Origin of the sequence: Klebsiella sp. ZJOU C1, assembly GCF_035620215.1 — a bacterium.
Classification (GTDB): Bacteria; Pseudomonadota; Gammaproteobacteria; order Enterobacterales; family Enterobacteriaceae; genus Klebsiella; species Klebsiella variicola.
The window spans coordinates 3,814,718-3,871,689 of sequence record NZ_CP141644.1; the positions used below are offsets into that span (position 1 = coordinate 3,814,718).

Sequence of the window (56,972 nt, forward strand, 5' to 3'; positions counted from 1 at the left end):
AGATTACGCCCCAGCAGTTCGACCATCGCCGCCTCGCCGCCCTGCATATCCGGGGAGCCAGAACCGACCCAGCTGTCCGGGGCGATGATGCCCTGCTCCTGCAGCGCTTTGCTCCACCCTTCCCGGCGCATATCGTCATCTTCAATGCCGTGGTTTGAGGAGAGATAGCCGATGCGCTGGTGACCGTGATTGAGCAGCATGCGGGTGGCCATCAGCGCGCCGCTGACGTTGTCGAGCCCGACGCAGCGATGGGCAAAGCCTGGCACAATGCGGTTGATCAGCACCATTCCCGGGATATGTTGCATAAAGTCGCTCAGTTCATCATCGCTGAGCGCTTTCGAATGGACAATCAGCGCCGAGCAGCGCTGGCGGATCAGCACCTCGATGGCGTGGCGCTCTTTTTCCGCCTCGTGATAGCTGTTGCCGATCAGCACATACTTCTGATGCTGCTGGGCGACGGTATCCACCGCTTTCACCAGCGCGCCGAAGAAGGCGTCGGAGACGTCCATCACCACCACGCCGATGGTATCGCTCACCTGGGTGGCCAGCGCCTGGGCGTTGGCGTTGGGCCGGTAGCCCAGTTGGGTCACCGCTTTCATCACGGCGTCGCGCGTATCCGGACTCACCAGCGCGCTGTTGTTCAGCACCCGCGACACGGTGGCCACGGATACACCCGCCTGGCGGGCAACATCACGAATGGTGATCATACTCAGCGACCTTAAGAGAATTACAGCACGTCACATTCACCTCCTGTGCTCAGCAAGGAGGCTATTCTGGCAGCGACCCGCGGTCCGCTACGTGAGTGAGGTCACACGGCTGGAAACGTTTACATCCGTTTTGTTAATGATTGTGATCGAGATCGTTATCTGGATGTGTCTTTCAATGATGTGCCTGACGCACGCAGGGTTAACTGACGCCACAGCCATTCCACCGGCCCCTGGCGGAAGCGGCGCAGCCACAGCGATGAGACAAGGAGGTTAACGGCCCAGATGGGGGGAACAAAGGCCAGCAGCTGCAGACGATCGAAGCGCATAAACAGCCCGAGATGATAAAACAGGGTGGTGCAGATCAGGGTCTGCAACAGGTAGTTGGTCAGCGCCATGCGTCCGACGCAGGCGATAGCGCCCACCAGGCGGAAACGGCACAGCTGCGGCCAGTAGCCCCAGGCCAGCGAGGCATAGCCGATCGCCTGTAAGGGGGCGCTCAGTTCGCGCGGCGCCTGCAGCAAAAACGCGCACCAGCGATAGTCCCAGGCCAGATACCACTGGGCGAATATTGCCGGCAGATTTACCGCCATGCCGGCAACCACCAGCAGGGCACCCGTGCGCCGGTAGCGACGCAGACTGAACTGCCCTTTGAGCCAGCCGCTGCGCATTAGCGCCGCGCCCATCAGCATCATCCCCGCCAGCTGCCAGCCATACTGGGCGCCCAGCGCCAGCAGATTGTCCGATAGCATATCCGCCCGGTTGCTGACCGCCTCCATGCCGCCGTGCAGCTTCCAGTACTGCTCATACTGCAGGTTCGCCGCATCCGGCACCCAGGAGCGATTCGCCGCCGTCCCGGAGATGACTCCCAGCAGGACCAGCACCGCAATGCCGATGAGGTAGAGCACCACCCCGGTATTGAACAGCGATTTGACATGGTGCGCCTCACGCACCATGCGCCAGCTCACCAGCCCCACCAGGGCGTAGGCCAGCAGAATGTCGCCATCCCAGAAAAAAAGACCGTGAATGAAACCGAGCAGCGCCAGCAGCGTCAGCCGCGACTGGATCCAGCGCTTCCCTCGCGGGAGCAATAGCTGCAGACCGGCGCCAAACAGCAACGCGAACAGGGTGAGAAACTTCACCTGCGCCAGCAGGTCGAGGAGTGCCCACGTCCAGGCATCGCTGAGGGTCGCGCTTCCTGACCAGGCGGGATTGAGGTAAGCGGCCTTCGGCAAGCCGAAGGCGCTGATATTGAGAAGCAGGATACCGAGGATGGCGACGCCGCGGACAAAGTCCAGCGTGACATTTCTCTCCATGTACCCTGCTCCGTTTTAGTTGTGGTGACGTACTGCGCGCAGGAATTCCTGGCGGGTATTCTGGCTGGATTTAAACAGGCCGCCGAGAGAGGTGGTGGTGGTGGCGCTGGTCGCATCGCGAATGCCGCGCGCCTTCACGCAGTAATGCACCGCGTCAATGGATACCGCCACGTTGCTGGTGCCGAGCAGCGTCTGCAGCGCGATCAGGATCTGCTGGGTCAGACGCTCCTGGACCTGCGGACGCTGAGCGAAAAACTGCACGATGCGGTTGATTTTCGACAGGCCGATCACCGCATCTTTCGGGATATAGGCTACTGTCGCTTTACCATCGATGGTGACGAAATGGTGTTCGCAGGTGCTGGTCAGGGTGATATCGCGCACGGTAACCATTTCATCAACCTTCATTTTGTTTTCAATGACGGTGATTTTCGGGAAGCGGGAGTAATCCAGCCCGGAGAAGATCTCATCGACATACATTTTGGCGATGCGATGCGGGGTCTCCATCAGACTGTCATCACTCAGATCCAGATTCAGCAGTTGCATAATCTCGGTCATATGACCGGTAATCAAACGCTTGCGTGTTTCGTTATCAATTTCTTGTACTGGCGCACGCATCGGCGTCTCCAGCCCACGAGCGACCAGCGCTTCATGAACGAGGACGGCTTCTTTACTCAGTGATGACATTTGGGTTTCTCCTGCAGGTGTGGCGCTCTTTGCTTTTTCTGGGGGCAAAGTTTGTATTCATTGTGCGTGAGGTGGCGCACAGAATCCAGTAGCCGTAACGATAATTATTGAAATTGGCGCTGCCTTTTATTAGGGCCTGAAGCCGCGCCTCAGGCGCGGCGCCAAATCCTTATCGCCGAATCCGGAATGATCTAACCGCTGTACGCATCCATAAGCGCCATCGCTACACCGGCATGTTGGCTATAAGTTGCATTAATGATGCAGTAAGTTCTCAAAAGGAGAAAGTGAAAGTTACTCACCGGCTAATGAAATATCTGTATTATGAACGTTTACGCGCACCCCCCTTTCGAGGAGCCTTGCATGGAACTGCTTGAAGAGCATCGCTGTTTTGACGGTCGGCAACAACGCTGGCGTCATCACTCCCCTGTCCTGAACTGCGCCATGACGTTCAGCATTTTTTTACCGCCTGAGCGCGAAACGCCGCCGCCGGTACTGTACTGGCTGTCCGGGCTAACCTGTAACGACGAAAACTTTACCACCAAGGCGGGCGCCCAGCGCATTGCCGCTGAGCTGGGCATCGCGCTGGTGATGCCGGATACCAGCCCGCGCGGTGATGAGGTCGCCAACGATGATGGATACGATCTGGGGCAAGGAGCCGGCTTCTACCTGAATGCCACCGAGGCGCCGTGGGCGGCGCACTATCGGATGTATGATTATCTGCGCGATGAACTGCCCGCGCTGATCCGTAGCGAGTTTAGCGTCGGCGAACGCTGCGCCATCAGCGGCCATTCGATGGGCGGTCACGGCGCGCTGGTAATGGCGCTCAAAAATCCGGGCCGCTACGCCAGCGTCTCCGCCTTTGCGCCGATCGTCAATCCCGGCCAGGTGCCGTGGGGCAAGAAAGCGTTTACCGCCTATCTGGGCGCGGATGAATCGACATGGCAGTCGTGGGACAGCTGCGCGCTGATGCAGGCCAGCCAGCCGGCTGACGCCGTGCCGACGCTGATCGACCAGGGCGATAACGATCCGTTCCTCGCCGGGCAATTACAGCCGGCCGTACTGGCGGAAACCGCCCGCCAGAAGGCCTGGCCGTTAACGCTGCGTATCCAGCCTGGCTACGACCACAGCTATTACTTCATTGCCTCGTTTATTGAAGACCATCTGCGCTTCCATGCGCAGCATCTCTTTGCCTAAACGCCACTGCGCCGCGAAGCAGCTTCGCGGCGCATGCTCAGGCCCGCAGGCCACGTTTTAGTGCCGACGATCAGAAGCGATAATCCGCCGCCATAAAGTAGCGACGGCCCTCTTCGGTGTAGCTGTAGTCGTCCCGGCTCAGATCTTTATCACCCACGTTCTGCACCCCGGAGCGCAGTTTCACGTTTTTGGTCACCTGCCATGCCGCGCCAACGTCAAACAGGGTGTAGCCGCCCGGCGTTTTGCCGGTGGCGCTTACCGCGCGTTGCTGGCCGGTATAGTTGGCCGTCACGTAGAAGGACCAGTCGTCCAGCGGTTTCCAGTCAAGCGTGCCGTTGGCGGTATGGAACGGCAGCGTCTGCAGCGGTTTGTCGCCGCCATTGCTCAGATCGCGGCCATCGTTATAGGTGTAGTTCATCGTCAGCTTCCACTCATCGCCAAACGGGATCTTCACCTCCGTCTCCACCCCTTTGATGCGGGCTTTGTTGACGTTGAAATAGCGGAAGATCGGCACGCGCTTGCCGTTGACGGTTTTCCAGCCGACAAAGTTCGGGTAGCCCGGCGCTTCGCTGGCGCTGGAGGTGCGCAGAACATCGATCATATCGTCGACATTATTCTGGAAGGTGGTGATGCTGCCTTCAACATCCTGCAGCCAGCCCTCTTCCCCACGGTAGTAGAGACCGAGCTCGAAACTTTCACTGGTTTCCGGTTTCAGGTCCGGGTTACCGATGATGCTGCACGACCCGCGGCAGGAGTTGGTGGTCCAGTCGGGGTTAAGCTGCAGCAGCGACGGGGCTTTAAACGCCGTCGCCCAGCCGCCTTTGACGGTGACGGTATCGGTGGCGTTATACACCAGATAGGCGCGTGGGCTCCAGTGATCGCCATAGGTCTGATGGTCGTCCATACGAATGCCGGTGGTCAGCGCCAGCGGCTCGATGATGCGCCATTCGTCTTCGATAAACAGGGCGTACTGACTGGCGGAGGTCGACTGGCCGCCACTGCTCAGGTTGACCGGATCTTTGAGTTTATCGTGGCGCCATTCGCCGCCGAAGGTCACCAGCTGGTTAATCATGTCCAGCGGCAGGACATACTTGCCGTCGATGGCATTGCTTTCCGAGGTGATGGTCCCGTTCTGCCCCGGATTTTTGTTATCCACCTTTTCGCCGTAGAACTTGAGCTCGCTGTTACCCATATCCCAGCGGCCATTATGGCTCAGGGAGTAGTTCTCACGCTCAAGGCGGTTGCGGTCAAGGGAATCGGAATCACGATCCTGACGGTCAAAGCCATAGCCCGCCGTAAAATCATGGTTTTCGCCCGGCGTCCAGGCGAATTCAACATTGCCATCGCGGCTGGTGAAGCCCTCGATGCGCGGCGTCTCGCCGGTGGCGCTGCTGGAAGACTGCGGATCGTCCTTGGCGCGTTTTGCCAGGCTGCCGTAGGCCTTCATCCCGAGCACGCCGTCGATCAGCGGACCGCTGGTGAAGAACTGGCCGTTCCAGGTATCACCGCGGTCGCGGTGTTCCTGAATGGTGGTATCGGCGCTCAGCGTCCCGGTCCATTTCTGGCCGATTTTTTTGGTAATAATGTTGACCACGCCGCCGAGCGCATCGGAACCGTAAAGGGAGGACATCGGGCCGCGCACCACCTCGATACGTTCGATGGCATCCACAGGGATCCAGTTCAGGTCGAAGTCATTGTGGCGGAAGACGGCGTTGCGGGAGTTGACGCGTTTCCCGTCGACGAGGATCAGGGTATAGCTGCTGCTCAGACCGCGAATGCTGACGCCCTTGCGGTTATCTCCTTCGTTAGTGAGCTGGACCCCAGGGACATCGCGCAGTACGTCTTTCAGGTTCTGGACGGGCTTACGTTGTAAATCCTGCTGGGTGATGACGCTGATGCTCGCCGGCGCGTCTTTGACGCTCTGTTCAGTGGCCGAGGCGGTCACCACCAGCGTTTCTTCATTTACATCGGCGAGAGCCGGAAACGCCAATGATACGACGGACGCAGACAATCCCGCCCGGATAAAAGGGTTTAACCTGAACATTCCAAATCTCCATGAGGTGTACAACCAAACAAACAAAAAGGTGCTGCTCACACGCGCTGGCGGCCTGTCGCTCTGTCGGCGACATGCTCGCGCTGTTTTCTCGTCGATGTGGCTGGTCGCCCGATGTCAGTCTGACCCAATGGCAGAGACGGGGAGTGGCTTCATCCGTAATGGGCGAAAATGATAAAGATAATGATTACGATTATCAATATAATTATGAAGAATTGTGTCAAGCTGTAACCGTGCGGACATAAAAAAAGCCCTCTTTTCAGAGGGCTTTTATCGCACAATTGCGAAGATTAACGCTTAAAGCGGTCCGGGAAGGTCATTTCGCTGTAGCGAACAAAGCGGGTGCCTTTCGCCAGCTTGTAACCAAACCAGATGACGAGGAACAGCGGAATACCGATGTAGGTCGCCGCCACGCCGCCCCAGTCAATGGTGTCCTTGAGGAACGCTTCGTAGTTCTGTCCGAGGGTGATGATCAGGCACAGCACGAAGGCGAAGATCGGCCCCAGCGGGAAGAACCCAGAACGATACGGCAGATTATTAATATCGTTACCCTGCATGACGTAGCCGCGACGGAAACGATAGTGGCTGATCGCAATACCCAGCCAGGCGATAAAGCCGGTCATCCCGGAGGTGTTCAGCAGCCACAGGTACACCGTCTGGTTGCCGAACATGGACGTCAGGAAGCACAGCGCCGCGATAACAGTGGTCGCGTACAGCGCGTTGCGCGGCACGCCGCCACGCGACAGCTTCGAGAAAATACGCGGCGCTTTGCCGTCGCAGGCCAGGGTGTACAGCATACGCGTGGAAGCGTACATCCCGGAGTTACCGGCCGACAGAACGGCAGTCAGGATAACCGCGTTCATGATCGCCGCCGCCGACAGCAGACCAGCATGCTGGAAGACCAGCGTGAACGGGCTGACGGAGATATCCTTCACGTCGTTGCGCAGCAGGCTCGGGTCGGTGTACGGAATGATCAGGCTGATAATCAGAATGGCGAAAACGTAGAACAGCAGGATACGCCAGAAGACCTGGCGCACCGCGCGCGGGATGTTCTTCTCCGGATCCTCAGACTCACCGGCCGCGATGCCGATAAGCTCAGTGCCCTGAAAGGAGAAGCCGACAATCATCGCCACGCCGATCATCGCCGAGAAACCACCGGCGAATGGCGCATCCGCGATCCCCCAGTTGCTCCAGCCAGTGGGCTGCGACCCTTTGAAGATGCCGACAATCATCATCACGCCGACAATAATAAAGATAATGACGGTGGCGACTTTGATCAGCGAGAACCAGTATTCCGCCTCGCCAAAGCCGCGCACCGAGATCCAGTTCAGCAGGAACATAATGCCAAGGAACAAGGCGCTCCAGATCCAGCCCGGGGTATCAGGGAACCAGTAGCTCATCACCAGTTGCGAAGCCACGAGGTCAACGGCGATCGTCACCGCCCAGTTGTACCAGTAGTTCCAGCCCAGCGCGAAGCCGAAGCCTTCTTCAACATAATTCTGGCCGTAGGTGGCGAAGGAACCGGACACCGGCATAAACGCCGCCAGCTCGCCCAGGCTGGTCATCAGGAAATAGACCATCAAACCGATCAGAATATAAGACAGCAGCGCCCCGCCGGGACCTGCTTGCGAAATGGTTGCGCCAGAGGCAACAAAAAGACCCGTACCGATGGAACCGCCAATGGCGATCATGGTCAAGTGGCGCGCCTTCAGTTCACGACGTAGCGTGGGCGCTTCTGTGGTTTTAGTTTCCGAAACCATGTGATAATGCTATCCATCCAAAAAATGAGGCGCGATTGTAGCAGACGATCGGGGTTCCATCCGGTACAAATGCAAAGTTATAAGAGAGCTTCATGATCGCCCGCAAATTATTAGTAAAGCACTAACCTGCGGAATTGCCAGCGAATTCCCCCCGTTATGAGGCGTAAAAACCGGGTGCTACACCTGGCAATATTGCAGAAAACGTTGTAATGCTTTGGAAATATGCTTCTGCCGATGATGGATCCGCCACAGCGTGCGCGTCAGCCGGGGCAATGGCACTTTCAGCTCCGCCAGCGTGCCCGAGGCCAGCTGTTCGGCAATCACCCGGCGCGATAAACAGCTGATGCCCAGGCCATGCCGGACGGCGTGCTTGATCGCCTCCGAATTGCCCAGCTCCATGCCCATATGAAACGCCGGCAGATGCGACAGCAGTACATAATCGACAATCTCCCGGGTACCGGACCCATGCTCGCGCAGGATCCACGGCGCCTCAGCCAGTTGCTGCAGGGTCACCTCCCCCGCCAGCAGCGGCGAATCAGGCGCAGCAAACACCACCAGCTCATCTTCCAGCCACGGCTCGGCAATGATGTCGGCGGCATGGCACGGCCCCTCAATCAGACCGAAATCCACCCGCAGGTCGGCGACGGCGTTGATCACATCCAGGCTGTTGCCGACGCTCAATTCCACCGGCAGTTCCGGGAAGTCATGGCGATAACGGGCGATGATCTCCGGCATAATATAGTTGCCGATGGTGCTGCTGGCGTAGACCCGGATCGCCCCGTTATCGCCGCGAAACAGCTGTTCGATCTCCAGCGCCCGCTCCAGTAGCGCCAGCGCACGCGGGTACAGCAGCCGTCCGTGCTCATTCACCACCAGTCGTTTACCGACGCGGTCAAACAGCTGCACGCCGAGCTGCCCTTCCAGATCGGTCAGCGCGGCGCTGACCGCAGATTGCGAAAGCGCCAGCATCTGTGACGCCTGAGTGGTTGACCCACTCTTATGGACTTCGGCGAACACTTCCAACTGCCGCAGCGTAATATGCATAACCCACCCGTTTAGTAATCCAACCTGAATAACCTTCCTTACTATGGTGACACAAATCGAGGCGGCTGAAGGAAGGAAAATCCGCTTATGTCACAAAATCATCGTCTTGCCGGGAAACCGCCCCGCTTTCGCCGCATCGCTCCCCTGCCCCCTTGTCAGCGACGATGCGGTCCTTAACCACTTATTACGATTGATTATAAACATATAATCAATTTTATATTTAACCGCGCGCGGCGTAACCTTTAGGCAGACAAAGGAGAAGGTTATGACAGCACTCACTTTACCCACCAAACATCGTTCCCTGTGGCATTTTGTCCCAGGCCTGGCGCTGACCGCCGCGCTGACCGGCGCCGCCCTGTGGGCCGGGAGTTTCCCGGCCATCGCCGGCGCAGGCTTTAGCGCCCTGACCCTCGCTATCCTGTTCGGAATGGTCGTCGGCAACACGGTCTACCCGAAAATCTGGCAGCCCTGCGACGGCGGGGTGATCTTCGCCAAGCAGCACCTGCTGCGCCTGGGGATCATCCTCTACGGCTTCCGCCTGACGTTCGCCCAGATTGCCGACGTCGGCGTGAGCGGTATTTTGATTGACGTTCTGACGCTCTCCAGTACCTTTTTCATCGCCTGCTTCCTTGGCCAGAAAGTGTTTGGTCTCGACAAACACACCAGCTGGCTGATCGGCGCCGGCAGCAGCATCTGCGGCGCGGCGGCTGTGCTCGCCACCGAGCCGGTGGTCAAAGCCGAAGCCAGTAAAGTGACGGTCGCCGTCGCCACGGTGGTTATCTTCGGTACCATCGCCATCTTCCTCTACCCGGCGATGTACCCGCTGCTGGCGCACTGGTTTACTCCGGAGACCTACGGGATCTATATGGGTTCCACCATGCATGAAGTGGCGCAGGTGGTTGCCGCCGGCCATGCGGTCAGCCCGGACGCCGAGAACGCGGCGGTTATCGCCAAAATGCTGCGCGTCATGATGCTGGCTCCGTTCCTGCTGTTCCTGGCGGCGCGTGTTAAACAGCTGACCCCGGCAGGCAACGGCGAGAAAAGCAAAATCACCATTCCGTGGTTCGCGATTATGTTCATCCTGGTGGCGGTGTTTAACTCCTTCCATCTGCTGCCGAAAGCCGTGGTGGATATGCTGGTGACGCTGGATACCGTTCTGCTGGCGATGGCAATGGCCGCCCTCGGGGTCACCACTCACGTCAGCGCGCTGAAAAAAGCCGGGGCGAAACCGCTGCTGATGGCGCTGATGCTGTTCGTCTGGTTGATTGTCGGCGGCGGGGTCATTAACGTCGCTATCCACAGCCTGATGGCATAAAGCACTACATCTTTCTCCAGTTAAGCCGCTATCATTACCCACCCCCCAGCGGCTTTAACTGGAGTTTTTTTATGAAATACGTAGGAGCGCACGTGAGCGCCTCAGGTGGACTGGCCAATGCCGCCATTCGCGCCGCCGAAATCGAAGCAACCGCCTTCGCCCTCTTCACCAAAAACCAGCGCCAGTGGCGCGCCGCGCCGCTCAACGACGAAACCATCGCCGAATTCAAAGCCGCCTGCGAAAAGTATCACTTTGGCCCCGGGCAGATCCTGCCGCACGACAGCTACCTGATTAACCTCGGCCATCCGGTGGAAGAGGCGCTGGAAAAATCCCGTGATGCCTTCATTGATGAGATGACCCGCTGCCAGCAGCTGGGGCTGACGCTGCTCAACTTCCACCCCGGCAGTCATCTGCAGCAGATCCCGGAGGAGGCGTGCCTGGCGCGCATCGCCGAATCGATCAATATCGCGCTGGCGAAGACCGAAGGCGTCACCGCGGTGATCGAAAACACCGCCGGCCAGGGCAGCAACCTCGGCTTTAAGTTCGAGCACCTCGCGGCGATTATCGACGGCGTGGAAGATAAATCCCGCGTCGGCGTCTGCATCGATACCTGCCACGCGTTCGCTGCCGGCTATGACCTGCGCAGCGCCGAAGCCTGCGAGAAGACCTTTGCCGACTTCGAGCGTATCGTCGGCTTCCAGTATCTGCGCGGCATGCACCTGAATGATGCCAAGAGTACGTTTGGCAGCCGCGTTGACCGTCACCATAGCCTTGGCGAAGGCAACATTGGCCACGACTGCTTCCGCTGGATCATGCAGGACAGCCGCTTCGACGGCATTCCACTGATTCTGGAAACCATCAACCCGGATATCTGGGCGGAAGAGATTGCCTGGCTGCGGGCACAGCAGATCGCCGAAGTGGCGTAAAACAGAGACAAAAAAAGGGCCGAACAATCGGCCCTTTTTTATTACGGTAAGATTATGCCGCTTTTTCGACGTCCACTACCTGCGCTTCCGGGCGTTTCAGCACCGCGTAGGAGAGGCCCGCCACCAGCGTCCCGGCAACAATCGCCAGCAGGTAGCCCAGCACCGGCGTAATCGCTCCCGGGATCAGCAGGACAAACAGACCGCCGTGCGGCGCCATCAGTTTTGCGCCAATCGCCATCGAGATAGCGCCGGTTACCGCGCCGCCGACGATGCAGCAAGGCAGCACGCGCATCGGGTCACGGGCGGCAAAAGGAATCGCCCCTTCAGAGATAAAGCACAGGCCGAGAACCAGCGCGGCTTTCCCCCCTTCACGCTGCCCTTTGTCGAACTTATTGCGGGCAACCAGCGTCGCGATACCCATCGCCAGCGGAGGCACCATACCGGCCGCCATGATCGCCGCCATCGGCGCGTAGGTCTGGGTACTCAGCAGGCCCACGCCAAAGGCATAAGCCGCTTTATTCACTGGCCCGCCCATGTCGGTACACATCATCGCGCCGAGGATTGCGCCCAGCAGAACCGCGTTCGCGGTGCCCATGGTTTGCAGCCAGTGGGTCAGCCAGGCGAGAATACCGGCTACCGGTTTACCGATCAGGTAGATCATCGCCAGACCCACGATCAGGCTGGAGACCAGCGGAATGATCAGGATTGGCTTCAACGCTTCCATACTCTGCGGCAGTTTCAGCTTCGTGCTGATGGCTTTCGCCACGTAACCGGCAAGGAAACCAGCAATGATCCCGCCAATAAAGCCGGAGCCGCCGCTGACCGCCAGCATACCGCCGATAAGACCCGGGGTCAGGCCCGGACGGTCGGCAATGGAGAAGGCGATAAAGCCTGCCAGCACCGGTACCATCAGCGCGAAGGCCGAGCCGCCGCCGATCTGCATCAGCGCCGCCGCCAGGGTGTCTTTCACTTCAAACGCTTTGATCCCGAAGGCAAAGGAGAGCGCAATACACAGGCCCCCGGCCACCACCATCGGCAGCATGTAGGAGACGCCGGTCAACAGGTGGCGGTAGGCGCCCGCCGACTCTTTTTTCCCTTCGCCAGCAGCCTGAGGTTTACCGGACGGCTGGTACGGTTTGGCTTCGGCCACCGCTTTATCCAGCTCCTGGGCGGTTTTCTTCAGCGCCAGACCGGTGGTGGTGCGATACATTGGCTTACCGGCGAATTTCGCCAGGTCCACCTCGATATCGGCAGCGACGATCACCAGATCCGCCTCGGCCACCTCTTCCGGGGTGATGGCATTGCCAGCCCCGACGGAGCCGCGGGTTTCCACCTTCACCCACCAGCCGCGTTTTTTGGCTTCGGTTTCGATGGCTTCTGCCGCCATAAAGGTATGAGCAACGCCGGTCGGGCAGGCCGTGACCGCGACAATACGTTTCGGTCCGCCGGTAGCCGCCGGGGCCGCGTACGGCGTTGCGTGACCTTTGGCTTCGCTGAGGAACAGCTCCGGGTGCGCCACGGCGCGATTAATATCGCCAAGGTAGACCTGTTTGCCGTTCAGCGCGCTGTCGGTGGGCAGCGCCGCGCCCAGCACAATCACCAGTTCGGCGTCGTTCGGGTTATCAATCAGTTCAAGGTGCGCTTTAGGCGCTGCCGCTCCCAGCAGGGTTTTCGCCATATAGGCGCGCGCCTGTCCGAGTCCGGCATCAATAATCAGCAGCGTTTTCATTATGCCTCTCCTGCTGTCAATTAAAGGGTTGTAAGTCGACGCGCGCCATCATCGCGGCCAACTGGGTACGGTCGGTAATACCCACGTTGCTCTGGCTGACGGCCAGGGCAGCGACGGCAGTCGCCAGGCGCAGGGTATGCTCGCTGGATTCACGCATCAGCAGGCCGTAAATCAGGCCGCCAACCATCGAATCGCCGGCGCCGACGGTGCTGACCACTTCCACTGAAGGCGGTTTGGCAATCCACTCACCGGAGGCGTTCACCCACAGCGCGCCCTCTTCACCCAGGGAAATCACCACGTGGGCGATACCCTGCTCGCGCAGCGCATGGGCGGCTTCGATAACATCTTTCATCTCCGGCAGCTTACGCCCGGCCCAGATCTCCAGCTCGCGACGGTTCGGTTTCACCAGCCATGGCGCCGCTTTCAGTCCGGCAACCAGCGCTTCGCGGCTGCTGTCGAAAATAATGCATGGGCACTGGCTGCGCAGACGGGTCATCCAGTCGGTGAAGGCCTCCGGGCTGACGCCGGACGGCAGGCTGCCGCTGACGCAGACCATATCGAACTGCCCGAGCCAGCTCAGGGAGTCGTTGACGAAGCGTTCCCAGTCGCCCGGGGTGACTTCAAAGCCGGAGAAGTTGAAATCCGTCACTTCGCCATCTTTTTCCGTCAGCTTAACGTTGATACGGGTCCGACCCTGCACCACCTGGAAACGGTTGGCGATCCCCAGCTCGCTGAACAGCTGCTGAAAGCCATCCTGGTTGTCTTTGCCCAGGAAGCCGCCGACGGTGACATCAATGCCGAGATCTTTCAGCACTTTCGCCACGTTGATGCCTTTCCCGGCGGCATGCAGGCCGGTGGTGCGCACCAGGTTCACTTCACCGCGTTCAATCTCCGGGGTGAACCCCACCAGATCGTACGCCGGGTTTAACGTAATCGTTGCTACACGTCTGCTCATTTATGCGCCCTCCCCAAGGCCTGCGGCGATCGCTTCGCCAATCGCATCCAGCGCTTGTTGCGCATCCTCACCCTGCGCGGTGAAACGCAGACGGTGACCTTTTTTCACACCCAGCGCCACGACCTTCATCAGGCTGCGACCGTTGGCCGGCTTGCCGGAACCGTCGAGGTTGGTGACGGTGATGTCGCTGGAGAATTGTTTAATCGTATTGACCAGCATGGTGCCCGGTCGGGCATGCAAGCCGTGCTCATTGCGCACCACGAATTCGGCGCTCAGCACGTCTTCCGCAATGGCATCGTCGCTGGTCAGCAGCGCCAGCACGGTGGCGGCGTCGGCTTTCAGCAAACGGTCAGCTTTCTTGTCCAGCAGCAGCTTGCTCAGGCGGTTCAGCACCGCAGTCGGCTGCTCATCGGCCATCGCCACCGTGACCAGCAGGGAAACCGGCTGGTCGTCGCGGGTAAAGGCATTAGCCGCGCGGCTGACTGCCACGGCGCTGCGCAGATTGCCTTCCGCACTGTCGTTCAGCCAGACGCCCTGACCGAGGTTCAGCGGCGTATCGTTGATAGCGTGGCTTACGAATGCCGTGTCAGCGGCACCCACTTCTTTCAGTCGCGCCGCGTTCAGCGCCTGCAGGGTCAGCAGATCGCTGGCCGCCACGTCGAGGCTGAGGGTCTCGTTGTCCAGCTTCAGCGCTTCGCTCTGTTTTTCCCCCATCAGCAGCGCACGCAGCTCTTCCGCGGTGGTGGCGGACTGCAGCTGCGCGGCTACCGCGTCATCGCTTAGCACATGGGTCAGCTGACGCAGCAGGCCAAGGTGTTCATCTGAGCTGGCGGCAATCCCGATCGCCACATAGGCGGTCTGCCCTTCGCCCCAGGTGACGCCCTGCGGGAACTGAAATACCTGGACGCCGGTCTTCAGCACCTGGTCACGGGTGTCCGTCGTGCCGTGCGGGATCGCAATCCCGTTGCCGAGGAAGGTCGAGGTCTGCTGCTCGCGAGCCAGCATACCGTTCACGTAGCCATCAGCCACGTTGCCGGCGCTGACCAGCGCGGCGGCGACCTGCCGGATGGCCTCTTCTTTATTACCGGCCTGCTGGCCGGGATGAATATCCTGCACAGATAACTGGAACATGGTTCTCCTCTCCTGCTGAATTGAATCGTTTCAGCCAACTTGAGAAAAAAGGCGCCATCTGACGGGGAACGGATTGTCGAATGACGCTGAAACGTTTCAAGAATTTTGTACCTTTCTTGCTCAACGCGCAAGGTACGTCAGCGACTTGATTGCAGAACTTAGAGGTACTGCACACTTTTGCTGAAGCCTTTGCTATCGACCACCGCAAACGTCAGCTTTTTGCTGAACCTTATATTTTGAAACGCCTTTTTAATTATTCGTGCCATACTACTGTTTATTTTCTGCCAGCAGGCGTAAACTCCGCGCCGTCTCCTGAAACTACAGAAAACCGAACATGCAAAACCGTAGCGCCGCTCTTCCCCGACGCGGGTTCGATGTAACCTCTTCAGCATTCTTGATCGTCGCCTTTCTGACAGGCATTGCCGGGGCGTTGCAAACCCCAACCCTGAGCCTCTTTTTGACCAACGAAGTGCACGTCCGCCCGGCGATGGTCGGCTTCTTTTTTACTGGTAGCGCCGTCATTGGCATTCTGGTCAGCCAGTTCCTCGCTGGCCGCTCCGACCGCCGGGGCGATCGCAAACAGCTGATTGTCGTCTGCTGCCTGCTGGGGGTGCTGGCCTGCCTGCTGTTTGCCTGGAACCGGAACTACTTCATTTTGCTGTTTATCGGCGTCTTCCTCAGTAGCTTTGGCTCGACCGCCAACCCGCAGATGTTCGCCCTCGCGCGCGAGCACGCCGACAAGACCGGTCGCGAAGCGGTGATGTTCAGCTCCATTTTGCGCGCCCAGGTCTCCCTGGCATGGGTGATTGGTCCCCCGCTGGCCTACGCCCTGGCGATGGGGTTTGGTTTTACCGCAATGTATCTCAGCGCTGCGGCGGCGTTTATCGTCTGCGGGATCATGGTCTGGCTGTTCTTACCCAGCATGCATAAAGCGGCGGCGGTGGCGACGGGCCGGCTGGAAGCCCCGCGCACGCACCGCCGCGATGCGCTGCTGCTGTTTAGCATCTGCACGCTGATGTGGGGCACCAACAGCCTGTACATCATTAATATGCCGCTGTTTATCATTAATGAGCTGCATCTGCCGGAGAAGCTGGCCGGGCTGATGATGGGCACCGCGGCCGGACTGGAAATTCCTACCATGCTGATTGCCGGTTATTATGCCCGGCGCTTTGGTAAACGCTTTCTGATGCGCCTTTCGGCAGTGGCCGGTGTGTTGTTTTACGTGGGCATGTTGACGGTGCATACGCCGGCGCTGCTGCTGGCGATGCAGGTGCTGAACGCCGTCTATATCGGGATCCTCGCCGGGATCGGCATGCTCTATTTCCAGGATCTGATGCCGGGGCAAGCGGGCGCGGCCACTACCCTCTACACCAATACCACCCGCGTCGGCTGGATCATCGCCGGTTCACTGGCGGGGGTAGTAGCGGAGATCTGGAGCTATCACGCGGTGTTCTGGATAGCGCTGGTCATGGGTATCACCGCTCAGGTCTGCCTGTGGCGGATCAGGGACGTGTAGGCAAGACGGCCCGGCCTCGACCGGGCCATCCTGATTAATGATCCAGATAGAGGTAATGCAGCCAGCTGGTCATTCGTAGCAGGACTTTGCGCATAATCGACACATGGGCAAAATAATCGGTATAAACCGCCGCCTGCGCACTGACCCCGTCCGGTAAATGTTCCACTTCCGGGTGGGGATCGAGGTCGATCAGCACATAGATGCCCTCTTTTCCTGCCCCGGCGCTCAGCCCCTGCAGCGCACCGCTGGCCAGATAGCTGCCATCCGGGATCGCCGGCAGCACCCGCGATACCTTACCGCTATAGACGCTGCCCGGCAGACCATTAAACACCACCTCCGCGCTATCCCCGGCCGTCAGACGCAGAACCGAGTTCTGGCGGAATACCGCCACCACCAGGCGCTTTTGCTGGGGAATAAACACCAGCACCGGCTTGAAGGGCAGACGTACCGCGGTCATCCCCGGCCGCGCCAATAGCTGGGTAACGTAGCCATCGCTCGGCGCACGAACCACAGTTTGCGCCAGATTATACTCCGCCTCGAGGATCTGCGATTTCAGACTGGCAATGTTGGCATCAAGCCCGTTATAGCGGCCAGACACCTGCTCTCTGGCGTTTTGTAATTGCGCTTTCGCCGCCTGCAATACCGCCGTCTGGATCTGCACCTGCTGCCTGGCGTGAGTCACATCCTGTTCCGAGAAAGGATTGACCGGCATGGCCGCTCCCTGGGCATAACGCTGGTAGTCACGGGTAACACGATCGTACTCGGCCAGCGCCTGCTGCACTCTGGCGCTGGCATCGTCGATAGTCGCCTGCTTCGCCCGCAGCGTCGCCTCCCCGGCCGCCAGATCGGCTTTCAGCTTGTTCAGCCGCGCGCGGTAGCGGGTGTCATCGATGCGGAACAGCAGTTCGCCCTTCTTCATTAACACATTGGTTTTACTAGTGACCTCAACCACCTCGCCTGAGACCTGAGGCACCATCGGAATAGAAACAACAATTTTTTGCGCCCGCAGCGTATAGGGATGGTTATAGTTCATCGTTAATATTAACGCGCCTACGACCACTATTCCGCCTAATATGGCAGTGGGTATTGTCCATTTATTTACTGGAATGCGAAATATCTTAAAAACGCCCCAGGCGATGGCGACATAGCAAAGGATAATTAACAGATCCATATTATTTATCTTTATTCCCCGCTGACGCCTGCTGGCTGTTTTTTAACGCCGCTTCGAGTAATGCGATACGTTGCTCCAGTTCCTTGCGTTGCAGACTATCCTCGGTCTGCGAAGCCATCCCCCACCCGCGGTCAGGGCGGTACAAGGTGGCCCAGATCCACAGAAAAGGCCAGATAGCATGCAGGGTAAACAGGCTTATCCAGCCCGCCACATGAATCGCGTCCTGATGGGGGTGCTGCCGTTTTTGCGCGATATGATAGGGAATATCGTGGATAATAATCACTCCATAAAATAATATGAGAAAAACCAGTATTAATACAAACAAAGCAAAATAATTAAGCAGCATGGTGCATATACACTCAGTAAGCCAGCGGGAAGATCGTTATTTTTAATGACGTCGAGGACCACAAAAGAAGCGATAAAACGCACAATTTTCCTTAAATAACGGACTGTTCAACGCAAAGGCCATCATACGTTTAGCGGATCAATAAATCACATGGCAATTCCGCCAAACTGGTATATCATTTTTGATATATTACAGATATCAGGCAGCGATAAGATGTTGAAAGACTTTAAAATGGATGAGCTGAGGATCATCTGCGCTATCGCCGAAACCGCCAGCGTGAGCCGGGCGGCCCAGCGCCTGAATATGCCCCAGTCTAACGTTTCGCGGACGCTGACCAGCGTGGAGCGGAAAGTCGGTTTGGCCATATTCCTGCGCACCGCCAGAGAGCTGGTGCGCACCGAGTTCGGCGAGCAGTTTATTCACGCCAGTCGCGCGGTTCTCGAACAACATGAACAGCTTATCAACCTCGCCGACCGTTATAAGAACACGCTGCAGGGCGTGGTCACCCTTGGGGCGCCCATCGGTATCCATCAATTTCTCGGGCGCTATATTCTGCCGGCGCTGAGGAAAACCCTGCCGGAGCTGCAGATCAATCTGGTCACCCGCAACGCCAGCGAGCGGGAACAGAAATACGGCGCCATCTTCAATAGCGACTGCGATCTGCTGATAAGCCCCTTTAAGCCGCAGAATGAAAATCTCATCGCCCGCCCCTTTACCCGCTTTCGCACCGGCGTCTTCGCCTCTCCGGACTATCTGGCGCAACATCCTATCGCCGAGCCGGAGGCGCTGGTGGATCATGAGTGCATTACCCTGCGCATGCTGGGCGGCAGCGACAATGTCTGGACCTTCAAAAGCAAAAACGGCGAACCGCTTAATCTCACGGTAAAGGGGGGATTCGTTTGCGATAACACGCTACCGGCGGTGGAGCTGGCGAAGCTGGGGATGGGGATCGTCTATGCGCCCTACTATTCACTCGCCACCGAGCTGGCGGCGGGACAGCTGGTTCCCTGTCTGAAAAAGGAGCGCTGTATCGACCTGCAGGCCTGGCTTATCTTCCAGCGGCGGGACATTCTCCCCCTGCGCGTACAGGCGCTACTCGACGGCCTCAGCGCCCATATCAAAAACCTGTCTCATCTGCTGCTTTAAGCTCAGGGCGCGGTGGCCAGCTCAAGATCCAGCAGCCAGGTGATGGCGTCATCGCGGTGGGTGAAGCACATCTCGGGCGAGGGCTGCAGGCTGGCGCACACCTTCGGGCGCAGAGGGGAGCCGAAAATCAGGCACAAGTTGTGCTCGGAAAGCTGAATACAGCGGGTATTGGCGGGCTTGCCCTGCGGCATGCCGGGTATTGGCGATGATATAGAGGGAGCGATGCAACATGCGCCACAATCGGTACGACATTCCACAACCCAGCTCCCAAACGCTCATTTTGTGCCACAGCCTAAACGTTTTGCCAGAAGATAGCAAAACTCGCGAATTCCGCTTGCCTGAAGGCGCGGGCGCGAGTAGTTTTACGCGATATTTTTGACTCGTTAAGTGACAGGATTACTGCAATGCCAAGAGCGAATGAAATTAAAAAAGGTATGGTGCTGAATTACAACGGCAAGCTGCTGATTGTGAAAAATATCGATATTCAGTCACCCAGCGCCCGTGGTGCTGCGACACTGTATAAAATGCGCTTCTCCGATGTGCGTACCGGCCTGAAAGTGGAAGAGCGCTTCAAAGGTGACGATATCGTCGATACCGTGACCCTGACCCGCCGTTTCGTTGACTTCTCCTATGTCGATGGCAACGAATACGTGTTCATGGATAAAGAAGACTATACCCCTTACACCTTTACCAAAGAGCAGATCGAAGAAGAGCTGCAGTTTATTCCGGAAGGCGGGATGCCGGATATGCAGGTGCTGACCTGGGACGGCCAGCTGCTGGCCCTGGAGCTGCCGCAGACCGTTGACCTGGAAATTATCGAAACCGCGCCGGGTATTAAAGGGGCATCCGCCAGCTCCCGCACCAAGCCAGCCACCATGAGCACCGGCCTGGTAATTCAGGTGCCGGAATACCTGACCACCGGTGAGAAAATCCGCATTCATATCGAAGAGTGCCGCTATATGGGCCGCGCGGATTAATCCTCTGTGACGCCCCGACAGTAAAAAAGGACAGCCGCTGGCTGTCCTTTTTATTTGGCGACGATATGCCCCGGTGCCGGGTAATATTCATTCAACACGGTTCCCGTATTTGTGCCGGATGGCGGCTGACGCCTTATCCGGCCTACGTACGACCTGTCGTTAATTTATTCACTATTCTTGCTGAAACTGCCGGTGCTGGCGGCCTCAACATCGCTGAGACGTTCCCGGAAGGCCGGGGCAGCCCGCATGGATGCGGGCTGAGGGCCGTGTTTTGCACGGACGCTGCCTCGGCCCGACCCGAAGCCTGCAGGGATAAGTCGAAGGTACCACGAAGTGGCGATTTTGCTGGCCGGAGCCCGGGGGTACAGGGGGCGGCGGCGACTGGCCGCCCCCTGTGCGCTCCCTGCACCATGAGTAACATAACGCAGAAGAAATATCGGGAGCGCAATCTGCCCGGAAATAACAGAGAACACAGGTTTTTCCAGGGTCGACACTGTTGCAAACCGATCATAGTATCTACCCCATTGCGCCGTTATTTTGTCGGGTGGCGCTTCACTTACCCGACCAGGCTGACGCCCCGACAGTAAAAAGGGACAGCCGCTGGCTGTCCCTTTTATTTGGCGACGGTATGCCCCGGTGCCGGGTAATATTCATTCAACACGGTTCCCGTATTTGTGCCGGATGGCGGCTGACGCCTTATCCGGCCTACGATCCGGGCACCCTGTCGTTAAGTTATTCACTATTCTTGCTGAAACTGCCGGTGCTGGCGGCCTCAAAATCGCTGAGACGTTCCCGGAAGGCCGGGGCAGCCCGCATGGATGCGGGCTGAGGGCCGTGTTTTGCACGGACGCTGCCTCGGCCCGACCCGAAGCCTGCAGGGATAAGTCGAAGGCACCACGAAGTGGCGATTTTGCTGGCCGGAGCCAGGGGGTACAGGGGGCGGCGGCGACTGGCCGCCCCCTGTGCGCTCCCTGCACCATGAGTGACATAACGCAGAAGAAATATCGGGAGCGCAATCTGCCCGGAAATAACAGAGAACACAGGTTTTTCCAGGGTCGACACTGTTGCAAACCGATCACCGTATCTACCCCATTGCGCCGTTATTTTGTCGGGTGGCGCTTCACTTACCCGACCAGGCTGACGCCCCGACAGTAAAAAGGGACAGCCGCTGGCTGTCCCTTTTATTATCCCTGTTACCGCGATTACAGCAGTTCAGGGTATTTGGTCATTTTCAGCGCCAGCTCGACGCCACGCACTTCCGCCATCCCCTTGAGACGGCCAATCGCCGAATAGCCTGGGTTGGTTTTCTTGCGCAGATCGTCAAGCATCTGATGACCATGATCCGGACGGAATGGGATCGGGCGCAGATCGCCAGCCTGTTTACGCCGCTGCTCTTCACGCAGGATCGCATCCACCACCGCCACCATATTGACGTCGCCGCTAAGGTGCGCCGCCTCGTGGAAGGTTTTCGGGTTCGCTTCACGGCAGGTAGAGCGTAGATGGGTAAAATGGATGCGATCGCCAAAGGTCTCCACCATCTTCACCAGATCGTTATCGGCGCGGACGCCATACGATCCCGTACACATGGTGAAGCCATTATTGATGCTGTCCACTGTCTCTTTCAGCCACTGCATATCTTCGATGGTCGACACGATACGCGGCAGGCCAAGGATCGGCCGCGGCGGATCGTCCGGATGCACCGCCAGGCGGATGCCTACCTCTTCGCACACCGGCACGATAGCCCGCAGGAAGTAGGCCATATTCTCGCGCAGCTGCGCTTTATCAATGTGGTCATATTCCGCCAGGCGCGCGCGGAACTGGTCAAGAGTGTAACCCTCTTCCGCTCCCGGCAGGCCGGCGATGATATTGCGGGTCAGTTTCTCGATGTCCGCTTCGCTCATCGCCTTGAAATAAACCTCAGCCTGACGCTGCTCTTCTTCGCTGTAATCTCCTTCCGCGCCCGGGCGTTTGAGGATATGCAGTTCAAAGGCGGCGAAGGCGATCTGATCGAAACGCAGCGCCCGGGAACCGTCCGGCAGCTCATATTCCAGATCGGTGCGCGTCCAGTCGAGGATCGGCATAAAGTTGTAGCATACGGTATCGATGCCGCAGGCCGCGAGGTTGCGGATGCTCTGCTGATAGTTGGCAATCCAGGTCGCATACTCCCCGCTGTGGGTTTTAATATCCTCATGCACCGGAATGCTTTCGACGACCGACCAGGTCAGCCCTTTTGCCGCTAACAGCGCCTGACGCGCTTTAATCTCCTCTACCGGCCAGACCTGACCGTTTGCAATATGGTGCAGCGCAGTCACGACGCCGGTCGCCCCTGCCTGCCGTACATCATCAAGCGATACCGGATCGTTCGGCCCATACCACCGCCAGGTTTGTTCCATCGCTATGCCCTCACAAAAGTTGTTATACCAATAATGGCGACACTCATGACGACTACCATACATGTTTCTCCTCAGGCTGCAAACAGTGCCGGCGCATTGATTGATCCAGCTCACAGTCAGCGGATAATTTCGGCTTACCAATTTAATTTCCTGTCATATAACTTTAGACTGGCATTGTTAATAAGCAGTTAAACAGGTGTGTAAAGAATGACAACAATTGCAACCGCTACGCTACCGGAAAACGTGCAACGTCCTCAGTACGATCGCAGCCAGCTCCGCTCGCGTATTGTCCATTTCGGCTTTGGCGCGTTTCATCGCGCGCACCAGGCGCTGCTGACCGATCGCGTGCTGAATAACGTCGGCGGCGACTGGGGGATCTGCGAAATCAGTCTGTTCAGCGGCGATACGCTGATGAGCCAGCTTCGCGAACAGGACCACCTGTTTACCGTGCTGGAAAAAGGCGCCGACGGTAACCAGCCCATCGTGATCGGCGCGGTGCACGAATGCCTGAACGCCAGGCTCGATTCGCTGGCGGCAATTATCGAAAAATTTTGCGAGCCGCAGGTGGCGATTGTCTCGCTGACCATCACCGAAAAAGGCTATTGCATCGATCCGGCGACCGGCAAACTGGATCCGACGCATCCGCGCATCGTTCACGATCTGGAGAATCCGACGCTGCCGCAGTCGGCTCCCGGTATTTTAGTGGAAGCGCTGGCCCGCCGCCGGGACCGGGGCCTGCCGCCCTTTACCGTGCTCTCCTGCGATAACATTCCCGACAACGGCCACGTGGTGAAAAATGCCGTCCTCGGTATGGCGGAAAAACGCAGCCCGGCGCTGGCGAACTGGATCGCCAATAACGTCAGCTTCCCGGGCACCATGGTGGATCGCATTGTTCCTGCGGCCACCGCCGAGTCGCTGGCGGAAATCGCCGCCGTGCTGGGGGTCGACGATCCCTGCGCCATCAGCTGCGAACCCTTCATTCAGTGGGTGGTCGAAGACCACTTCGTCGCCGGACGACCGGCCTGGGAGACAGCCGGCGTGCAGATGACCGACGACGTGCTGCCCTGGGAGCAAATGAAGCTGCGGATGCTCAACGGCAGCCACTCTTTTCTCGCCTGGCTTGGCTATCTGGCAGGTCATGCGCACGTCAGCGACTGCATGCAGGATAACGTTTTCCGCCGCGCCGCTCGCCAGCTGATGCTTGACGAACAGGCTCCGACGCTGACCATTACCGGCGTCGATCTCGAGGCCTATGCCGACAGCCTCATCGACCGCTTCAGTAATCCGGCGCTCAAACACCGCACCTGGCAAATCGCCATGGACGGCAGCCAGAAACTGCCCCAGCGCATGCTCGACGGCATCCGCGTACATCTTGAGCGCGGCAGCCGCTGGCCGCTGCTGGCCCTCGGCGTTGCCGGCTGGATGCGCTACGTCAGTGGTACGGACGACGCGGGTCAGACGATCGACGTGCGCGATCCGCTGGTCGACAAGATCCAGCAGCGGGTGGCGCAGAGCGATGAGCAGCAGCGCGTCGATGCGCTACTGGGTCTGGAGGAAATATTTGGCCGCGACCTGCCGCACAACGCGCAGTTTGTCGCCGGGATCCGCGCCGCCTGGCAGCAACTGGCGACGCACGGTGCCCGCGAGGCCGTGGCCCGCGCGCTAAATTCTTAACAATATTTGCGCTTATGCGGACAGAATCTTCTTCTGTCCGCCTCAGGACTTCTCTTTTCCCCCTTTTTTCGTCAGGATAGGCGTAACTGTTACAACATTACATTTATCCTGGAGAAAAGAGTGACCAGAACCAATTTGATCACCGGCTTTCTCGGCAGCGGTAAGACGACCTCAATTCTTCATCTGCTGGCGCAGAAGCCTGCGGATGAAAAATGGGCCGTACTGGTGAATGAGTTTGGCGAAGTCGGGATAGACGGCGCGCTGCTGGCCGACAGCGGCGCCCTGCTCAAAGAGATCCCCGGCGGCTGCATGTGCTGCGTTAACGGCCTGCCGATGCAGGTTGGGCTGAATACCCTGCTGCGCCAGGGTAAACCCGATCGCCTGCTGATCGAACCCACCGGCCTTGGCCATCCGAAGCAGATCCTCGATATCCTCACCGCAGCGGTGTATGAACCCTGGATCGATCTACGCGCTACGGTGTGCATCCTCGATCCCCGTCAGCTGCTGGATGAAAAAGTCGTCAATAACGACAATTTCCGCGATCAGCTGGCCGCGGCGGACATCATTGTGGCCAATAAAAACGATCGGGAAACGCCCGAAAGCGCCCAGGCGTTGGCCGACTGGTGGCAGCGCTGGGGCGGCGATCGTCGCAAGGTGTCGACAACCCAGGGTAATATCGACCTCGCCCTGCTCGATGAGCCGCGCCGCAACACCGCCCCGTTGCCGGCGAGCGCGGAGCATGTTCACCACTCTCGCCCGACCAGCGGTCTCGCCGCACTCAGCCTGCCCGAGCACCAGCGCTGGCGCCGCCACCTCAACAGCGGCCAGGGCTATCAGGCCTGCGGCTGGATATTCGACGCGGAAACGGTCTTTGAGACCATCGGCCTGCTCGAATGGGCACGGCTGGCGCCCGTGGCGCGCGTCAAAGGCGTGATGCGCATTGCCGAAGGGGCCGTGAGGATCAACCGCCAGGGCGAGGATTGGCATATCGAGACTCTGAGCGTCCCCCCACCCGATAGCCGAATAGAGCTTATCTCGGCGAACGAAGCCGACTGGAACGCGCTCCAGACCTCACTGTTGAGGCTTCGTTTAAGTTGAGGCGGCTAAGGTTGCCGCCGACTGTCACAAAATCGCAATGGCTATGATGAAAAACCGAATTCCTTTAATTCTGCTGCTTAACATCGCGGGTGTGGCGCTATTTTGCTCCTGGTATCTGCCGGTCAACCACGGCGCCTGGTCGCCGGTCGACTCCGCGATCTTCCATTTCTTTAACCATGGCGTCAGCGTCAGCCACGCCTATGCCTGGCTGCTGGCGATCATCAACAATCGCGCCTTCGACGCCTGTTCGCTGCTGGCGATGGGCTGCCTGATGCTCCGCTACTGGCTTAAAGCGCCGCCAGCAGGCCGTCGCCAGATTGCCATCATGGGCCTGGTGATGCTGCTGGCCGCGGTGATCATTAACCAGCTGGCGCAGCACCTGATGCCGGTACAGCGCGCCAGCCCGTCGCTGTTTTTCCACGATGTCACCCGCGTCAGCGATGTCGTCAATTTCCCCACCAAAGACGCCTCCAAGGACAGCTTCCCTGGCGATCATGGGATGATGCTGCTGATCTTCGCGAGCTTTATGTGGCGCTATTTCGGCCGCCGCGCGCTAACCGTGGCGCTGGTGATATTTGTGGTCTTTGCTTTCCCGCGCGTCATGATTGGCGCTCACTGGTTCAGCGATATTGCCGTCGGCTCCCTGACCGCCGTGCTGATTGGCGCGCCGTGGGTATTGATGACACCGCTGAGCGATAAATTGATCGCCCTTTTCGATCGCTCTCTGCCCGGCGGAATATCGGCCAAATAATGTCGTGGTCGCCGTCTGGCGTCATTATCTATAAGGGGACCTTTTGGGTCCCCTTTTTCAATTGCGCTTTTTTTCAACATGATGTTCATCTTCTTGTCACATTAATCCCGTGACAAATGAAGGAATTGTCTGTTTTTTACCCGATACTGGCGCTATTTTGTCCTTTCCCAATGATTCACTTTTTGTCACCAAAATACTTATAAGAAATCGCGCAAAACCGCTCGCCATGCGGCGTTTGATAGGGTAATCTCGTTCTCGTTTTGCCTTTTCCGCAACATTAATTCAGAGCATGAATAAATTTGTGCGTGACTGCACAAATTTAAGCTTAAGGAATTGTCTCATTGCGGATGGGTATTTAGGCTCTAACACGTTTGGCATTTTTTATAACGACATTGTCGTTAAGGACAACAAGGGAAAATAAACAGCATGGTCAAATCTCAGCCGATTTTGAGATACATCTTGCGGGTAGCCCCCGCGATTGCAGTAGCGGTTCTGCTTTCCGCGTGTAGTTCAACAAGTACCGCCAGGAATATGCATTCTGAGACGCATGCTGTGGGTAGTGGCGATTTATCATCACTGCAAGCCTCTCAGGATGAATTTGAAACGATGGTCCGTAACCTGGACGTGAAGTCCCGTTTAATGGATCAGTATGCCAGCTGGAAAGGCGTGCGTTACCGCCTCGGCGGCAGCACCCGTAAAGGTATCGACTGCTCAGCGTTTGTGCAGCGCACCTTCCGCGAACAATTTGGTCTGGAACTGCCGCGTTCAACCTCTGAACAGCAGGAAACCGGAAAATCGATTTCCCGTACCCAGCTGCGTACTGGCGATCTGGTTCTGTTCCGCGCCGGCTCTACCGGCCGCCACGTCGGGATCTATCTCGGCAACAACCAGTTCGTTCACGCCTCCACCAGCAGCGGGGTGACCATCTCCAGCATGGATGAACCGTACTGGAAAAAGCGCTACAACGAAGCGCGTCGAGTTCTGAGCCGCTCGTAAACTGTCCTCTACCGCCGCCGGTTATCCCTTGGCTGGAGGCGGGATAAAAAAACACTGCCCCGGCAGTGTTTTTTTTTGCCACCTGATTCTGAACGCCGCAAAATAAGCTATGTCTTTTAAGTGGGAATGAGAAAAACGACGACCGACAAACCGTTGATGGGATTCAATAACACGGAAAGACTATAGCTATGCTTACTCGCTACTTTTCACCCCAGCGTAAAATCTGGTTAACCAGCCTGTGCGTGGGGATTATCGTCGCGCTGCTGGCCGGCTGCATTCAGTTTATGGTGATTTACCATAACCGGGCAGAGCGTTTCGACGCCATTATCAACAACGTTGACACTTATCTTAAAAGCTATTTTCACGATCTCCGTGAGACCATTGATGGCCTGCAGCCGCTGGTGGATCAGCCCTGCGAGAATATCGACTCCGGACTCACCTCCCATGCCGCTTTCAGCCCCAACGTTCGCGCGTTTCTGCTGGTTAAAAATGGCGTCGTCTTTTGCTCCTCGGCGACAGGGGCCATGAATACGCCCCTTACTCAGCTTATCCCGGCGATCGATATTCGCAAACCCGTTGATATGGCGATTTTGCCGGGTACGCCGATGATGCCGAAAAGCGCAGCGCTGGCGTTATGGGTCAGCAAACCCGATGATGCAAACAGCGGCATTTTCGTATCGATCAACGCCAATCTCACGCCGTATATCCTCTATTCCGCACGACAAAATGATTTCAGCGGTATTGCGCTGGCCATCGGCCATACCGCCATCTCCACCTTCAGTAATCGGCTGGTGGATCCGCAAACCCTGCATAACGAACCGATCCGCCAGGTACAGATCGACGGTTTACCGCTGAAGGTCTACCTGTATGCCAACAGCTGGCTGGCGGAAAATACACAGTTTGCCCTGTTGCTCGGGGTAGTGTGCGGCCTGCTGGCGGGGTTGCTCTGTTATTACGTGCTGACGATCAAATCCGATCCGCGAAAATCGATACTGCTGGGGATCAAAAATAACCAGTTCTACGTCGTCTATCAGCCGGTCGTGAATGCCCAGACCCTGCGTATCAGCGGCGTGGAGGTGCTCATGCGCTGGCGCCATCCGGTGGTGGGTGAAATCCCGCCCGACGTCTTTATTAATCTGGCGGAAACCCAGCAGATGATCGTGCCGCTGACCCATCACCTGCTGGCGCTGATCGCCAGCGATGGTCTAGTGCTTAAACGGATCCTGCCGCGCGGCGTCAAGCTGGGGCTGAATATTTCCCCTGCCCATCTGCAGGCTGACAACTTCCGCGACGATATGCTGCGCTTTGCCGCCGCGCTGCCCGCCGACCATTTTCACGTGGTGCTGGAGGTGACCGAGCGGGCCATGATTGATAAAGAAAAATCGATCGCTAACTTCGCCTGGCTCCACCAGCAGGGTTTTGAAATCGCAATAGATGATTTTGGTACCGGGCATAGCGCGCTGATTTATCTCGAACGCTATAACTTCGATTATCTGAAGATCGATCGCGGCTTTGTGCAGGCGATTGGCACCGAAACCGTGACCTCGCCGGTGCTGGATGCGGTACTGACCCTCAGCCGCCGGCTGAAATTAATGACCGTCGCTGAAGGAGTGGAGACCCAGGAACAGGCGGAGTGGCTTCGTGCCCAGGGCGTCAATTTCCTGCAAGGGTACTGGATAAGCCGTCCGCTATCGCTGGAGGCGCTGGTCGCCGCGCATGATGAACCTGCGAATTATTTCACAACGCGCTAAGTCTCACATATGATGCGGGAACAGAGGTCGGCTATGGGGGCCGACCGTGACAAGGTATTCTGCCGCCTATGTATGCGCGCCTCTTTTTAATTCTGCTTGCTCTGTTTAGCCTTAGCGCTAAGGCGCAAACAATAAAAGAAAGCGTCGCCTTTGCGATTATCGGTGAACCCAAATACGCCGCCAGCTTCAGCCATTTTGATTATGTCAATCCTGAGGCGCCGAAAGGCGGCACCCTCACCCTGGCGGCGATCGGCACCTTTGATAACTTCAACCGCTACGCACTGCGCGGCAATCCCGCCGTGCGCACTGAGGCGCTCTACGATACCCTGTTCACCACCTCGGATGATGAGCCCGGCAGCTACTACCCGCTGATTGCCGAGCGGGCGCGCTATGCCGAGGACTATTCCTGGATGGAGATCGCTCTCAACCCGCACGCCCGCTTCCATGACGGCACGCCAATCACCGCCCGGGACGTTGCATTTACCTTCAACAAGTTTATGACCGAAGGGGTGCCACAGTTCCGTTTGTTTTATAAAGGCACCACCGTTAAGGCCATCGCCCCGTTGACCGTACGAATCGACCTCGGCCAGCCCGGCAAAGAGAACATGCTGAGTCTGCTGAGCCTGCCGGTGATGCCTGAGTCGTTCTGGCGCCAGCACAAACTCAGCGACCCGCTGTCGAAGCCGCCGCTGGCCAGCGGGCCATACCGCATCAGCGCCTGGCGAATGGGGCAATACATTACTTATTCACGCGTCGCCGACTACTGGGCGGCCGACCTGCCGGTCAACCGGGGTCGCTGGAATTTCGATACGCTGCGCTATGACTATTATCTCGACGACAATGTCGCTTTCGAAGCCTTTAAAGCGGGAGCCGTCGATCGCCGGGAAGAGACCGTCGCCAAAAACTGGGCTACCCGCTACGTCGGTCGCAACTTCAGCCGCGGCTACATTATTAAAGATGAGCATACAAATACCTCGGCGCAGGATACCCAGTGGCTGGCGTTCAATATTCAGCGCCCGGTTTTTGCCGATCGCCGGGTGCGGGAGGCCATTACCCTGGCGTTCGATTTTGAATGGATGAACAAGGCGCTGTTTTACAGCGCCTATCAGCGCGCCAACAGCTATTTCCAGAACACCGAATATGCCGCCCGCAGCCTGCCCGACGCCGCCGAGCTGGCCCTGCTGACGCCGATGAAAAACGAACTGCCCCCGGAGGTCTTCAGCCAGGTTTACCAGCCGCCGGTCTCCCGCGGCGATGGCTTCGACCGCGACAACTTACTCAAAGCCGATGCCCTGCTCAATGCGACGGGTTGGACGGTAAAAAACCAGCGCCGGGTCAACGCCGCCACCGGCAAGCCGCTGCGCTTCGAACTGCTGATGCCAGCCGGTGGCAATGACCGCTGGGTGCTGCCGTTTCAGCACAACCTGCAGCGCCTGGGGATCGTCATGGATATTCGTCAGGTTGATAACTCGCAGTACAGCAACCGTCGCCGCAGCCGTGATTACGACATGATGCCGAGCCTGTGGCGTGCCATGCCCTGGCCCGGCACCGACCTGCAAATCTCCTGGGCCTCAGACTATATTCACTCCAGCTATAACGCACCGGGGGTGCAAAGCCCGGTAGTGGATAAGCTGATTGCGCAGATCCTGCAGTGGCAGGGCAATAAGCAGAAACTGATCCCCCTCGGTCGGGCGCTGGACCGCGTGCTCACCTGGAATAACTACATGCTGCCGATGTGGTATATGGCGCAGGACCGCACCGCGTGGTGGAATAAGTTCTCTTTCCCCGAGACCCGCCCCATTTATTCCTCCGGGCTCGATACCTGGTGGTACGACGTGAACAAAGCGGCCACCCTCCCCGCGGACAGACGTTAAGGACATCCCATGGGCAGCTACCTGATCCGCCGTTTGCTGTTAGTGATCCCCACCCTGTGGGCCATCATCACCATTAACTTTTTTATTGTGCAAATCGCACCCGGCGGCCCGGTCGATCAGGCCATCGCCGCCATCGAATTTGGTCAGCACGGCGGGATGCCGGGTGCCGGCGACGGCGGGATGGGCGCCAGCCATGCCCGCACCGGCGCAGGGAACATCAGCGAGGGGCACTATCGCGGTGGGCGGGGCCTTGATCCGGAAGTCATCGCCGAGATCACCCACCGCTACGGCTTTGACAAGCCGCTGCACGAGCGTTACCTGAAGATGCTGGGCGATTATCTGCGCTTTGATTTTGGCGACAGCCTGTTTCGCAGCGCCTCAGTACTGCAGCTGATTAAAGACAGCCTGCCGGTCTCGGTGAGCCTCGGACTGTGGAGTACGCTGATTATCTACCTGGTTTCCATTCCGCTGGGTATTCGCAAAGCGGTCAGCAACGGCAGCCGCTTTGATATCTGGAGCAGTACGCTGATTATTATTGGCTATGCGATCCCCGCCTTTCTGTTCGCCATCCTGCTGATCGTGATTTTTGCCGGCGGCAGCTATTTCGACCTCTTCCCGCTGCGCGGTTTGGTCTCACCGAACTTCGACACCCTTCCCTGGTATCAGAAAATCCTCGACTACCTGTGGCACATCACCCTGCCGGTGCTGGCGACGGTGATCGGCGGCTTTGCCGCCCTGACCATGCTGACCAAAAACAGCTTCCTCGACGAGATCCGCAAACAGTATGTGGTCACCGCCCGCGCCAAAGGCGTCGGTGAGAAACAGATCCTCTGGGGACATGTGTTCCGCAACGCCATGCTGCTGGTGATCGCCGGCTTCCCGGCCACCTTTATTAGTATGTTCTTTACCGGTTCGCTGCTGATCGAAGTGATGTTCTCGCTGAACGGCCTGGGTCTGCTGGGCTATGAAGCGACGGTCTCCCGCGACTATCCGGTGATGTTCGGCACGCTCTATATTTTCACTCTGATTGGCCTGCTGCTGAATATCGTCAGCGATATCAGCTATACGCTGGTCGACCCGCGCATTGATTTTGAGGGCCGCTAATGTCTTTCTTCAGTCCCGTTAATCAGGCCCGCTGGGCGCGCTTTCGTCACAACCGTCGCGGCTACTGGTCGCTGTGGCTGTTTTTAATTCTCTTCTTCTGCAGCCTCGGCGCCGAGCTGCTGGCCAACGATCGCCCGCTGCTGGTGCAGTACCGGGGCCAGCTGTATGTTCCGGTGTTAAAAAACTACACCGAGCAAACCTTTGGCGGCGCATTTGCCACCGCCGCCGACTATCAGGATCCCTGGCTACAGCACCAGCTGGCCACCCACGGCTGGGCGCTATGGCCGCCGGTGCGCTTCGGCGCCACGACTATTAATTTTGCCAGCACCGTCCCCTTTCCATCACCGCCCTCGGCCAGCAACTGGCTTGGCACCGACGCCAACGGCGGCGATGTGCTGGCGCGGATCCTCTATGGTACGCGCATCTCGGTGCTCTTCGGTCTGCTGCTGACGCTGTTCTCCAGCGTGCTGGGAGTGCTGGCCGGGGCGATACAGGGTTACTATGGCGGCAAAATCGACCTCTGGGGCCAGCGCTTTATCGAAGTCTGGTCCGGGATGCCGACCCTGTTTCTGATCATCCTGCTCTCCAGCGTCGTGCAGCCGGGCTTCTGGTGGTTGCTGGCGATCACCGTCCTTTTTGGCTGGATGACGCTGGTGGGCGTGGTGCGCGCTGAATTTCTTCGCACCCGCAACTACGACTACATCCGGGCGGCGCAGGCGCTCGGGGTCAGCGACCGGCAGATCATCCTGCGGCATATGTTGCCTAACGCAATGGTGGCGACCCTCACCTTCCTGCCTTTTATCCTGTGCAGCTCCATTACCACCCTGACGTCGCTGGATTTTCTCGGCTTCGGTCTGCCGCTCGGCTCCCCCTCTCTCGGCGAGCTGCTGCTGCAGGGAAAAAACAACCTGCAGGCGCCCTGGCTGGGCATTGCCGCGTTTCTCTCCGTCGCCGTACTGCTGACGCTACTGATTTTTATCGGTGAAGCGGTTCGCGACGCCTTTGATCCGAGTAAGGCGGTGTAATATGACCCACCCGCTGTTAGCTATCGACAATCTCTCTATTGCCTTTCGCCAGCAGGGCGAGACGCAGACCGTGGTGCACAATCTGTCGCTCGAGGTGGCAGTCGGTGAGACGCTGGCGCTGGTAGGCGAATCCGGCTCAGGAAAAAGCATCTCCGCGCTGTCGGTGCTGCGGCTGCTCCCCACCCCGCCGGCCAGCTACCCCAGCGGCGATATCCGCTTTCATGGCCAGTCGCTGCTGCATGCTGATGAGTCGACCCTGCGCGGCGTGCGCGGCAACCGGATCGCGATGATCTTTCAGGAGCCAATGGTGTCGCTCAACCCCCTGCATACCCTGGAAAAACAGCTCTATGAGGTGCTGTCGTTACACCGGGGAATGCGCAAAGAGGCGGCGCGCGGGGAGATCCTCGACTGCCTGGAGCGCGTCGGGATCCGTCAGGCGCCGCGGCGTCTGGCGGACTATCCGCATCAGCTCTCCGGCGGCGAGCGCCAGCGGGTGATGATCGCCATGGCGCTGCTGACGCGCCCGGAGTTGCTGATCGCCGACGAACCGACCACCGCCCTGGACGTGTCAGTGCAGGCGCAGATCCTGCAGCTGCTGCGCGAGCTAAAGCGGGAGCTGAACATGGGGTTGCTGTTTATCACCCATAACCTGAGCATTGTCCGTCAGCTGGCTGACCGGGTAGCGGTGATGCAGAACGGCCGCTGTGTGGAACAAAATGACTGTCGGGCGCTGTTCAGCGCGCCGGCGCATCCCTACACCCAACGCCTGCTGGATAGCGAACCAGACGGTGAGCCGGTGCCGCTGGCCGTTGATGCCCCGGTGCTGCTGCAGGCGGACGATTTAAACGTGGCATTTCCTGTTCGCAAAGGGATCCTGCGCCGGGTGGTCGATCACCATCGGGTGGTCAACAGCCTCAGTTTTCAGCTACGCGCCGGCGAGACGCTGGGGCTGGTGGGCGAATCGGGATCGGGAAAAAGCACCACCGGTCTGGCGCTGCTGCGCCTGATCTCATCCGAGGGCAGGATAACCTTTGCCGGCCAGCCGATTCAGGGGCGTAACCGCCGACAGCTGCTGCCGCTGCGCCGACAAATGCAGGTGGTTTTTCAGGATCCGAACTCGTCGCTCAATCCGCGCCTGACGGCGCAGCAGATCATTGAGGAAGGCTTGCGCGTCCACCAGCCGACGCTGACGGCAGCCGAACGCGAACAGGCAGTGATCCTTGCCATGCAGGAGGTTGGGCTCGACCCGGCCAGCCGCCTGCGCTACCCGGCAGCCTTCTCCGGTGGCCAGCGCCAGCGTATCGCCATCGCCAGAGCGTTGATCGTCAAGCCGCAGCTGATCGTCCTCGACGAGCCGACCTCATCGCTGGATAAAACCGTTCAGGCGCAGATCCTGCACCTGCTGAAAGCGTTACAGCAAAAGCATCAGCTGGCCTATATTTTTATCAGTCATGATTTACGCGTAGTGCGGGCGCTGTGTCATCAGGTGATGGTGCTGCGTCAGGGAGAGGTGGTTGAACAGGGCGAGTGCCAGTCCGTCTTCAGCGCACCCCGACACGAGTATACCCGCCAGCTGCTGGCGCTGAGCTGACGGTCAGAAGGGGTTGTTGCCGGAGAAGGGCTCGGCGATGGCCACGCCAAAATTTTTCAGACGACAGGTGGCGGCGAACTCATCCTGCAGGTTAACGAACAGGCAGGGTTCGCCTTCGCACTCAAGGACGGAACAGTCGACTTCGATGTCGCTTAACGCCTGGCTGAGCTTATGCATAACCGGCCAGGCTTTCTCACCGTCCGGACTCAGCAACTTCAGGGCAACGAGGCTGTTCTCGTTCTGCGCGCCGTTTTGCGGAATCGGTTCAACTCTGGAACCCGCAAAACCGGCCAGCCAGCGATAGCTCTGCGGCAGACGGTGTACGATAGAGAGTTGTTGTGTATTCACGTGGTTTCCCCGGAAGCAAAAGGCTTCACAATAAATTTACATCAATATTAACACACTGTTGACAAATAGTCCTGCCTTGACGCAGAAAACGTTTACAGCCGCGGCGGGCCAGGGCTAAGCACTTATAATCCAGCGCGTTATTTTTATACCCGGCGAGCCGATTGGCGCTATATGTACCCGTTTCTGTGATCCAAAACAACTTTTTTATCGCAACAATGCGACTTTTTACACTAATTGATTTTACATAAAGGAAACAAATCGCAGAACCCTGAAGCTCATTCTGGTTGACATGTATCAAGAAAGGGGCGATTTCGCCCCTGAAAATGTGACCTAGTGTGCGATTTTTCGCCGACGGGAAGCGTAAAGCGAGAAGAAAATAGAACAGGTTGCGCAGAAGGCAATAGAGATCAGCATCGGCCAGGCGGTGGTAAACGTCGCCATCGACAGCAGCGCGCCAATGATCGCCCCGATACCAAAACGAAACGTTCCGGCCAGTGACGAAGCGGTGCCGGCCATATGCGGAAACTCATCGAGGATCACCGCCATGGCGTTAGACGACACCATCGATACGCAGCCGACAAAGGCCGCCACGCCGATCACCAGCGACCAGAAGCCGACGTCCAGCAGCGCGCAAACCACCATCCATACCGCCATGGCAAACTGGATCCACAGCCCGGCCCGGAACATGCGCAACGCCCCCACCCGCCGCACAAACCGGCTGTTGAACATGGTCATCAGGAACAGGAAAACAATGTTCAGCGCAAAATAGTAACCAAAGTGCTGAGGCGCAACGTGGTTAATATTGATATAGACGAAAGGCCCGGCACTGAGGAAAGAGAACATGCCGGCGAAGCTAAAGCCGCTCGCCAGCATATAGCTCAGCACCCGCTTGTGACGGAACAGGGTGGCAAAATTACCCAGCGTGGTGCGCAGATGGAACGGCTGACGCCTGTCAGCTGGCAGCGTTTCGCGGATAAACAGGCCGATCATCAGCGAGGCGAGCAGGGCCACCAGCGCGAGGATCCAGAAGATGGCATGCCAGCTAAACCAGACCAGCACCGCCCCGCCGACCATCGGCGCCACCAGCGGCGCAATGGTCGTCACCAGCATGACAAACGACATCATCCGTGAAAACTCATCTTTCGGATAGATATCGCGCATCAGGGCATTGATCACCACGCTGGCGGCCGCGGCCGCCAGACCGTGGAAGAAACGCATGACAATGAGCATATCGATGGTCTGCGAAAGGGCGCAGGCCACCGCCGCCGCGGCGAACACCAGCGTCCCGCCGAGGATCACCGGTTTGCGACCAAGGCTGTCGGCCATCGGCCCGTACAGCAGCTGACCCAGCGCAAAGCCCAGGATATAGGTGCTGAGCGTCATCTGCGCGCTGCCGTCCGGGACGTTGTACTGGGCGGCGATCACCGGCAGCGCCGGAAGATACATATCGATCGACAGCGGCATCAGCATGGCCAGCAGGCCGAGGATAAACACAATTCCCAGAGAAGAATTCTGCTTCACTGTCACGTTTTACTCCGTGCCTGCGGGGCGCCTACGCTGGCGATTTCCGTTTCCGTCAGCGGACGATATTCACCCGGCGCCAGCGCGTCATCCAGCAGGATATCGCCGATGCGCTCCCGGTGCAGGCCAACCACATGGTTGCCCACGGCGGCGAACATGCGTTTCACCTGATGGTAGCGCCCTTCGCTGATGGTCAGGCGCACTTCGGTCGGGGTGATCACTTCCAGCACTGCCGGCTTAGTGAGATCTTTTTCATGGTGCAACTGGACGCCTTTGGCAAACAGCTCTGCGGTCCCTTCCGCCAGCGGGCTTTCCAGCTCCACCAGATAGGTTTTTTCACAATGGTGGCGCGGCGAGGTAATGCGGTGCGACCACTGGCCGTCGTCGGTCATCAGCACCAGCCCGGTGGTGTCGATATCCAGGCGCCCGGCGGCGTGCAGCTTGTGCGCCACCGGCTCATCGAGGAAATAAAGGATAGTCGGATGATCGGGATCGTCGGTGGAACAGACGTAACCCTGCGGCTTGTTCAGCATAAAATAACGGGGGCCGTTCTGCTGGGTCAGCGTATTGCCATCATATTCCACCTCGTGCTCTGGCTGGAGCTTAAAAGAGGCATCTTTCACAATGTCGCCGTCCACGGTAACGCGGCTGCCGCGGATTTCACGCCCGGCAATAGCCCGGCTGACGCCAAGCTGCTGAGCGATAAACTTATCAAGTCGCATGAATTTTTTTAGCCTGTAATAGTGCTGGAGCGGGCAACTCGCCCGAAAAAGAAGAATTTCACTGGCTAGTATAACGGGCTCTTAACACCACTCAAGGGAAAAGATTCATGGCATACTATTCGCGAGTTAATTAGCCCCGTGAATTCATGACTTTTACATTACGCCCCTACCAACAAGAAGCCGTCGATGCCACCCTCGCCTGGTTTCGTCGCCATACCGAGCCGGCGGCCATTGTCCTGCCCACCGGCGCGGGCAAAAGCCTGGTGATTGCCGAGCTTGCCCGGCTGGCACGCGGCCGCGTGCTGGTGCTGGCCCACGTCAAAGAGCTGGTGGCGCAGAACCATGCGAAATACTGCGCCCTTGGCCTCGAGGCGGATATCTTTGCCGCTGGTCTGCAGCGTAAAGAGAGCCACGGCAAAGTGGTGTTCGGCAGCGTGCAGTCGGTGGCGCGCAACCTCGATCAGTTTCACAGTGAATTTTCGCTGCTCATCGTCGATGAATGCCACCGTATCAGCGATGACGACGACAGCCAGTATCAACAGATCATAAGCCACCTGCGGCAGGTGAATCCTCAGCTCCGGCTGCTCGGCCTGACGGCTACCCCGTTCCGCCTCGGCAAGGGTTGGATCTATCAGTTTCACTACCACGGCATGGTACGTGGCGATGAGAAAGCACTGTTTCGCGACTGCATCTATGAGCTGCCGCTGCGCTATATGATTAAGCACGGCTACCTGACGCCACCGGAACGCCTTGATATGCCGGTGGTGCAGTACGATTTCAGCCGTCTGCAGGCGCAAAGCAACGGCCTGTTCAGCGAAGCCGATCTTAACCACGAACTGAAAAAACAGCAGCGCATAACACCGCATATCGTCAGCCAGATCGTGGAGTTCGCCGAAAGCCGTAAAGGGGTGATGATCTTCGCCGCCACCGTGGAACACGCCCGGGAAGTAACCGGTCTGCTGCCGGCGGCGCAAGCCGCGCTGATCACCGGGGAAACGCCTGGACCAGAGCGGGATCGCATTATCGAGGCGTTTAAAGCGCAGGAGTATCGCTATCTGGTGAACGTCGCGGTGTTGACTACCGGCTTCGACGCCCCGCACGTTGACCTGATCGCCATCCTCCGCCCCACCGAGTCGGTGAGTCTTTACCAACAGATCGTTGGCCGCGGCCTGCGCCTGGCGCCGGGCAAAACCGACTGCCTGATCCTCGACTACGCCGGCAACCCGCATGACCTGTACGCCCCGGAAGTGGGGACGCCGAAGGGGAAAAGCGACAACGTGCCGGTGCAGGTCTTCTGCCCGGCCTGTGGTTTCGCCAACACCTTCTGGGGCAAAACCACCGCCGACGGCACCTTGATTGAGCATTTTGGCCGCCGCTGCCAGGGCTGGTTTGAAGATGATGACGGCCACCGCGAACAGTGCGACTTCCGCTTTCGCTTCAAAAACTGCCCGCAGTGCAACGCGGAAAACGATATCGCCGCCCGCCGCTGCCGCGAGTGCGACACGATTTTGGTCGACCCGGACGATATGCTGAAGGCGGCGCTGAAGCTAAAGGACGCGCTGGTGCTGCGCTGCAGCGGCATGGCTATGCAGCACGGTAGCGACGAGAAAGGCCCGTGGCTGAAAATCACCTACTATGATGAGGACGGCGCCGACGTGAGTGAGCGCTTCCGTCTGCAAACGCCCGCCCAGCGTACCGCCTTTGAGCAGTTGTTTATCCGCCCGCATACCCGTACGCCGGGCGTGCCGTTACGCTGGATAACCCCGGCGGATATCATTGCCCAGCAGGCGCTGCTGCGCCATCCTGACTTTGTCGTCGCCCGAATGAAGGGGCAATACTGGCAGGTGCGGGAAAAAGTTTTCGATTATCAGGGCCGTTTCCGTCGCGCCAATGAGCTGCGTTAATCCGCCAAAAACTGAGGTTTTGATTGCCGCTGTGCCGATTGGCGGCTATAATGCCGCCCGCTTTTGCATTCGCAAAGCAGATAATCTGCCTGCAGCTGGGTCGCCTGTTGCAGGCTTTATATATAGAGAGACATCAATGTTTACTATCAACGCAGAAGTACGTAAAGAGCAGGGTAAGGGTGCGAGCCGCCGCCTGCGCGCAGCTAACAAGTTCCCGGCAATCATCTACGGTGGCGAAGCTGCTCCGGTTGCTATCGAACTGGATCACGACAAACTGTGGAACATGCAGGATAAAGCTGAATTTTACGGCGAAGTTGTGACCCTCGTTATCGATGGCAAAGAAGAGAAAGTTAAAGTTCAGGCTGTTCAGCGTCACGCGTTCAAGCCGAAACTGACCCACATCGACTTCGTTCGCGCGTAATCGCCGATAGCAAGTTGTATGGCAAACGCCCTGGTGTCTTCTGACCCGGGGCGTTTTGTTATCGGCGCCGCCAAAGTTCCGGCGCCTCGTCCACGAGGTCGCTCAGCATCCGGTGCTTATTCATGCCGGGCAGCCAGAGCATCACCATGGTCACGTTCAGTCCCTGACTGCCGACCTCGGTAGCTATTTCAGCAACCCCCTGCCACTCGCCTGGCCGTAAATGTTCCGGTAAAAACCCCCAGCCCATCCCCTGCTCCATCGCATGGCGCAGCAGCGCGATTTCATTCATATACAGCGTATGGCCGGATATCTGTAGCCGGCGGGCGATCTGATCGTCACTGCGCCGGTGCATCACCAGCTGTGGCGTTAGCGATAAATTCAGCAATGTCAGCGGCCGTGCGGCGTCAGTAAACAATCCTTGCGCGGCGTAAAAACGTAAATCAACGGTGCCCAGCGCCCGCCACTCCATTTCGCTGCCCAGCGTACGATTATTAGCCTGGCAAATGGCCATATCCGCGATGCCCTCGCTCAGCGCCTGCTCGGCTTCGCGCCGCGAGGCGCTCCAGCAGCTTAAACGGATCTGCCGCCGGGCAAGCGTATCAGCCAGCAAACAGAGAAATTCACGCGGCACGAAGGGATCGTACACCAGACGTAACGCCTGCCAGGCCGTTTGCGGCAGCGTTTGCGCAAAAGACTCGAAAGCCTGCGCCTGACGCAACAGCAGGTGTGCCTGGCGAAAAAGCTGCTCGCCTTCGGCGGTTAGCGTCAGGCTACGCCCTTCACGGCTGAACAGCCGGTAGCCCAGCGCATCTTCCAGATAGTCCAGCAGATCGCGAAGCGTGGTCCGGTCTTTAGCTAAACGAATGGCCGCCTGCGACAGGCTGCCAGTTTCGGCGATGGTGGCGAAGGCCTCAATCTGTGCGAAAGAATACTGCAGGGTTTTCATCCCTCTCTCCCTTGCGGGGGAAAATCCCCCCTATGCTGATTTTAGCCTTCGCGAGCCGATTTATATACTGCGCAGCGAAACTATGGCAAACGAGGAAATGAAAATGATAAAAAAACCACTGGCTCTGGCGTTAATTTTGGCGGCGCTGCCGGCGGCGGCGATGGCGCAAAACTGCGGCGACCTGACGCTGGATGTCTGCCCCACCCCTTACGACCAAACGCTACCCGCGGCCAAAGACATGCTCACCTGGGATCAGGCGTCACGCGTCGTTGGCTTTCGTAACGACTATCGCAATTATGCCGGAGACGTCTTCCGCCACGGCGCAGCGGTCCCGCTGGAGCGTGCTGAAAAGCCACTGACCCACGCCAGCTATACCCTCAACGGCCACACCTGGACGCTACAGGATTACCTGAAGCGCGAGAACGTCAGCGGCATGCTGGTGCTGAAAGACGGCAAAGTCGCCTGGAAATACCTTGGCAACGGCAACACCGATACCACGCTGTGGACCTCGCGATCGGTGGGCAAATCGGTCGTCTCAACGCTGGTGGGCATCGCCATTCAACAGGGGAAAATCCACTCCCTCGATGACCTGATTACCGTTTATGAACCCGAACTGAAAGGCACCGCCTGGGACGGCGTAACGCTCAAGCAGCTCATTCAACATACCAGCGGCGTGGACTGGAATGAAGATTACACCAACCCGCAGTCGCACTTTGCCCGCCTGACCCAATGTGAAGCACAGCCCGGCGCCTATGACTGCGTACGTAAAATTGTGTCGACGCTGTCGCGTAAACACCCGGCAGGCGAGCAGTGGTCCTACTCTTCCGGCGGCGCCTGGTTGCTGGGCGATGTGCTGGAACGCGCGACCGGTATGTCGCTGGCCGCCTGGCTTGAGCAGTCGCTGTGGCAGCCTGCGGGTATGGCCCACGATGGCGTATGGCATGCTTATCAGCAAGGGAAGCATGATGTTGGCGCCCACGGCTTTAACGCCACCCTCGAAGACTGGGGCCGCTTTGGCGAGTTTGTCGCCCGCGATGGTCGGTTAAGCAACGGCAAACAGCTGGTGCCCGCTGGCTGGTTCGACCAGGCCGCAAGCTGGACAAAAGCGCTGAACTCGGTTTCAGCAGCGCATCCGCAAGGTATCTACGGCTATCAGTGGTGGAACAACGCCATTCCGGCCAATGCGCAACACGTACAGCCGACGCCGCAGGAAGGACTGCAGGGCTCGCTGTGGGCGCTGGGGATCTATGGCCAGGTGATCATGGTGAACCGCGCGGAACATCTGGTGATCGTCCAGTGGTCGACCTGGCCGCAGGCGGAACCGTCCTTCAACGCCCAGCCGCTGGAAGCGGCGCTGATGTACAGCGCCATTGCCCGCGAATTGCGCTAATCTCCCCTGCTCCTTGCCGCTTAGCTGGCGAGGAGCGTATCGGCATTCAGCGCCAGATGCTGCAACAGCATTATCGTTTTCGCATCCATGATCTCGCCATCGCGAATAGCCTGCAGCGCCCGCGCCAGCGGCCACTCCAGCACTTCAATATCCTCACCTTCTGCCGCCAACCCGCCGCCGTCGCCCCGACGGTCATCGGCCTGATATTCCGCGATAAAAAAGTAGAGCTTCTCGGTCACGGAGCCTGGACTCATAAAGACAGTGAAGACGGGTTCGACCCGCGTCACGCGAAAGCCGGTCTCCTCTTCCGCTTCGGCAACGATCCGCGCCTCCGGCGAGGCGTTATCCAGCAGCCCGGCGGCAGCCTCAATCAGATACCCATCGTGACCGTGGGTAAATACCGGAAATCGGAACTGGCGCGTCAGGACCACCGTCCGCTTCTCACGGTTATAGAGTAAAATGACCGCGCCGTTGCCGCGGTCATAGGCTTCCCGGCTCTGCTCCTGCCAGCGGCCGTCCCGGCGCAGCAGTTCAAAAGTATATTTTTTCAGGGTGTACCAATTGTCAGAGAGCAGCGTCTCGCGAACGTGGCGGACGTGCGGTGCGTGAGTTTGCATGTTATATCCCCTTTGAGATGACAGCCGGCACCATAACATGCATAATCAGGCACAAACAAGATCATTCGTGAAGGAAAAATCATGCTCGCCAGTCAGAGAAAACAGCAGATCCTCCAGATCCTCACCGAGGAAAAACAGGTGATGTCCGGGGAGCTAAGCCAGCGGTTCAACGTCTCCGAGGACTCCATTCGCCGCGATCTGCGCGAGCTGGCGGCGGAAGGAAAACTGCAGCGGGTCCACGGCGGCGCACTGCCGGTTTCTGCCGCTATTGCGCCTATTGAAACGCGCAAAAGCGTGCAGATCGCCTCCAAGCAGGCGGTCGCCCGCGCCGCCGCTGCGCTGATCCAGCCTGGACAGGTGGTGATTGTCGATGGCGGCACCACCACTGCAGCAATGATCGGCTTTTTACCTGCGGAACTGAACTGTACGGTGGTCACCCACAGCCCCGGCATCGCCGTGGCGCTGGTGGACCACCCGCGAATCGAGGTGATCCTGCTCGGGGGCAAAGTGTTTAAACATTCGGTCGTCGCTGTGGGCGCCGAGACGCTGGCGGGTATGGCGCGGATCAATGCCGATCTGTTCTTTATGGGGGTGACCGGCATCCACCCGCGGGCAGGTTTCACTACCGGTGATTATGAAGAAGCGGGCATCAAACGCGCACTGGCGGCCAGAGCGGCGGAAACCGTGGTGATGGCGTCCCGGGAGAAGCTCAACGCCGCGTCAGCCTTTGCCATCGGCGAACTGAGCCTCGCCAGTACGCTTATCGTCGACGGTGAACCCGACGCCGCGCTGCGCCAGCAGCTGGTGCAGTGCGGCGTGGAGATCATCCCCGTTCAGCGATAGCGCCGACAGGGCATGGGGCTTAATTGCCGCCGGACGTCCGGCGCTGCAGCTGGTCGCGCAGGTTCGGCGGGGTGCCCTTAATGGTCAGGGTATCGGTGGCGGGATCCCAGAATACGCGTTCACCTAACAGCATGGCGTCGAAGTTAATGGTCAATCCGCCGCCGCTGCCGGCAAACTTGGTCAGCTGGCGTAAGGTGCTGCGATCCGCCGGGAAGCTCTCTTCCAGCTCATAGCCCTGCGCGGCAGTGAATTCCTGGAAGCTCTTTTCGCTGACGCCGGCGAGCTCTTTGGACAGTGACTCCAGCTCAATCTCTTCCCCGGCCTGCAGCTGTTCGTTACAGTACGCGTAGACCTGCTGACGCACATTCTGTCGCTCGGATTTATCAAGCTGAGCATCGGCGGCGAAGTCATCCACCGCCTGCAGCAGGCCGCGGTTCTGCGCTTTGGCGTTAAGCCCTTCGCTGGCGCCGAGGAAATCCATAAAGAAATCGGCCACTTTGCGCCCTACCCGCCCTTTCAGGAAGGTCAGATAGCGGGTCGACTCCGGGTTGGTTTCCCACTCGGTTAAATCGATGCGCGCGACGATATCAGCATGGTTAATATCCAGGTAATGGGTCGAGCGGATATCCAGCTCCTCGTTGACGCGCATACTGCTCAGGTTATTGAGCACCGCCACCAGCAGATACTCGACCGCCAGGTAACGATACTGGCAGAAGAGGACAATGCCCCCTTCGGCGAACGGGTATTTCGCCAGTTCATCGCGCAGACGACCAGTCGCCGCGCGGCTGAACGCCAGAAACTCTTCTTCCCCCTGACGCTGCAGACGCAGCGCCTGCGCCAGTTCACTCTCTTCATTGAACAGGCCATAGGCTTTGCTTTTGGCGCTATAGACCCGGTGCAGTTCAGCCATCATCTCGACGACCGTCGCATTCGGCTCCAGCAGTGACTCGCGCAGCACCAGCTCCAGATTTTGTTCATCACGTTTGATTAACTGATGCAGGGCAATCTGGTCGATATCCAGACTCATGTTAAACTCTCCTTTTAGACCGGGCGGTATTCAACCACCGCCGGGTTGCCGACGCAACTGGCGCCACACATTTCGACGTTGTTACCGACGATCGGTGCGCTTTTGCGTCGCGGCGAAAAAATGCGGAAAAAAAGCTGCTGCTACGGTAATATGTTGCCCTTTCACGAACAAACAGATTTTGAGTTTATGCCGCAAATTTCCCGCTATAGCGATCAACAGGTCGAACAGTTGCTCAGCGAGCTAACGAACGTCCTGGAATCACACAAAGCCCCGGTTGACCTTTCACTGATGGTGTTAGGCAATATGGTGACCAACCTGATCAACAGTAGCGTCGCGCCGGCGCAGCGTCAGGCCATCGCCCGTTCTTTCGCGCAGGCTTTGCAGTCTTCCATTAACGACGATCCGGCGCATTAAGGATAACAGCAACAGTATATGGTGACTCTACGTCAGCCCTACCGAGAAAAAGTCTCCCAGATGGTCAGCTGGGGGCACTGGTTCGCCCTGTTCAACATGTTGTTGGCCATGGTGCTCGGCAGCCGCTATCTTTTTGTCGCCGACTGGCCGACGACGCTTGCCGGACGGCTTTTTTCGTACGTCAGTCTCGTCGGACACTTCAGCTTCCTGGTGTTTACCAGCTATGTGCTGATCCTCTTCCCGTTGACCTTTATCGTGGTCTCGCAGCGCCTGATGCGCTTCCTGTCGGTGATCCTTGCCACCGCCGGGATGACGCTGCTGCTGATAGATAGCGAGGTCTTCACCCGCTTCCATCTTCACTTAAACCCGGTCGTCTGGGAGCTGGTCATCAACCCTGACCAGAATGAGATGGCGCGCGACTGGCAGCTGATGTTTATCAGCGTCCCGGTCATCTTTTTGATTGAAATGCTCTTCGCCACCTGGAGCTGGCAGAAACTGCGCAGCCTGACGCGCCGCCGTCATTACGCCCGCCCGGTCGCCTGGTTCTTCTTTCTGTCGTTTATCAGCAGCCACCTGGTCTATATCTGGGCGGATGCCAACTTCTATCGCCCGATCACGATGCAGCGGGCGAATCTGCCGCTCTCTTATCCGATGACCGCCCGCCGTTTCCTCGAGAAACATGGCCTGCTCGACGCCCAGGATTATCAGCGTCGTCTGGTGGAGCAAGGGGCGCCGGAGGCGGTATCGGTCCAGTATCCGCTCAGCAACCTGCGCTACCGTGATCTCGGCGCGGGCTACAACGTGCTGCTGATCACCGTCGACAACCTGAACTATTCGCGGTTTGAAAAGACCATGCCGGCGCTGGCGGCGTTCGCCAAAGAGAACGTCAATTTTACCCAGCATATGAGTTCGGGTAATACCGCCGACAGCGGCCTGTTTGGCCTGTTCTACGGTATTTCACCAGGCTATATGGACGGTGTCCTCTCGGCGCGTATTCCCGCCGCGTTGATCACCGCCCTCAACCAGCAGGGCTACCAGCTGGGCCTGTTCTCCTCCGATGGGTTTAGCAGCCCGCTCTATCGCCAGGCGCTGCTCTCCGACTTCTCGCTACCGAGCGCGAAGACTCAGAGCGACGAACAGACGGCCAATCAGTGGATCGGCTGGCTGGACCGTTACGCGCAGGATGAGAATCGCTGGTTCTCGTGGATCTCGCTCAACGGCACCACCCTCGACGACACGCAGCAACAGGGCTTTGTCCGCCGTTACAGCAAGGCGGCAGGTGATGTTGACGCCCAAATTGATCGGGTGCTGACCGCGCTACGCGCAGCCGGCAAGCTCGACAACACGGTGGTGATTATCACTGGCGGCCACGGCAAGCCGCTTAACGTCAAACACGACTCGTTCGACTGGTCGCGCGAGCAGTTGCAGGTGCCGCTGGTTATTCACTGGCCGGGCACGCCGGCGCAGGAAATTGCCACGCTGACCGATAACAAAGATGTAATGACCACGCTGATGCAGCGCCTGCTCCACGTTTCGACGCCAGCCAATGAGTACTCGCAGGGTGAAGATCTGTTCAGCGCCGCACGACGTCGGAACTGGGTCACCGCGGCCAACGGCGATACGCTGGCCATTACCACCCCGACCATCACCGTGGTCCTCAACCATAACGGCACCTATACCACCTGGAGCCGCGACGGCGAGAAAATTAAAGATCAGAAACCGCAGCTCAGCCTGTTGCTGCAGGTCCTGACTGACGAAAAACGCTTTATCGCTAACTGATTGATTAATTATGAATCAATCGCGCGCGACCCGCTTGCATTCGCTCGGGGAACGGGTAATATTGTTCCCCACGCGTCGGCACGTAGCGCAGCCTGGTAGCGCACCGTCATGGGGTGTCGGGGGTCGGAGGTTCAAATCCTCTCGTGCCGACCAAATCATTCACCGGTAAGTTTTGTTAACGACCGGTAACCCTACAGAAACCCGCACTCTCTCCGAGTTTGCGGGTTTTTTGTTGCCTGTTTTCCGTCGAATTTAAACGGGATCTTCAGGCATATTCCCCCTGGCATGTCGAATGACCAATGCCTGAACTTGTCCTGCTCCCCGTGGATTAATAGACGACGTTAGCGATCCGGCTGGGCGACCGTTCTCATGCAGCCTTAAGCCGTGCCTTTAAGCGCATCGCCGGAAAAGCGCCGGGTGCTGCACGGCCAGTGGCGGGAAGAAGGGGTTTAGCGCTGTCCCAGTTCACGGGTACGCCTGACCGCCGCCAGTACGCTGCGCTGAAGGCCTGCGGCAAAGTCACTGTTGTTCAGCTCATACAGAGCGTGGATCCCGACTCCCGCCGGTGAATTATTGATATCCAGAAGCTGACGCGGATGCTTCTGGCTTTGGCGCAGCATCTCGACCGCGCCGAGGAGGTTCTCCAGCACCACCTCCGTCGCCTGAGGCCGCGACAGCCCCGCCAGTACGCCGGCATCGGTAAGCGACTCAATAAAGTAGTAAATATAGTTAGGCCCCGCGACGCCAAAACCGGTAAAGACATCGATCAACCGCTCTGGCAAATACAGCACTTTGCCAAAACCGCGCAGAAACGGCTCGATCTCAGCCGCGCTGGCGTGGGCGTTTAAGGTTACGCCGCTATAGCCAAATCCGGTATCGGTCAGGGTATTGGGGATCGTCCTGGCAATCGGCGTTGTCTCACCAAACAGGGAGGCCAGCTTTTCCAGGGTCACTCCCGCGATCAGAGAAACCACCGTCGTCGAGCCGTTTAGCTGGGCGCGCACGCGGCTCGCCACCGCCGCCAGATCGTCCTGCGGACGGATCCCCAGCACCAGCAAAGAGGCCTCGCTTAAGCCACCGTCGCCCGACAACCGATAGCGGGAGTGCAAAGCCTCGATTCGCGCGCTGTCGATATCCTCCAGCGAGATCGCGTCCGCCCGCAGCGTACCGTTGCTTAATGACGCGCGAATAATCGCCTCCGTCATCTGTCCGGCACCAATAAAATGGACCTTTGCCATAGTTTTACTCCTTATTCAAAACGCTATTCGTCGTGACCAACACCGAAGCGCCGGCCTTGTCGCGCCGGGTCGGCAACGCGAATCCCCGTTCCGTCAGTGGGATAAATCCGTCCGTCAACGTCGCCGTCAACCGTGGTGAGCTTTTGCCCGCTCAGTGCCTGAATCGCCGCTTCTGGCTGATTAATAAACTGGTTGCGTGGCCCCCACTTAAGGTTGCCATTCCGCCTCATGCGACTCTGACTGATAAAAACGCAGCCGACAGGCGGCATCACCGCGAGCCAGCGCGGTCTGCACCTCTAAACGCAGCCCCGGAAACGCGTCGGTTAACGCATGATCGCCTTCCATGCAGATATCGCATAGCGTCTCAATTTCGCTGGCGCCCCGCCCCTGCTGCCGCCAGCAGTTAACGTAAGGACAGTAGTGAAACAGGACGATAAATTCAGCCCGGCTGGCGCTAACGGGCTCCATCTCATAAACCTGAGATTCCAGACCGCGGGTAAACAGCCCGGCAAACTCCTGCAAATCCTGGCGATCGCGCATTTGCGCACGCAGCTTATGCCCGATATCGCGGCCATAGTGACGTATGGCTTCACGCGCAAAATCATCCGCGATATGACGTTGTCGGCTTTCGTCCAACAGGTAACCGATGGTAGCCGCGCGTTTTTCAGTAATGGCGCGCAGCGCCAGGGTCACCTCATCGTTTAAGGTGGCGGCGTTATGCGCCGGCTCCGAGCTTATTTGCGTCATGCGTTTATTCCCAGTCGGTATTCACTTTGACGTCGCTGGCGCCCGGCAGGGCATACACATCTTCGGCGTACCATTTCCGTGAGAGCTCAGCGAGCGTGCCGTCTTTTTTCAGGGCAACCAACTGCGCATCAATCGCTTTGATCAACTGCGGGTCGGTATTTTTTTTATACAAATAGACGTTAGGAAACAGGCCGACGGAATCCGAAGCTTTCAGATTGAGATTTAGCGCCTTATTTAACGCCAGTAGCGCACCAATGGGATAAATCGCCGTATCGTATTCCCCGGAAGCGACCGCTTTAAAGATATCGGCGGCGGACTGCTCGCCGTTGGGCTGCAGGTTAATTTGTTGGCCTGGATGTTTTTTGTTGTAGTTTTCAATCACCGTATAACGGGCGTCGGAGGTGTGAATCGGCACCAGCTTTTTCTTACCGCTGGCGAGATCGCCGAGTTGATGAATATCGTTCTCATCGTTACGTACAATCAGGCGTAAATCGCTGATCCCGGTCGGCTCGCCGGAGTGGTCATATTTTTCCGCCCGCTCTTTGGTGAGATAAAAGTGATCCGCCGCAAGGGTATACGCGCCGGTCGACAGGCCGACGATCATCGCGTCGCGCGAGACCGCATTAAAATGAAACGTATAGTCGGTTAACCGCTGGTCCAGCACCTTTAACAGATCGCCATCGTAGCCGGTAATATTGTTGTTATCGTCCACAAAGCTAAAGGGAAAACCGTTAGCGTTAACGACAACCTCAATCGTCTTCGCGTGCGGACTTTTTTCAACCGCCTGTGCGGCGTTAATTCCCATTGCCAACGTCAGCGCACTCACCAGTAAAATTTTATTTTTCAAAATACCTTCCCCAAAATGATAACCGTGGAACACTCTTTTGTACGTTTCCTTGCCAGCGGGCGCGCAGAAACCGTTCTACACTGCGCAATGCTCTGGCAATTGCCAGGCACAGCGCGATATAAATCACCAGCACGACGCAATAGGCTTCGACAAAATGAAACCCGCGCGCGGCGGCGATATTGGCTTTCGCCATCAGATCAATAACGGTGATGGTGTAAACCAGCGAGGTGTCTTTAATCAGATCGATCAGCACGCTGGTGAAGTTCGGCAGTGCGGATACTGCCGCCTGCGGAAAAATAATGCGTCGGAACTGCGTGAACCCGCTTAGCCCAATTGACCATGCGGCCTCGCGCTGCCCCTTATCAACCGCGTTCCAGCCTGCGCGAAAGGTTTCGGCGAAATACGCGCTGAAAATCAGCGATAGCGCGGTGACCGCCGCCACCAGTGGCGAGAGTTTATAGTGGTACATATTGTCCTGCGGGCCGCCAAACAGCCCGGCGGCTATCCATGGCCAGACGTAAAAAAAGAAATACAGCATCACCAGTACCGGGACCGAACGGCTAAAGGAGAGAAATACCTTCGCCCCCCATTGAACCCCGGGAACCTGACGAATAATCACCCACGCCAGCGCCGCGCCCAGCAGGGTGGAAAAGAGTAAGGACAATAACGTTATCACCAGGGTGACCGGCAGCGCGCTTAAAATAAACGTAAAATTGTCCCGAATGAATGCCAGGCTAAACATGTTAATCTATCACTCCAGCAGGAACTGATACTTCTTTTCAATACGAGTGGTAAAATAGAGAATAATACTATTCAGCACCCAGTAAACGATAATAACACTAATAAACGCCGCAACCTGTTTAGACCCATAGCTATTTTGCGAAATCTTTTGTGCACGGCCAAAAATATCTACAATACCAATAATATTGACCAGTGAGGTCATCTTCACGAGGTTAATTAAAAGATTACCAAAAACGGGAATGGCAATAATGAGCCCCTGGGGAAAAATAATCCGCAGCATTCCCTTATGCCAGGGAATATTGAGGCTGATGATGGCTTCTTTCTGGCCGGTATCCACCGCACGCCACGCGGAGCGCATCATTTCTGCAAAATAGGGACTGATGCTGACCGAAATAGACAACACCGCAAAGGTGGTATCGCTAATCCATAGCGGCGGCAGCGCCAGCGCAGTCAAAATTAATTTTCCGCCGAAGAAAAACAGCAGGATCAGCAGCGCCAGGGGGGCGCCACGCAGAATGTCGGTATACCCGTTTGCCACCGCGCTAAGCGGCTTAAAGCGACTAAACTGCAGCAGCACAATCAGCAGCGCGATCGTCAAACCAAGCAGCAGTGAGGCCAGCGTTATCCCGAGGGTCACGGGTAAATTTTCCAGCAGTTTCGGCAATATTCCGGCGATATCCTGCCAGTTAAAGAGCGGGTTATTGTTCATCATTAGCCTCAGGCATGATAGTGCAGTTGCGCCAGAAACGCCCGGGTTCGCCCCTGCTGTGCTGCGCCAAATATCTGTTCCGCCGGGCCCTGCTCAACGATTTCGCCGTTTTCCATAAATACCACCCGGGAAGCGACCTGGCGGGCGAACGCCATTTCGTGGGTCACGATAATCATCGTCTGCCCCGCAGCGGCAATCGTCTGAATAAGCTCCAGCACTTCACCAACTTTTTCCGGATCCAGCGCGGAAGTCGGTTCATCCAGCAGCAGAACGGCGGGGTTAATTGCCAGCGCCCGCGCAATCCCGATACGCTGCTTTTGGCCGCCGGAGAGACTATGCGGATAGCTGTCTTTTTTATGCAATAACCCCACCTGCTTTAAGAGTCGTTCAGCAATATCCTGCGCCTCCTGACGCGGGCGCTTTTGAGCGTAAATCAGGCCTTCGGTAATATTCTGCAGTGCGGTCAGATTATGAAAGAGATTCCACGATTGAAAAACCATGGCGGTTTTCGCCCGTAGCTTTTCAATCTCCTTTTTGCCCGCTTTTGCGCAATCCAGCGCCACATCATCTATTCTTATTTGCCCGCTATCGGCAGGCTCCAGGAAATTAAGCGTACGTAATAGCGTGGTTTTCCCTGAGCCGCTGGGGCCAATAATGCAAATAATCTCGCCGGAATGAATACTGAGCGAGACCTCTTTTAGCACTCTTTCACCGGAGAAGCTTTTACTGATCTTATTAATAGTTATCATAATGAAATATTCGTGGATAATTTTTATTTGCCGCACGCCGGCGCTTATTGCTGCCTAAAAACTATATTGCTGCAGTTCAGATGATAGCAAACAAGAAAATCATCTATCGAAAGTTAAAAAATAACTTTTTATATATTTGTTATGACAATGAGGCTGAATTGTAATTTAGCTTTCTTAACAAAACTGGATGGCGATACTTGACAATGATTATTCAAATTTACTGAACAATGAAAGCAAATTGTTTCGATTTTAATCATCCGGCCGTCAGCCTATCATTTATCACATCGGGGCAACAACGCTCCAACACTGACAAAACACTTAAGGAATACGACCATGAAATCCATCAAAACTTTCGTTGCAGTTGCCGCACTCTCTATGATCTCTTTCGGTACTTTTGCTCAGAGCATCAGCGCCAGCGCTTCCACCCTGGACCGCGCAGAAGCCAAAATTGCCGCGCAGGCCGCAGAGCAAGGCGCGTCTTACAAAATCACCAGCGCTCAATTCAATAACCGCGTACATATGACCGCTGAGCTGACGAAATAAAATCGCCACATTGCCGGGCCGCCGGAAGAAACAGGCGACAGCGACAACACGATGAAATAAGGAACAGAATATGAAAAATATCGGCGTAGTCACCGCACTGCTGTTGGCCGCTACACTTTCGTCCGGCGTGATGGCCGCAGAGAAGAGCCAGACGCATCCGGAGGCGGGTTCAAATATCGATACATCGATGCATCAGAATCATATTGATGTCAGCCATGCCTTTGATAAAGAGAGCCTGACCGCAGGCAATCTTCAGTAAGACACTGCATAAGGCGCGCGTGGAAATATCCGCTGCGCGCTTTCTTTCTGCCCGTTTGACCATGGATTATCCGCCATAACCTCCACTTTTGCCGTATCGATATACTACGCTTCTACACCTCGTTGCTTCCTGACAGCACATTTTGCAGATAACACTGCTTTCATCATGGGTACCGGACAGGCATTGAAAGCAGAAGTTGTCTGTTTTACTCAATAGCGTCCGCAGGGTTTTCTGCCAGGGCTTTTATCCACTTTTTCCCCTCTGTTATAGAGTACGACTATCCAGATGGTAAATTACGTCGTAGCATCTATCATTCGACTGTATGACTCATAAGCAGGAGCGGATGACATGAGAGTTAATGGACTTACCAAAGGATTTTTCATCCTTATCGTCTTTATTGTAACCCTGGCCTTTTTTGATGTTCTCTCACCCTATTATTCCGCCATCCTCTGGGCCGCGATCCTTGCGGTGATTTTTAATCCGGTCAAAAACAAGATTCGCACTCGCCTCGGCGAGCGCAATGGCCTCGCGGCGCTGCTGACCATCGTCATCATCTGCCTTATCGTTTTTACGCCGCTGGCGATCATCCTCTCGTCGCTGGCCTACGAGCTGAACGTGGTGTATAGCAAACTTCAGCATAACGACACTCAGTTCCCGACGGTGGTCGCCAGTCTGTTTGCTCACCTCCCCGGCTGGGCCAGAGGTTTCCTTGCCGAGCACAACCTCGATAGCGCGCAGCAGATCCAGCAGCAGCTCTCCGATGTTGCGCTGAAAAGCGGCCAGTATCTGGCCGGCAGCGCGTTTCTGATTGGTAAAGGCACCTTTGGCTTTACCGTCAGCTTCGGCATTATGCTGTACCTGCTGTTCTTCCTGCTGAAGGATGGGCCTTACCTGGTGCTGTTGACTCTCGAATCTCTGCCGTTATCGAGCTATGTGAAGCAGCACCTGTTCGCTAAATTCGCCGCGGTCGCCCGCGCCACGGTAAAAGGCACCGTGGCCGTAGCGCTGGCGCAGGGGGCGCTGGGCGGCTTTGCCTTCTGGGTTGCCGGTCTGGACGGCAGCATTCTGTGGGGTGCGCTGATGGCGTTCCTGTCGCTTATCCCGGCGGTAGGCTCGGCCATTATCTGGGTGCCGGCGGCGATTTACCTCTTCGCCACCGGGCAGCTGTGGCAGGGCGCCTTTATCGTTGGCTTCTTTGTGATTGTGATTGGCCTGGTGGATAACATTCTGCGTCCGCTGCTGGTGGGCAAGGATACCAAAATGCCGGACTACCTGATCCTTATCGCGACGCTGGGCGGCATGGAGATCTACGGCATCAACGGATTCGTTATCGGGCCGCTGATTGCCGCCTTGTTTATCGCTTGCTGGAACCTGCTGTCGGGACGAGAGCATGCTGGCAACACTGATGAATTAGATGAAGAATTCATTGAGGAAGCGAAAAATAGCCGCAACGAATAAGCTTCATGGGCCGCCGTGGCGCAAGGTGCGACACGGCATCACACCAGTACATAACACCATTCATTTTGAAAAAATTAGTAAATAAAACTTAACATTCAGCAAAGCAATGATAGGCTGTATCAGTCAGGAACGAAAATAAAGGATGATCAACCGTGAAAAAAATCACTACGCTAGCCGTTTCTCTGCTGACCGCCGCCTGCATGTCCGCTGGCGCCCAGGCCGCAGACCAGCCGCTGGAAAAAGTCGCGCCGTTCCCGAAAGCGGAAAAAGGCATGAAGCGTCAGGTTATTCAGCTGCCGCAGCAGCAGGATGAGTCAGCGCTGAAGGTTGAGCTGATAATCGGCCAGACGCTGGAAGTTGACTGCAACCACCATCGTTTAGGCGGGAAGCTGGAAAGCAAAACCCTGGAAGGCTGGGGCTATGACTACTATGTCTTTGATAAGCTGAGCGGCCCGGTCTCTACCATGATGGCCTGCCCGGATGGCAAGAAAGAGAAGAAATTTGTCACTGCCGGTCTCGGCGATGATGCCATGCTGCGCTACAACAGCAAGCTGCCGATTGTCGTGTACGCGCCGACCAATGTCGATGTGAAATATCGCATCTGGCGCGCCGACGAAACCATCGGTAACGCCGTCGTCCGCTAAGTCGACCCATCAAACCGACAAAAAAATGGCAGCCCGCAGGCTGCCGTTTTTGTCAGAGCGTTTGTCAGAGCGCGATATCCGCCATCGGCTTACCACCGCTCAGCGGCTTCAGCTCCGCCTGCGGGGCTTCATCCGCCACCGCGGCCGGCTCATATTTCAGCTCCAGCACTTCACTGGTCCACGCCAGCGCTTTCTCAATCTCCGCCGGGTTGCCGTCAAGGCGAATACCGTAGGTCGGGATGATGGCCTTCAGCCTGGCCTGCCATTCCGGCGAATTGACTTTGTCTTTAAACACTTTTTCCATTAGCTGCAGCATGATAGGCGCCGCGGTGGAGGCGCCTGGCGATGCGCCGAGCAGCGCCGCGACAGTGCCTTCGTCATCGCTCACCACTTCAGTACCGAGGCGCAGTACCCCGCCCTTCTTCGCATCGCGCTTGATAATCTGCACGCGCTGACCGGCCTGCCACAACCGCCAGTCCTCTTTCCGCGCTTCCGGATAGTACTCGCACAGCGCCGCCAGGCGATCTTTATCTTTCTGCATCACCTGGCTAATCAGGTATTTCACCAGATCGAAGTTGTCCAGACCGACGTTGAGCATCGGCAGAATATTCGAGGTATTCGTCGAGGCCAGCAGATCCCACAATGAACCGTTCTTCAGGAAGCGGGTCGAGAAGGTGGCGAACGGCCCGAACAGCACCACGCGTTTACCGTCGATAATACGGGTATCAATGTGCGGCACCGACATCGGCGGCGCGCCCACTTCGGCCTGGCCGTAAACCTTCGCCAGATGGTGGTTCACCACCTCCGGATTTTCGCAGACCAGGAACTGGCCGCCGACCGGGAAGCCCGCATACTCTTTGGCCTGTGGAATGCCGGTTTCCTGCAGCAGCGTCAACGCCGCGCCGCCGGCGCCGATAAAGATGAATTTCGCTTTAATGACCCGCTTCTGACGACGGTTGTCGGCATCCGCGAGAGTGACCGTCCAGCTCTTGTCGGCGTTGCGCTTGAAGCGACGTACCACGGTACCCAGCTGCAGGGAGAAATTATCATGCTTTTGCAGGCCGGCGATCAGCTGGCGGGTAATTTCGCCATAGTTGACGTCGGTTCCCACTTCAGTACGGGTGGCGGCCACCTTTTGCTGCGGATCGCGGCCTTCCATTACCAGCGGCGCCCAGGCTTTGATCTGCTGATGGTCTTCAGAATAGCGAATACCGCGGAACAGTTCGCTCTGCTGCAGCGCCGCATAGCGCGCGCGCAGGAAGTTGACGTTATCTTCGCCCCACACAAAGCTCATGTGCGGCACGCTGTTAATGAAAGATTTTGGTTTGTTCAGGACGCCGCGCGTCACCTGATGCGCCCAGAACTGACGCGAGATATGGAAGGCTTCGTTGATGTCGACCGCTTTGTCGATATTGATGCCGTTGGCGGTCTGCGGCGTGTAGTTCAGCTCCATTAGCGCCGCGTGGCCGGTACCCGCATTGTTCCACCCGTTTGAGCTCTCTTCCGCCACGCTGGACATCTGCTCAACCATGGTAATAGACCAGTCTGGCTCAAGCTCCTGCAGCCAGGTTCCCAGTGTGGCGCTCATAATGCCGCCGCCAATCAACAATACATCCGTCTCTTGCTCATGGCGGGTGTTGGTCCGAGTGCTGTTGGGACCAACCGCCTGTGAGCGTGGTACGGCCATCTTTTTATTCATCGGATTTGAGCCTTACTTTACTCGCTGTTTTTATTTAGCGCAGGTGATACGATTCTCACCACTCACGTTACCACCGAAGCTCAAAAATTTAAATATTGTTTAAATTTTAAGTTCTGTTTTGAGATCCGTTATAAAAATGTTTAATAAATGTATACACCAAATCACTTTTTGTACTGGTAGCCTTGGGGATTCCGCGCTATCATCCTCGGTTTTGTGACAGACCGCACGGAAGCAGGGCCTGCCACCGCTCCCTCTTTTTTATAAGCTGCGAACTTTTTTTATGCCCCCAGTTTCTGACCCCGCCGCTTCCGGCAATCTGCGCCCCATCCTCCGCTCCCCGTCGTTACTGACGCGCGAAGTGCTGGCCGGCGTGCTTACCGCCCTGGCGTTAATCCCTGAAGTTATTTCGTTTTCGGTCATTGCCGGTGTTGACCCGCAGGTCAGCCTGGTTGCCTCGGTGGTGCTTTGCCTGGCGATGTCGGTCCTCGGCGGGCGCCCGGCAATGGTGACGGCTGCTGCCGGGTCGGTGGCGCTGGTCATTGGCCCAATGGTGCATCAGTACGGCGTGGGCTACATTCTGCCGGCGGTCATTCTGGCGGGTATGATTCAAATTTTGTTTGGTCTGTGCGGCATGGCGCGCCTGATGCGTTTTATTCCCCCGGCAGTGATGACCGGGTTCGTCAATGCCCTCGGGATCCTGATTTTCTTTGCTCAGGTACCGCACTTCTGGAGTCGCCAGCCGCTGATCGTCGGCCTGTTCGTCCTGACGCTGCTTATCGTCCTCTGGGCGCCGCGCTTCATTAAGGCCGTCCCGGCGCCACTGATCGCCATTGTCGCGCTCACTCTCTATACCGTCACCACTGGCCAGCAGTTGCCCACCGTCGGCGATGAAGGCTCGATGAGCGGCGGCCTGCCGGGATTCACTGCCCTGACCGTCCCCCTGAACCTGGCGACACTGCAGATTATCTGGCCGTGCGCCCTCAGTATCGCCTTTGTCGGTCTGATGGAGTCCCTGCTGACGGCTAAGCTGGTGGACGATCTCACCCATACCCCGTCGAACAAATCGCGGGAAAGCGCCGGGCTGGGTATCGCTAATATCCTTGCCGGCTGTTATGGCGGTATCGCCGGCTGCGCGATGATCGGCCAGACCATCGTTAACGTGGAGATGGGCAGAGCCCGCAG

At 57.6% G+C, this 56,972-nt stretch carries 52 protein-coding genes, 1 tRNA gene and 1 pseudogene (2 of these 54 running past the window's edge); 28 read left to right on the forward strand and 26 right to left on the reverse strand.

The genetic code is table 11. The annotated features are described in order from the left end of the window. The 3 genes from galS to folE all read right to left on the reverse strand — a co-directional run. Positions 1-707 carry the 5' portion of an HTH-type transcriptional regulator GalS gene (galS, locus tag SPE70_RS18250; protein ID WP_012967553.1) on the reverse strand. Its footprint begins 316 nt before the window's first position, so the window shows 707 of its 1,023 coding nt (coding positions 1-707); the start codon lies at positions 705-707; its stop codon lies beyond the left edge, outside the window. 155 nt (positions 708-862) lie between these two features. Further along, positions 863-2,020, reverse strand: a complete 1,158-nt coding sequence (gene yeiB, locus SPE70_RS18255; RefSeq protein ID WP_022064814.1) for a DUF418 domain-containing protein YeiB — start codon at positions 2,018-2,020, stop codon at positions 863-865. A gap of 15 nt (positions 2,021-2,035) precedes the next feature. Further along, a complete protein-coding gene (gene folE, locus SPE70_RS18260) occupies positions 2,036-2,704 on the reverse strand; it encodes a GTP cyclohydrolase I FolE (protein ID WP_008804025.1) in 669 nt (222 codons plus the stop codon). A 360-nt stretch (positions 2,705-3,064) separates the two neighbouring features. Here folE and fghA point away from each other — a divergent pair, with 360 nt between their 5' ends. Further along, positions 3,065-3,898 carry an S-formylglutathione hydrolase gene (gene fghA, locus SPE70_RS18265; protein ID WP_008804024.1) on the forward strand — a complete coding sequence of 278 codons (834 nt, stop codon included), beginning with the start codon at positions 3,065-3,067 and terminating at the stop codon, positions 3,896-3,898. Positions 3,899-3,968: 70 nt separating this feature from the next. Here the strand turns inward: fghA and cirA are convergent, their stop codons facing one another. The 3 genes from cirA to yieE all read right to left on the reverse strand — a co-directional run bounded on the left by cirA (position 3,969) and on the right by yieE (position 8,755). Then, positions 3,969-5,942, reverse strand: a complete 1,974-nt coding sequence (cirA, locus tag SPE70_RS18270) for a catecholate siderophore receptor CirA (RefSeq protein ID WP_064170379.1) — start codon at positions 5,940-5,942, stop codon at positions 3,969-3,971. Between the two features lie 299 nt (positions 5,943-6,241). Next, positions 6,242-7,711: an amino acid permease gene (locus tag SPE70_RS18275; protein WP_008804022.1), complete on the reverse strand. Its 1,470-nt coding sequence runs from the start codon at positions 7,709-7,711 to the stop codon at positions 6,242-6,244. 177 nt (positions 7,712-7,888) lie between these two features. Further along, positions 7,889-8,755 (reverse strand): DNA-binding transcriptional regulator YeiE, encoded by an 867-nt coding sequence (gene yieE / locus SPE70_RS18280; RefSeq protein WP_008804021.1) that lies wholly within the window; start codon positions 8,753-8,755, stop codon positions 7,889-7,891. Between the two features lie 265 nt (positions 8,756-9,020). Between yieE and SPE70_RS18285 the strand changes: the two genes are divergently transcribed. Continuing rightward, positions 9,021-10,070, forward strand: a complete 1,050-nt coding sequence (locus SPE70_RS18285; protein ID WP_002912935.1) for a YeiH family protein — start codon at positions 9,021-9,023, stop codon at positions 10,068-10,070. Between the two features lie 71 nt (positions 10,071-10,141). Further along, positions 10,142-10,996 (forward strand): deoxyribonuclease IV, encoded by an 855-nt coding sequence (gene nfo, locus SPE70_RS18290; protein WP_032755020.1) that lies wholly within the window; start codon positions 10,142-10,144, stop codon positions 10,994-10,996. A gap of 52 nt (positions 10,997-11,048) precedes the next feature. On the opposite strand, the gene fruA is transcribed toward nfo, so the two are convergent. From fruA to fruB, 3 genes are read right to left on the reverse strand one after another with little or no spacing between them, the layout of a single operon-like run. Next, on the reverse strand, positions 11,049-12,725 hold the full coding sequence (gene fruA / locus SPE70_RS18295) for a PTS fructose transporter subunit IIBC (protein ID WP_064170378.1): 1,677 nt from the start codon (positions 12,723-12,725) through the stop codon (positions 11,049-11,051). Between the two features lie 16 nt (positions 12,726-12,741). Beyond that, positions 12,742-13,680 (reverse strand): 1-phosphofructokinase, encoded by a 939-nt coding sequence (gene fruK, locus SPE70_RS18300; RefSeq protein WP_004103928.1) that lies wholly within the window; start codon positions 13,678-13,680, stop codon positions 12,742-12,744. Next, positions 13,681-14,811, reverse strand: a complete 1,131-nt coding sequence (fruB, locus tag SPE70_RS18305; RefSeq protein ID WP_008804018.1) for a fused PTS fructose transporter subunit IIA/HPr protein — start codon at positions 14,809-14,811, stop codon at positions 13,681-13,683. A gap of 334 nt (positions 14,812-15,145) precedes the next feature. Between fruB and setB the strand changes: the two genes are divergently transcribed. After that, positions 15,146-16,327 (forward strand): sugar efflux transporter SetB, encoded by a 1,182-nt coding sequence (gene setB, locus SPE70_RS18310; RefSeq protein WP_008804017.1) that lies wholly within the window; start codon positions 15,146-15,148, stop codon positions 16,325-16,327. A 34-nt stretch (positions 16,328-16,361) separates the two neighbouring features. Here the strand turns inward: setB and SPE70_RS18315 are convergent, their stop codons facing one another. Next, on the reverse strand, positions 16,362-17,498 hold the full coding sequence (locus SPE70_RS18315; RefSeq protein ID WP_064170377.1) for an HlyD family secretion protein: 1,137 nt from the start codon (positions 17,496-17,498) through the stop codon (positions 16,362-16,364). Position 17,499: 1 nt separating this feature from the next. After that, positions 17,500-17,844, reverse strand: coding sequence for a DUF3302 domain-containing protein (locus SPE70_RS18320; protein WP_008804015.1), 345 nt, complete (start codon positions 17,842-17,844; stop codon positions 17,500-17,502). Positions 17,845-18,057: 213 nt separating this feature from the next. Between SPE70_RS18320 and SPE70_RS18325 the strand changes: the two genes are divergently transcribed. Further along, positions 18,058-18,990: a LysR family transcriptional regulator gene (locus SPE70_RS18325; RefSeq protein WP_012541024.1), complete on the forward strand. Its 933-nt coding sequence runs from the start codon at positions 18,058-18,060 to the stop codon at positions 18,988-18,990. A gap of 2 nt (positions 18,991-18,992) precedes the next feature. Here the strand turns inward: SPE70_RS18325 and SPE70_RS18330 are convergent, their stop codons facing one another. Next, entirely contained in the window at positions 18,993-19,247 is a 255-nt protein-coding gene (locus tag SPE70_RS18330) for a YkgJ family cysteine cluster protein (protein ID WP_008804013.1), read from the reverse strand. Positions 19,248-19,394: 147 nt separating this feature from the next. Between SPE70_RS18330 and yeiP the strand changes: the two genes are divergently transcribed. Further along, positions 19,395-19,967 (forward strand): elongation factor P-like protein YeiP, encoded by a 573-nt coding sequence (yeiP, locus tag SPE70_RS18335; RefSeq protein WP_002912951.1) that lies wholly within the window; start codon positions 19,395-19,397, stop codon positions 19,965-19,967. Between the two features lie 1,202 nt (positions 19,968-21,169). On the opposite strand, the gene uxuA is transcribed toward yeiP, so the two are convergent. Beyond that, entirely contained in the window at positions 21,170-22,360 is a 1,191-nt protein-coding gene (gene uxuA / locus SPE70_RS18340) for a mannonate dehydratase (RefSeq protein WP_008804012.1), read from the reverse strand. 207 nt (positions 22,361-22,567) lie between these two features. On the opposite strand from uxuA, the gene SPE70_RS18345 reads away from it, so the two are divergent. From SPE70_RS18345 to yejF, 9 genes are all read left to right on the forward strand, one after another. Next, positions 22,568-24,034 carry a mannitol dehydrogenase family protein gene (locus SPE70_RS18345; protein WP_064170376.1) on the forward strand — a complete coding sequence of 489 codons (1,467 nt, stop codon included), beginning with the start codon at positions 22,568-22,570 and terminating at the stop codon, positions 24,032-24,034. 120 nt (positions 24,035-24,154) lie between these two features. Then, positions 24,155-25,132, forward strand: a complete 978-nt coding sequence (locus SPE70_RS18350; protein ID WP_012967545.1) for a CobW family GTP-binding protein — start codon at positions 24,155-24,157, stop codon at positions 25,130-25,132. Positions 25,133-25,169: 37 nt separating this feature from the next. Beyond that, complete coding sequence (locus SPE70_RS18355) at positions 25,170-25,883, forward strand: phosphatase PAP2 family protein (protein WP_008804009.1); 714 nt, start codon at positions 25,170-25,172, stop codon at positions 25,881-25,883. Positions 25,884-26,309: 426 nt separating this feature from the next. Then, a complete protein-coding gene (gene mepS, locus SPE70_RS18360) occupies positions 26,310-26,879 on the forward strand; it encodes a bifunctional murein DD-endopeptidase/murein LD-carboxypeptidase (RefSeq protein ID WP_004201653.1) in 570 nt (189 codons plus the stop codon). A gap of 188 nt (positions 26,880-27,067) precedes the next feature. After that, positions 27,068-28,630, forward strand: coding sequence for a cyclic di-GMP phosphodiesterase (locus tag SPE70_RS18365; RefSeq protein WP_023340549.1), 1,563 nt, complete (start codon positions 27,068-27,070; stop codon positions 28,628-28,630). Positions 28,631-28,698: 68 nt separating this feature from the next. Continuing rightward, positions 28,699-30,504, forward strand: a complete 1,806-nt coding sequence (locus SPE70_RS18370) for an extracellular solute-binding protein (protein ID WP_063105985.1) — start codon at positions 28,699-28,701, stop codon at positions 30,502-30,504. Between the two features lie 9 nt (positions 30,505-30,513). Next, positions 30,514-31,608, forward strand: coding sequence for a microcin C ABC transporter permease YejB (locus SPE70_RS18375; protein ID WP_008804006.1), 1,095 nt, complete (start codon positions 30,514-30,516; stop codon positions 31,606-31,608). Continuing rightward, positions 31,608-32,633 carry a microcin C ABC transporter permease gene (locus tag SPE70_RS18380; protein ID WP_012541016.1) on the forward strand — a complete coding sequence of 342 codons (1,026 nt, stop codon included), beginning with the start codon at positions 31,608-31,610 and terminating at the stop codon, positions 32,631-32,633. Before SPE70_RS18375 ends, SPE70_RS18380 begins: the two co-directional genes overlap by 1 nt. Before the next feature lies 1 nt (position 32,634). Continuing rightward, positions 32,635-34,224 carry a microcin C ABC transporter ATP-binding protein YejF gene (gene yejF, locus SPE70_RS18385; protein WP_063105986.1) on the forward strand — a complete coding sequence of 530 codons (1,590 nt, stop codon included), beginning with the start codon at positions 32,635-32,637 and terminating at the stop codon, positions 34,222-34,224. Positions 34,225-34,227: 3 nt separating this feature from the next. On the opposite strand, the gene SPE70_RS18390 is transcribed toward yejF, so the two are convergent. The 3 genes from SPE70_RS18390 to rsuA all read right to left on the reverse strand — a co-directional run bounded on the left by SPE70_RS18390 (position 34,228) and on the right by rsuA (position 36,815). Next, positions 34,228-34,572, reverse strand: a complete 345-nt coding sequence (locus SPE70_RS18390; RefSeq protein ID WP_002912974.1) for a YejG family protein — start codon at positions 34,570-34,572, stop codon at positions 34,228-34,230. Positions 34,573-34,902: 330 nt separating this feature from the next. Then, positions 34,903-36,099 carry a Bcr/CflA family multidrug efflux MFS transporter gene (locus SPE70_RS18395; protein ID WP_008804003.1) on the reverse strand — a complete coding sequence of 399 codons (1,197 nt, stop codon included), beginning with the start codon at positions 36,097-36,099 and terminating at the stop codon, positions 34,903-34,905. Beyond that, positions 36,096-36,815, reverse strand: a complete 720-nt coding sequence (gene rsuA / locus SPE70_RS18400) for a 16S rRNA pseudouridine(516) synthase RsuA (RefSeq protein ID WP_055323305.1) — start codon at positions 36,813-36,815, stop codon at positions 36,096-36,098. The genes SPE70_RS18395 and rsuA overlap by 4 nt, the downstream gene beginning before the upstream one ends. 146 nt (positions 36,816-36,961) lie before the next feature. On the opposite strand from rsuA, the gene SPE70_RS18405 reads away from it, so the two are divergent. Then, entirely contained in the window at positions 36,962-38,719 is a 1,758-nt protein-coding gene (locus SPE70_RS18405) for a DEAD/DEAH box helicase (RefSeq protein WP_016161561.1), read from the forward strand. Positions 38,720-38,855: 136 nt separating this feature from the next. After that, a complete protein-coding gene (rplY, locus tag SPE70_RS18410; RefSeq protein WP_008804000.1) occupies positions 38,856-39,140 on the forward strand; it encodes a 50S ribosomal protein L25 in 285 nt (94 codons plus the stop codon). 58 nt (positions 39,141-39,198) lie between these two features. Here rplY and SPE70_RS18415 read toward each other — a convergent pair whose 3' ends face one another. Then, positions 39,199-40,086 carry a LysR family transcriptional regulator gene (locus SPE70_RS18415; RefSeq protein ID WP_008803999.1) on the reverse strand — a complete coding sequence of 296 codons (888 nt, stop codon included), beginning with the start codon at positions 40,084-40,086 and terminating at the stop codon, positions 39,199-39,201. 103 nt (positions 40,087-40,189) lie between these two features. Between SPE70_RS18415 and SPE70_RS18420 the strand changes: the two genes are divergently transcribed. Then, entirely contained in the window at positions 40,190-41,476 is a 1,287-nt protein-coding gene (locus tag SPE70_RS18420) for a serine hydrolase domain-containing protein (RefSeq protein ID WP_023298008.1), read from the forward strand. 20 nt (positions 41,477-41,496) lie between these two features. On the opposite strand, the gene SPE70_RS18425 is transcribed toward SPE70_RS18420, so the two are convergent. Next, a complete protein-coding gene (locus SPE70_RS18425; protein WP_040968752.1) occupies positions 41,497-42,093 on the reverse strand; it encodes an NUDIX domain-containing protein in 597 nt (198 codons plus the stop codon). 81 nt (positions 42,094-42,174) lie between these two features. Here SPE70_RS18425 and SPE70_RS18430 point away from each other — a divergent pair, with 81 nt between their 5' ends. Continuing rightward, positions 42,175-42,936 carry a DeoR/GlpR family DNA-binding transcription regulator gene (locus tag SPE70_RS18430; RefSeq protein WP_008803996.1) on the forward strand — a complete coding sequence of 254 codons (762 nt, stop codon included), beginning with the start codon at positions 42,175-42,177 and terminating at the stop codon, positions 42,934-42,936. Positions 42,937-42,955: 19 nt separating this feature from the next. Here the strand turns inward: SPE70_RS18430 and yejK are convergent, their stop codons facing one another. Beyond that, a complete protein-coding gene (gene yejK, locus SPE70_RS18435; RefSeq protein ID WP_008803995.1) occupies positions 42,956-43,963 on the reverse strand; it encodes a nucleoid-associated protein YejK in 1,008 nt (335 codons plus the stop codon). A gap of 186 nt (positions 43,964-44,149) precedes the next feature. On the opposite strand from yejK, the gene SPE70_RS18440 reads away from it, so the two are divergent. The 4 genes and pseudogenes from SPE70_RS18440 to SPE70_RS26475 form a co-directional block, all read left to right on the forward strand. After that, positions 44,150-44,377 carry a YejL family protein gene (locus SPE70_RS18440; protein WP_004195346.1) on the forward strand — a complete coding sequence of 76 codons (228 nt, stop codon included), beginning with the start codon at positions 44,150-44,152 and terminating at the stop codon, positions 44,375-44,377. Positions 44,378-44,395: 18 nt separating this feature from the next. Continuing rightward, positions 44,396-46,156, forward strand: coding sequence for an LPS biosynthesis-modulating metalloenzyme YejM (gene yejM / locus SPE70_RS18445; protein ID WP_008803994.1), 1,761 nt, complete (start codon positions 44,396-44,398; stop codon positions 46,154-46,156). Between the two features lie 76 nt (positions 46,157-46,232). After that, positions 46,233-46,309, forward strand: a tRNA-Pro gene (locus SPE70_RS18450). Positions 46,310-46,497: 188 nt separating this feature from the next. Continuing rightward, positions 46,498-46,593, forward strand: a pseudogene (locus SPE70_RS26475) (AraC family transcriptional regulator); the annotation flags it as partial. A 12-nt stretch (positions 46,594-46,605) separates the two neighbouring features. On the opposite strand, the gene SPE70_RS18455 reads toward SPE70_RS26475, so the two are convergent. From SPE70_RS18455 to SPE70_RS18480, 6 genes are all read right to left on the reverse strand, one after another. Continuing rightward, positions 46,606-47,394, reverse strand: coding sequence for a pyrroline-5-carboxylate reductase family protein (locus tag SPE70_RS18455; RefSeq protein ID WP_008803993.1), 789 nt, complete (start codon positions 47,392-47,394; stop codon positions 46,606-46,608). Between the two features lie 207 nt (positions 47,395-47,601). Beyond that, positions 47,602-48,141 carry an L-2-amino-thiazoline-4-carboxylic acid hydrolase gene (locus SPE70_RS18460; RefSeq protein ID WP_008803992.1) on the reverse strand — a complete coding sequence of 180 codons (540 nt, stop codon included), beginning with the start codon at positions 48,139-48,141 and terminating at the stop codon, positions 47,602-47,604. A 4-nt stretch (positions 48,142-48,145) separates the two neighbouring features. Further along, entirely contained in the window at positions 48,146-48,988 is an 843-nt protein-coding gene (locus SPE70_RS18465) for a transporter substrate-binding domain-containing protein (RefSeq protein WP_040968753.1), read from the reverse strand. Next, entirely contained in the window at positions 48,978-49,730 is a 753-nt protein-coding gene (locus SPE70_RS18470; protein ID WP_012967537.1) for an amino acid ABC transporter permease, read from the reverse strand. The genes SPE70_RS18465 and SPE70_RS18470 overlap by 11 nt, the downstream gene beginning before the upstream one ends. Before the next feature lie 9 nt (positions 49,731-49,739). Then, positions 49,740-50,438: an amino acid ABC transporter permease gene (locus tag SPE70_RS18475; RefSeq protein ID WP_012967536.1), complete on the reverse strand. Its 699-nt coding sequence runs from the start codon at positions 50,436-50,438 to the stop codon at positions 49,740-49,742. 8 nt (positions 50,439-50,446) lie between these two features. Next, on the reverse strand, positions 50,447-51,187 hold the full coding sequence (locus tag SPE70_RS18480; protein ID WP_016161568.1) for an amino acid ABC transporter ATP-binding protein: 741 nt from the start codon (positions 51,185-51,187) through the stop codon (positions 50,447-50,449). A 333-nt stretch (positions 51,188-51,520) separates the two neighbouring features. Here SPE70_RS18480 and SPE70_RS18485 point away from each other — a divergent pair, with 333 nt between their 5' ends. The 4 genes from SPE70_RS18485 (at position 51,521) to eco (ending at position 54,091) form a co-directional block, all read left to right on the forward strand. Continuing rightward, complete coding sequence (locus tag SPE70_RS18485) at positions 51,521-51,730, forward strand: YdgH/BhsA/McbA-like domain containing protein (RefSeq protein WP_004102265.1); 210 nt, start codon at positions 51,521-51,523, stop codon at positions 51,728-51,730. 70 nt (positions 51,731-51,800) lie between these two features. After that, on the forward strand, positions 51,801-51,989 hold the full coding sequence (locus SPE70_RS18490) for a hypothetical protein (protein ID WP_008803987.1): 189 nt from the start codon (positions 51,801-51,803) through the stop codon (positions 51,987-51,989). 348 nt (positions 51,990-52,337) lie between these two features. Next, positions 52,338-53,447 carry an AI-2E family transporter gene (locus SPE70_RS18495; RefSeq protein ID WP_022064830.1) on the forward strand — a complete coding sequence of 370 codons (1,110 nt, stop codon included), beginning with the start codon at positions 52,338-52,340 and terminating at the stop codon, positions 53,445-53,447. 152 nt (positions 53,448-53,599) lie between these two features. Beyond that, positions 53,600-54,091, forward strand: coding sequence for a serine protease inhibitor ecotin (gene eco, locus SPE70_RS18500; RefSeq protein ID WP_012541004.1), 492 nt, complete (start codon positions 53,600-53,602; stop codon positions 54,089-54,091). 64 nt (positions 54,092-54,155) lie between these two features. Here the strand turns inward: eco and mqo are convergent, their stop codons facing one another. Beyond that, positions 54,156-55,790 (reverse strand): malate dehydrogenase (quinone), encoded by a 1,635-nt coding sequence (gene mqo / locus SPE70_RS18505; protein WP_012541003.1) that lies wholly within the window; start codon positions 55,788-55,790, stop codon positions 54,156-54,158. Between the two features lie 358 nt (positions 55,791-56,148). Between mqo and SPE70_RS18510 the strand changes: the two genes are divergently transcribed. After that, positions 56,149-56,972 carry the 5' portion of a SulP family inorganic anion transporter gene (locus SPE70_RS18510; RefSeq protein ID WP_074188486.1) on the forward strand. It continues 337 nt past the right edge of the window, so the window shows 824 of its 1,161 coding nt (coding positions 1-824); its start codon is at positions 56,149-56,151; its stop codon lies beyond the right edge, outside the window.

What these genes read in the sequence shown, in the direction of transcription:
- fghA (WP_008804024.1), top strand. Translation starts at nt 3,065, where the DNA reads ATGGAACTGCTTGAAGAGCATCGCTGTTTTGACGGTCGGCAACAACGC.
- rsuA (WP_055323305.1), bottom strand. Translation starts at nt 36,815, where the DNA reads ATGCGACTTGATAAGTTTATCGCTCAGCAGCTTGGCGTCAGCCGGGCT.
- SPE70_RS18375 (WP_008804006.1), top strand. Translation starts at nt 30,514, where the DNA reads ATGGGCAGCTACCTGATCCGCCGTTTGCTGTTAGTGATCCCCACCCTG.
- SPE70_RS18455 (WP_008803993.1), bottom strand. Translation starts at nt 47,394, where the DNA reads ATGGCAAAGGTCCATTTTATTGGTGCCGGACAGATGACGGAGGCGATT.
- SPE70_RS18320 (WP_008804015.1), bottom strand. Translation starts at nt 17,844, where the DNA reads ATGCTGCTTAATTATTTTGCTTTGTTTGTATTAATACTGGTTTTTCTC.
- uxuA (WP_008804012.1), bottom strand. Translation starts at nt 22,360, where the DNA reads ATGGAACAAACCTGGCGGTGGTATGGGCCGAACGATCCGGTATCGCTT.
- SPE70_RS18285 (WP_002912935.1), top strand. Translation starts at nt 9,021, where the DNA reads ATGACAGCACTCACTTTACCCACCAAACATCGTTCCCTGTGGCATTTT.
- SPE70_RS18420 (WP_023298008.1), top strand. Translation starts at nt 40,190, where the DNA reads ATGATAAAAAAACCACTGGCTCTGGCGTTAATTTTGGCGGCGCTGCCG.
- setB (WP_008804017.1), top strand. Translation starts at nt 15,146, where the DNA reads ATGCAAAACCGTAGCGCCGCTCTTCCCCGACGCGGGTTCGATGTAACC.
- mepS (WP_004201653.1), top strand. Translation starts at nt 26,310, where the DNA reads ATGGTCAAATCTCAGCCGATTTTGAGATACATCTTGCGGGTAGCCCCC.
- yejF (WP_063105986.1), top strand. Translation starts at nt 32,635, where the DNA reads ATGACCCACCCGCTGTTAGCTATCGACAATCTCTCTATTGCCTTTCGC.
- SPE70_RS18490 (WP_008803987.1), top strand. Translation starts at nt 51,801, where the DNA reads ATGAAAAATATCGGCGTAGTCACCGCACTGCTGTTGGCCGCTACACTT.
- SPE70_RS18275 (WP_008804022.1), bottom strand. Translation starts at nt 7,711, where the DNA reads ATGGTTTCGGAAACTAAAACCACAGAAGCGCCCACGCTACGTCGTGAA.
- SPE70_RS18325 (WP_012541024.1), top strand. Translation starts at nt 18,058, where the DNA reads ATGTTGAAAGACTTTAAAATGGATGAGCTGAGGATCATCTGCGCTATC.
- SPE70_RS18415 (WP_008803999.1), bottom strand. Translation starts at nt 40,086, where the DNA reads ATGAAAACCCTGCAGTATTCTTTCGCACAGATTGAGGCCTTCGCCACC.
- SPE70_RS18485 (WP_004102265.1), top strand. Translation starts at nt 51,521, where the DNA reads ATGAAATCCATCAAAACTTTCGTTGCAGTTGCCGCACTCTCTATGATC.
- SPE70_RS18440 (WP_004195346.1), top strand. Translation starts at nt 44,150, where the DNA reads ATGCCGCAAATTTCCCGCTATAGCGATCAACAGGTCGAACAGTTGCTC.
- rplY (WP_008804000.1), top strand. Translation starts at nt 38,856, where the DNA reads ATGTTTACTATCAACGCAGAAGTACGTAAAGAGCAGGGTAAGGGTGCG.
- SPE70_RS18480 (WP_016161568.1), bottom strand. Translation starts at nt 51,187, where the DNA reads ATGATAACTATTAATAAGATCAGTAAAAGCTTCTCCGGTGAAAGAGTG.
- fruB (WP_008804018.1), bottom strand. Translation starts at nt 14,811, where the DNA reads ATGTTCCAGTTATCTGTGCAGGATATTCATCCCGGCCAGCAGGCCGGT.
- SPE70_RS18355 (WP_008804009.1), top strand. Translation starts at nt 25,170, where the DNA reads ATGGCTATGATGAAAAACCGAATTCCTTTAATTCTGCTGCTTAACATC.
- mqo (WP_012541003.1), bottom strand. Translation starts at nt 55,790, where the DNA reads ATGAATAAAAAGATGGCCGTACCACGCTCACAGGCGGTTGGTCCCAAC.
- SPE70_RS18380 (WP_012541016.1), top strand. Translation starts at nt 31,608, where the DNA reads ATGTCTTTCTTCAGTCCCGTTAATCAGGCCCGCTGGGCGCGCTTTCGT.
- nfo (WP_032755020.1), top strand. Translation starts at nt 10,142, where the DNA reads ATGAAATACGTAGGAGCGCACGTGAGCGCCTCAGGTGGACTGGCCAAT.
- yeiB (WP_022064814.1), bottom strand. Translation starts at nt 2,020, where the DNA reads ATGGAGAGAAATGTCACGCTGGACTTTGTCCGCGGCGTCGCCATCCTC.
- yejM (WP_008803994.1), top strand. Translation starts at nt 44,396, where the DNA reads ATGGTGACTCTACGTCAGCCCTACCGAGAAAAAGTCTCCCAGATGGTC.
- SPE70_RS18315 (WP_064170377.1), bottom strand. Translation starts at nt 17,498, where the DNA reads ATGGATCTGTTAATTATCCTTTGCTATGTCGCCATCGCCTGGGGCGTT.
- SPE70_RS18370 (WP_063105985.1), top strand. Translation starts at nt 28,699, where the DNA reads ATGTATGCGCGCCTCTTTTTAATTCTGCTTGCTCTGTTTAGCCTTAGC.
- yeiP (WP_002912951.1), top strand. Translation starts at nt 19,395, where the DNA reads ATGCCAAGAGCGAATGAAATTAAAAAAGGTATGGTGCTGAATTACAAC.
- SPE70_RS18425 (WP_040968752.1), bottom strand. Translation starts at nt 42,093, where the DNA reads ATGCAAACTCACGCACCGCACGTCCGCCACGTTCGCGAGACGCTGCTC.
- SPE70_RS18405 (WP_016161561.1), top strand. Translation starts at nt 36,962, where the DNA reads ATGACTTTTACATTACGCCCCTACCAACAAGAAGCCGTCGATGCCACC.
- SPE70_RS18430 (WP_008803996.1), top strand. Translation starts at nt 42,175, where the DNA reads ATGCTCGCCAGTCAGAGAAAACAGCAGATCCTCCAGATCCTCACCGAG.
- SPE70_RS18365 (WP_023340549.1), top strand. Translation starts at nt 27,068, where the DNA reads ATGCTTACTCGCTACTTTTCACCCCAGCGTAAAATCTGGTTAACCAGC.
- SPE70_RS18495 (WP_022064830.1), top strand. Translation starts at nt 52,338, where the DNA reads ATGAGAGTTAATGGACTTACCAAAGGATTTTTCATCCTTATCGTCTTT.
- yieE (WP_008804021.1), bottom strand. Translation starts at nt 8,755, where the DNA reads ATGCATATTACGCTGCGGCAGTTGGAAGTGTTCGCCGAAGTCCATAAG.
- folE (WP_008804025.1), bottom strand. Translation starts at nt 2,704, where the DNA reads ATGTCATCACTGAGTAAAGAAGCCGTCCTCGTTCATGAAGCGCTGGTC.
- fruK (WP_004103928.1), bottom strand. Translation starts at nt 13,680, where the DNA reads ATGAGCAGACGTGTAGCAACGATTACGTTAAACCCGGCGTACGATCTG.
- SPE70_RS18460 (WP_008803992.1), bottom strand. Translation starts at nt 48,141, where the DNA reads ATGACGCAAATAAGCTCGGAGCCGGCGCATAACGCCGCCACCTTAAAC.
- SPE70_RS18475 (WP_012967536.1), bottom strand. Translation starts at nt 50,438, where the DNA reads ATGAACAATAACCCGCTCTTTAACTGGCAGGATATCGCCGGAATATTG.
- SPE70_RS18470 (WP_012967537.1), bottom strand. Translation starts at nt 49,730, where the DNA reads ATGTTTAGCCTGGCATTCATTCGGGACAATTTTACGTTTATTTTAAGC.
- yejK (WP_008803995.1), bottom strand. Translation starts at nt 43,963, where the DNA reads ATGAGTCTGGATATCGACCAGATTGCCCTGCATCAGTTAATCAAACGT.
- cirA (WP_064170379.1), bottom strand. Translation starts at nt 5,942, where the DNA reads ATGTTCAGGTTAAACCCTTTTATCCGGGCGGGATTGTCTGCGTCCGTC.
- SPE70_RS18345 (WP_064170376.1), top strand. Translation starts at nt 22,568, where the DNA reads ATGACAACAATTGCAACCGCTACGCTACCGGAAAACGTGCAACGTCCT.
- fruA (WP_064170378.1), bottom strand. Translation starts at nt 12,725, where the DNA reads ATGAAAACGCTGCTGATTATTGATGCCGGACTCGGACAGGCGCGCGCC.